Source organism: Streptomyces sp. NPDC026672 (assembly GCF_040638185.1).
Lineage (GTDB): Bacteria > Actinomycetota > Actinomycetes > Streptomycetales > Streptomycetaceae > Streptomyces.
On sequence record NZ_JBEZXS010000002.1, the window covers coordinates 114,041 to 170,926 of the forward strand.

Genomic DNA, 56,886 nt, shown 5'->3' on the forward strand with positions numbered 1-56,886 from the left:
AGCCGAACTTGGCGAGGTCGTCGGCGGGCAGATAGGTGCGGCCGCCCTCGGCGTCCTCGCGGACGTCCCGCAGGATGTTGGTGAGCTGGAGCGCGAGCCCGAGGGTGTCGGCGTACTCGGCGGCGCGCTCGGCGCCGTGCGCCCCGGGTGCCGTGCCGAAGACGCCGAGCGAGAGGCGTCCGATGGCGCCGGCGACGCAGCGGCAGTAGACCTTCAGGTCGTCCCAGGTCTCGTAGGTCTCGCCCCGGACGTCCATCTGCACGCCGTCGATCAGCTCGTCCAGACCGTCGAGCGGGATCGGGAAGGCCCGGGCGGCGTGGGCGAGGGCGACGCCGACCGGATCGGTGTCGTCCTCCTCGACCGCTCCCTCGCGGACCCGGGTGAGCAGCGCCCGGGTGTCCTCGAGCCTGGCGACCTTGACGTCGTCGGGCAGCGTGCCGTCGCCGATGTCGTCGACGCGCCGGGAGAATGCGTAGAGCGCCGACATGGCACGGCGCTTGGGCGCCGGCAGCAGTCGGATGCCGTACGCGAAGTTACGGGCCTGCTGCCCGGTGACGGCCTCGCAGTAGCTGTAAGCCGCGAGTACCGGTGCGGACATGTGTGGTGGAGCCTCCACGGTCCGGATCACCCCTCTCCTCGCAGGGTCACGCCCACCTCGCGCAGCAGCTGAAGCCTGCCGGGCTTGGGCGGGCCGGGAAGTACGTCGTACTGTGCGGCGGCGATCGCCCTGATCGCCGCCCTTCCCCCCGCCACGAACCCCGCGAGCAGCAGCTTCAGCCTGCCGTGGACGCTACCCACCAAGGGGGCGCCTTCATTCAGGAGCTCGCGGGCGCGTTGCGCTTCGTATGCAACCAGTGCGCGCGCCGATGCGCCCGCGCTTTTCGTGGCGAGATCCGCCTCCTGGACGTGAAAGCGTTTCATGTCCTCGGCGGGCAGGTAGATCCGGTCGCGGCCGAGGTCCTCGGCGACGTCCTGGAGGTGTTCCACGATCTGCAGCGCGGTGCAGACCGAGTCGGAGAGCCGGATCCGCTCGGGGGTCTCGGTCCCGGTGACGGCCAGCACGAGCCGGCCGACGGGGTTGGCGGACAGTTCGCAGTACGCGAGGAGGTCGTCGTAGGTCTCGTAGCGCTTGACGAGCTGGTCCTGGCGGTTGGCCGCGATCAGGCCGAGGAAGGGCTCGGGGACGAGCCCGCGGCGCCGGACGACGGGCTGGAGCCGGCGCAGCAGCGGATGGCGCGGGGTGGCGTCGAAGACGCGGTGGAGGTCGGTCTCGAAGGCGTCGAGCATCAGGAACCGGTCGTCGGCGTCCTCGGGCGACACGCCGAGCAGCCGGGCGTCGGCGCCGCCGGGGGCGAGGTCGCCGTCGCCGATGTCGTCGACGAGGCGCGCGAAGCCGTAGACCGCCATGAGGTCGTCGCGCCAGGCCCGGGGCAGGAAGAAGGGGGCCACGGGGAAGTTCTCGTGCGCGGCCTTGTCGAGGGTGCCGCGCTCGGGGTCCGTCGTGCGCGGCGTGTCGGCTCCCGTCACCACGCGCTGCCCACGCGGGCGGGGACGGCACATGCTCCGTTGAGCTGGGGAGTTTCCGTAGCCATTGCCGTCACATCTCCCGTTCTACACTGCCGAGCCAATACACACTATTTCGGACACGCCGCCCGGCCTTCCGTGAGGGCTGGGCCGCTTGAGGGTGTCGCGCATTATCGCCCCACTTGCCGCTTTCCGGGACCGGTACAGCTTACGTTGTACAACGCAGCCAGGTTCGGTGGGGTGTCCTGCACATCACAACAACACACCGATTGGCGCCAAGATTCCTAAGCTCCCGTGGAGTTGACGTTTCCTTTGCAGACGCAGGGCCCCGCCGGAAGGTTTCCGGCGGGGCCCTGGGCGAAATGGGCTATTTGCCCGTGAATTTCTCGTACTCCTTGAGGACCTCTTCGGTCGGCCCGTCCATGCGCAGTTCGCCGCGTTCCAGCCACAGGACGCGGTTGCAGGTGTCGCGGATGGACTTGTTGTTGTGGCTGACCAGGAACACCGTGCCGGCCTCCTTGCGCAGCTCCCGGATGCGCTCCTCGGACCGCTTCTGGAAGGAGCGGTCACCCGTGGCCAGCGCCTCGTCGATCATGAGGACGTCGTGGTCCTTGGCCGCGGCGATGGAGAAGCGCAGCCGGGCCGCCATGCCGGAGGAGTAGGTGCGCATGGGCAGCGTGATGAAGTCGCCCTTCTCGTTGATCCCGGAGAAGTCGACTATCTGCTGGTAGCGCTCCTTGACCTCTTCGCGGGACATGCCCATCGCGAGGCCGCCGAGGATCACGTTGCGCTCGCCGGTGAGGTCGTTCATCAGGGCCGCGTTGACACCGAGCAGCGAGGGCTGGCCGTCGGTGTAGACCTTGCCCTTCTCGGCGGGCAGCAGACCGGCGATGGCCCGCAGCAGGGTGGACTTGCCCGAGCCGTTGGAGCCGATCAGACCGATCGCCTCGCCCCGGTAGGCGACGAACGACACGCCGCGCACGGCGTGCACCTTGCGCACCCCGCGCTCGTCGCCGCGCTTGAGGATGCGGCTGAGCGCGGCGGTGGCGCTGCCCTTGCCGGTCTTGGCGCCGTTGACCCGGTAGACGATGTGCAGCTCGTCCGCGATGACGGTGGGGGTGTTCGCCCCGGAAGCCTGCTCAGCCACGGCCGTACCTCTCCTCCGCCTTCCAGAAGTACACGAAGCCGCCGACGAAGACGACCACGGCCCAGAACAGCGCGATGGCCCACACGTGCGGCGGGAGGTTCGACGCGCCGTAGCCGTCGATGAGCGAGAAGCGCATGAGGTCCATGTAGACCGCGGCCGGGTTGACCTGGAGCAGCCGCACGATCCACTCGGGGCGCCCCTCCAGCATGTTGTGGATCGAGAACATGACACCGGAGGTGTACATCCAGGTCCGCAGGATGAACGGCATCAGCTGCGCGAGGTCCGGGGTCTTGGCGCCCATGCGGGCCACGATCAGCGCGAGGCCCGTGTTGAACAGGAACTGAAGGACGAGCGTCGGAACGATGAGCAGCCAGGACATGCCCGGGTAGCTGCCGAAGCCGACCGCCACGATGAACAGCACGATCATCGAGAACAGCAGCTGCTGGAGCTGCTGGAGCGCGAAGGAGATGGGCAGCGAGGCGCGCGGGAAGTGCAGGGCGCGCACCAGGCCGAGGTTGCCGGAGATCGCGCGCACGCCCGACATGATCGAGCTCTGCGTGAAGGTGAACACGAACACGCCGGTGACCAGGAACGGGATGTACACGTCGTGGGACATGCCCCGGCTGGCCTTGAGGATCAGGCCGAAGATGAAGTAGTAGACGGCCGCGTTGAGCAGCGGGGTGGCCACCTGCCAGACCTGGCCGAGCTTCGCCTGGCTGTACTGCGCCGTCAGCTTCGCCTGGGAGAAGGCGAGGATGAAGTGGCGCCGCCCCCACAGCTGGCGGACGTACTCGACGAGCGAGGGGCGGGCACCGCTCACGGCGAGCCCGTACTTGGCGGCGAGCCGTGCCGCCGTCAGTCCCTCGTCGGGCGACGGGGCCGCGGTCACCGCGACCCCGCCGTCATGCGTTGTCTCACTCACGGGTGGAAACTTTCGTCTTCGAGTTCGTCTTCGAGGTCCTTGACCTCTCACGGTCGAGCTTGTCAGATGACCGGAGGCCGGCCCAGTCGGGTCAGCCGCCACACCGTACGCCACTTCATGGGCCTGCGGGGACCGCACGGAGTGGACCAGCCTTCCCGGAAACCGCCGAACCATGCCCGCAGGGCGGGGCGCGACGGGCGCCGCGCCAGCGTCAGCAGCAGCCAGACGCCGAGGTAGACCGGGACCAGGACGGCCGGAAGGTTGCGGCGGGCCAGCCAGACGCGGTTGCGGGCCACCATGCGGTGGTAGACCGCGTGCCGCGAGGGCGCGGTGGTGGGGTGGAGGAGCACCATGTCGGACCGGTAGTCGATCATCCAGCCGGCGTCGAGGGCGCGCCAGGCCAGGTCGGTCTCCTCGTGGGCGTAGAAGAACTCGTCCGGAAGTCCGCCCACTTCGGCGAAGACCCGGGTGCGGACGGCGTTGGCGCCGCCCAGGAACGTGGTGACGCGGGAGGAGCGCATCGGGTCGGCGGCCCTCAGGCGCGGCACGTGGCGGCGCTGGGTCTCGCCGGTCTCCGGGTCGGCGATGCGGAAGCTGACGATGCCGAGCCTCGGGTCCCCGGCGAACGCCCGGCGGCACAGCTCGGCGGTGTCGTGCAGGGCGAGCAGCCCGTCGTCGTCGAGGAAGAGCAGTATGTCGACGTCACGGCCGCTGGGGCCGAACGCCTCGATGCCGACGTTGCGGCCGCCGGGGATGCCCAGGTTCTCGGGCAGCTCCACGGTCCGTACGCCCTCGGGGACGTCCGGGACCGGGGAGCCGTTGCCGACGACGACCACCTCGACCGCGTCGCCGTCCTGCTTGGCGACCGAGTCGAGCAGGGCGCGCAGTTCGTCGGGGCGGTTGCCCATGGTGATGATCACCGCGCCGACCTTGAGCGACGTCTCCTCCACGCCGCTCACCGCAGCCTGCTGGAGACGAGGACGGACACCAGGTGCAGCAGGGTCTGCAGCAGCGCGACGGCGGCGAGCACGGCGGTGCCGAGCCGGGTGAAGAACAGGTCGCCCCTGACCTGGTCGGCGATCGCGAGGACCAGGATCAGCAGGGACGCCTCGATGCCGAGGATCAGCCGGTGGAACTTGAGGGCGGACGCGGCGCGCCGGGCCAGCGCGACGCCGGAGGAGCGGGGCTCGGCGGCCGACTCCTCGACCGGCGGCAGACCGCCCTGGTGCCGGGCGACGCCGACCAGGTCCGTCTCGGCCTTGATCAGCACGGCGCCGAGCGCGGCCAGGGTGCCGAGGAAGGCCCACAGCCAGTCGATGCGGCCCGCGCCCCACAGGTCGGCGGCGCGCAGCCCGAGGCCGACCAGGACGGCGGCGTCGGTGAGGTAGGCGCCGACCCGGTCCAGGTAGACCCCGGCGAGGGAGTACTGCTTCTTCCAGCGGGCGAGCTCGCCGTCGACGCAGTCGAGGAGCAGGTACATCTGCACCATGACCACGCCGAGCACGGCGCCCGCGATCCCCGGCACCAGCAGGGCCGGGGCCGCGAGCACGCCGAAGACGGTCATCAGGTACGTGAGCTGGTTGGGCGTGACCCTGGTGTTCACCAGGTGGCGGTCCACGCGCAGCGACACCTCGCGCATGTAGAGGCGTCCCGCCCAGTGCTCACCGCTGCGCCGGTCCTTGACCCCGGCGGGGTGGACGACCGGACGGAGTTCAGCTACCGATGGCCTTGACATAGTCGGCGTAGATGTCCTTGATCTGGTGGGTCGTCAGGGCGAGGTGTTCGAGGATCGTGAAGCGGCCGGGCCGGGTCTCGGGGGCGAATTCCACGACGCGGACGAACTCGTCCACGCTGAAGCCGATCTCCTCCGGCAGCACGGGCAGCCCGTGCCGGCGCAGCACCTCGGCCATGTAGGCCGACTCCTCGTGGGCCCCGCGCAGGTACATCGCGAAGGCGGCGCCCATCCCGCACTGCTCGCCGTGGCTGGCCGCGCGCTTCGGGTAGAGCAGGTCGAAGGCGTGGTTGATCTCGTGGCAGGCGCCGGAGGAGGGGCGGGAGTCGCCCGAGACCGACATGGCGATGCCGCTGAGCACCAGCGCCTCGGCGAGGACCTGGAGGAAGTCGTTGTCGCCGATGCCGCCGGGATGGCGCAGCACGGCCTCGCCGGCCTGGCGGGCCATGGCCGCGGCGAGACCGTCGACCTTCTCGCCGTTGACGCGGTTCGACAGCTCCCAGTCGGCGATCGCGGAGATGTTGGAGACGGCGTCGCCGATCCCCGAGCGCACGAACCGGACGGGGGCCTCACGGATCACGTCGAGGTCGATGACGACGGCGATCGGGTTGGGCACGCCGTACGAGCCGCGGCCCGCGTCGTTGTCGAGGGTGGCGACGGGCGAGCACAGGCCGTCGTGCGCGAGGTTCGTCGGCACGGCGACCAGGGGCAGGCCGACGCGCGCCGCGGCGAACTTGGCGCAGTCGATGATCTTGCCGCCACCGAGCCCTATCACCGCGTCGAAATGGCCGGCCTTCATCTCGCCGGCCAGCCGGATCGCGTCGTCCAGGGTGCCGCCGCCCACCTCGTACCAGGTCGCGCCGGGGAGGGTGGGCCCGATCCGCTCCCGCAACCGGGCGCCGGAGCCGTTGCTGACGGCGACGGCGAGCCGACCGGAGTGGGAGATGCGCTCGTCGGCGAGCACCCCGGCCAGGTCGTCGAGGGCACCCGGGCGGATGTCGACGACGACCGGCGAGGGAATGAGCCGCGTCAGTACCGGCATGCGATCTCCCGCCCCCTGGCCAGGTCGTCGTGGTTGTCGATCTCGACCCAGCTGACCTCGCCGATGGGCGCCACGTCGATCTTGAAGCCGCGGTCCACCAGCTCCTGGTAGCCGTCCTCGTAGTAGAGCTGGGGGTCCCGCTCGAACGTGGTCCGCAGCGCGTCGGCCAGCTCGGGGGCGGCGTCGCCCTCGATGAGGGTCACGCCGATGTACTCGCCGGTGGCCTCCGCGGGGTCCATCAGCTTGGTGATCCGGCGGACGCCCAGCTCCGGGTCGGCGACGACCTTCATCTCCTCGTCGGCGAGGTTCTTCACCGTGTCGAGCGCGAGGATGATCCGCCTGCCCTCGCCGCGCGCGGCGAGCAGCGTCCGCTCGACGGAGACCGGGTGGACGGTGTCGCCGTTGGCGAGGATCACCCCGTCCTTGAGGGCGTCACGGCCGCACCACAGGGAGTAGGCGTTGTTCCACTCCTCGGCCTTGTCGTTGTCGATGAGGGTGAGCGTGAGGCCGTACTTCGCCTCCAGTGCCGCCTTGCGCTCGTACACGGCCTCCTTGCGGTACCCGACGATGACGCCGACCTCGGTCAGACCGATCTCGGCGAAGTTCCCGAGGGTCAGGTCGAGCACCGTGATCGAGTCCTCCGCCCCCGAGGGGCCGACCGGCACCAGCGCCTTGGGCAGTGTGTCGGTGTAGGGGCGCAGGCGCCGTCCGGCGCCGGCCGCCAGCACGAGGCCGATCATGCGGTTTCTCCTTCGTCGTGTACTGCGGGCGCGCCCCTCAGATGGGAGGCCACCCAGAAGCGGATGCTCTCGACGAGCACCACGAGGGCCACGTACACGGCGAGGACCGTGAGCGCGGCCTTGAACTGTGCAGCGGTGAGCAGCACGGCGAGGACGGTGACGAGCAGCGTCCTGCCCTCCTGCCCTCCGATCGCGCGCACCAGCGGTGCCGGGGGCGCTCCGGCGTCCCCGCGGATGCGGTACACCGTGTCGTAGTGATGGTAGGCGACGGCGGCAACCAGCCCGAAAGCCGCGGGAAGCGCTCCGTTCACCTTTGATTCAGCGGCGAGGACCAGGACGGTGCCGTACTCCGCCGCCCGGAAGAGCGGGGGGACGAGCCAGTCGAGGGCGCCCTTGAGGGGGCGGCGCAGGGCGAGACCCGAGGTGACGACGTGGACGGCGGCGCCCACGACGGGGGCCCAGGCCACACCGGAGGAGCCGAAGAAGAGGGAGGCGGCGAGGACCACGACGCCGGCCAGGGCGAGCGGGAAGGGGGCGCCGGGGCGGATCCGCGCGGCACGGGCCACGAGCCCGGCGAGCGGGCCGTTGTCGGAGAGGTCGGCGAGCGCCCGCGCGGCGCGGTCGGTGCGCCGGGCCCTGCGGGTGACCGAGCGCAGCACGCGTCCCGCCGTGGTGTAGGCCGCCGCGAACGCGCAGCCGACGATCAGGACCCAGAAGGTGATGCGGGGAGTGGTGAGAGCCGTCAGTACGGCGATCATGGCCCATCGTTCGCCGATGGGCAGGACTATCATCCGCCGCACCCAGACCGTCCAGCCGACGCCGTCGAGCCGGTCGGAGAGGGCGGCGGTGGGGCTGGTGTTGGCGGTGGCGTCGTGGTTGGCCTCGTTGAAGGAGAAGTCCACGACGTGCCGGCAGGTCTGGAGGACCATCGCGCCGAGGGCGAGGGCCCACACGTCGTCACCACCGCGGGCCGCGCCCAGGGCGAGGCCCGCGTAGTAGGCGTACTCCTTGGCCCGGTCGAAGGTGGCGTCGAGCCAGGCGCCGAGGGTGGAGTACTGGAGCGAGTAGCGGGCGAGCTGGCCGTCGGTGCAGTCCAGGACGAACGAGCAGATCAGCAGGACGCCCGCGGCGACGTAGCCGGGGCGGGTGCCGGTGGCCGCGCAGCCCGCCGCGATCAGCGCGGTGAGCAGGGAGGCGGTGGTGACCTGGTTCGGGGTGAGACCGCGCCGGGCGCACCAGCGGGCGATGTAGCGCGAGTACGGGCTGATGCAGAAGGTGGTGAAGAAGCCGTCGCGGGCCTTCACGGCCGACTTCAGGCGTACGGCCTCGTCGTCGACGAGGGCGACGGCCTGGCGTGCCTCGTTGCGGGCCTGCGGGTCGGCGGGGACGGCGGCGACGAGGCTGCCCAGCTCGGGGCGGTGCACGGGGGTGCCGTCGGCGTCGAGGGCGGCGACCAGGCGGTCGGCAAGGCTGTCCACGGCGCTGTCCACGGCGAGGGCCGTGCCGCCGCCGGCCGAGGTCTCCCGGGCCACCGCGCGGGTCAGGGCCCCGCGGGCGGCGGGCTGGGCGGTGACGGCGCCGGTGACGGCGGCCACCGGGAAGCGGGGGTCGGTCAGGCCGAGGCGCAGGGCGTGCGGGTGGCCCACGAAGCGGGCGTCGACGACGGCCACGCGCTCGTCGGCCGGGAGCGCCGCGAGGAGGGTCTCGGTCTCGGAGGCGTCCGAGGCCGTCCGCACGTCGAAGCCGAGGGACCGCAGTTCGCTCTCCAGCGAGGATCCCGGGACCGGCTGACCCGTGACGATGGCGGTCGACAACCGAACTCACTCCCTGGGTGCCGACGCGCCGGGCGCCGGCCGTCTGTGTGGTGGGGGCGCGCGTGCTGTCTGCCGCGCCCGGACGGCATGTCGGCAGAGGTTATCGGACGGCCGGGAGTCCTTGTTCACCGACCGTTCACGGTCAGGTCGTCGGAGTCTGACCCGGCCTTTGCCGCGATCATCATGGGCGATCGGCGCCCCACCCCACAAACCGTGCCCGCGCCGGCCGCGCCCGAGCGCACTGAGGGTGTCCTGACCTGCGATTCGTTTCCGCAGGTCAGGACATATGACAACGGTGTTCAGTGCCGCGTTGCCGGGTACCCCTGGGCCGTAGTTCACTGTGAGTCCGGGCGGCAGACGGGAAGGCGGTTCGCATGGGGGCTGGGCACGATCACGGGCATGGGCACACGCATGTCCCGACGACCGGTACGGCCGCCGCGGCGTACCGCGGCCGGCTGCGGGTGGCGCTGTCGATCACGCTCACCGTCATGGTCGTGGAGATCGTCGGCGGGCTGCTCGCCGACTCGCTGGCGCTCGTCGCCGACGCGGCGCACATGGCCACCGACGCGCTGGGGCTGGGCATGGCCCTGCTGGCGATCTCCTTCGCCAACCGGCCCCCGAGCACCAACCGCACCTTCGGCCTGGCGCGCGCCGAGATCCTCGCGGCCCTGGCCAATTGCGTCCTGCTCCTGGGCGTCGGCGGTTACGTGCTGTTCGAGGCGATCGAGCGGTTCTTCACGCCCGCGGACACCGAGGGCGGGCTGATGATCGTGTTCGGCGCGATCGGCCTGGTCGCGAACATGATCTCTCTCACACTGCTGATGCGGGGCCAGCGGGACAGCCTGAACGTGCGCGGCGCGTTCCTGGAGGTGGCGGCGGACGCGCTGGGGTCGGTGGCGGTGCTGATCTCGGCGACGGTGATCCTCACCACCGGCTGGCAGACCGCGGACCCGATCGCCTCGCTGGTGATCGGTCTGATGATCGTGCCGCGCACGGTGAAGCTGCTGCGCGAGACGCTGGACGTCCTGCTGGAGGCGGCCCCGAAGGACGTCGACATGGCCGAGGTGCGCCACCACATCCTGGCCCTGGAGGGCGTGGAGGACGTGCACGACCTGCACGCCTGGACGATCACCTCGGGGATGCCGGTGCTGTCCGCGCACGTGGTGGTCAGCTCGGAGGCGCTGAACGCCATCGGCCACGAGAAGATGCTGCACGAGCTCCAGGGCTGTCTCGGCCACCACTTCGACGTGGAGCACTGCACCTTCCAGCTGGAGCCGGGAGGGCACGCGGAGCACGAGGCGCGTCTGTGCCACTGACGCGCGCCGTGGGCGGGCGCCGGTGGAACGCAGCCTTCCGCCGCGCTTCCGCGTCCCTTCCCGAGGGGGACCCCGAACGGTTCTCCCACTTTTGCGCAGGGCACGATGCACTACCGGGTCCCCCTTCCGGCCCGGCCGGGGCGGTCGCGGTCCGCGTCGCGCGCGGGACATGCGGGCGTGCCGGGAAGTGCCGGGAGTGCCGGATTCGTACGGCAGACTTGGGGTGCGAAGACCGAGGCGAAGGATGGGTATGCCGATCACACCTGCCACCGCGACGCACAGTTCGTCGAACGGCACCGCAGAGGCGATTTTGCTGGAACTGGTCGACGAGAAGGGCGTGACGATCGGCACCGCGGAGAAGCTCTCCGCCCATCAGCCGCCGGGACGGCTGCACCGCGCCTTCTCCGTGTTCCTCTTCGACGACCGCGGCCGGCTGCTGCTCCAGCAGCGGGCCCTCGGCAAGTACCACTCCCCCGGTGTCTGGTCCAACACCTGCTGCGGCCACCCGTATCCCGGTGAGGCGCCCTTCGCCGCGGCGGCCCGGCGCACCTTCGAGGAGCTGGGGGTCTCCCCGTCGCTGCTGGCCGAGGCGGGCACGGTCCGCTACAACCATCCCGACCCGGTCTCGGGCCTGGTCGAGCAGGAGTTCAACCACCTGTTCGTCGGCCTGGTGCAGGCGCCGCTCGGCCCGGACCCGGAGGAGGTCGGCTCGACCGCCTTCGTGACCCCGGCCGAGCTGGCGCGGCGGCACACGGAGGACCCGTTCTCGGCCTGGTTCATGACCGTCCTGGACGCGGCCCGTCCGGCGATCAGGGAGCTGACGGGCGCGTCCGCGGGCTGGTGAGGCCCCTCAGCCGGGCAGCCGCGCGGGTTTGAGCGGCAGGGCGGCCCAGATCACCTTGCCACCGCTCGCCGTGTGCTCCACGTCGACCACTCCGCCGGCCTCCCGGGCCACCTCGCGCACGAGGAGCAGGCCCCGGCCGCCGGTCCGGCCGTGGTCGGCCTCCAGGGCGGTCGGGCGGTAGGGGTGGTTGTCCTCCACCGAGACTCGCACCCACTCGGCGCCGACGGCGACCTCGACGGCGAGCATCGGCGAGAGCAGCGCCGCGTGCTTGACCGCGTTGGTGACCAGCTCGGAGACGATCAGCAGCAGCCCCTGGACCGTGTCGTCCGAGACGGGCACGCCCTGGCGCAGCAGCAGGTCCCGTACGGCGTGCCGGGCCTGCGGGACCGAGGCGTCGACGGCGGAGGCCGTGAACCGCCAGACCCCCTCGTACGGCAGTGGCCGCGGCGGGGACTGCGGGGGGCGCCGGTCGAAGCTCCGGCCCCCGGGGGGTACGTCGTGGAGGGGGCCGAAAGGTCCTCCGTCGCCGGCGGGGCGTGGGCCGTACCCTCGCCCGTGGTCGTCCATCGTCCGGTCGCCGCCCTTGCGCTCGATTGTCACCACACGTCGAGTGTTGGTAACGAACCGCACCCGCCCGGATACCTGACCAGAAGTCAGCCGGTATCGAGCGTTTCTGACCACTCGCGCATGTCCCCGTCGCTCGGCGGACCGCTCCTGTTCCCCGCGCGCCGACTTTGCGAACTCTTAGGGTTGTACGGGTTTGACACGGTCCTCGGTGACCATCCCGACGACACGGCGTCCGCCGAAGCCGGTGGCGATCAGGCCGAGGCCGTCGAAGAGCAGCGAGAGCGAGAAGAAGCAGCCGATGACGTACTGGCTGCCGCTCGGCCAGGACCCGAGGACCAGGACCCCGAGCAGCAGGTCGAAGGCGCCGAGCAGCAGGGTCCAGCCGAACTGCGGCCCCCGCACCACCAGACCGCCGACCAGCCGGAAGAGGCCGGCCGTGAGGAAGAGCAGGGCGGCGAACATGGTGAGCGCGGCGACGGCCGCCTCCGGCATGCGCAGGACGACGACCCCGGCCGCGATGTTCAGCGCGGCGACGGCGGCCCCGAGCCAGAAGAAGCTGCCGCCGCGCGACTGCACGGCGTGCGCCAGGCCCACGACACCGCCGATCAGCAGCAGCCAGCCGAACAGGAGCATGGTCGTGAGCGTCGCGACGGCGGTGTAGACGAGGCCGACGAGCCCCGCGAGCACCAGGATCACCCCGAGCGCGGCGAGCAGACCGAACCGCCGCCGCAGACGTGCCGCGCCGCCGCGTTTCCGTCCGAACCCGGCCATGGCACCCTCCCGTCCACCGATCCGTCGTCCGTCCGTCTTCTGTCCGTCTTCGCGTCCGTCTGCGTTTCCCCGTTTCTCTGTTTCCCTGTTTCCCGGTTTCCCTCTCCCTCCGTCTACCCCTCATCCGCCGCTCCTCCCGCTCAAGGGCTCCTTGATCGGCGCTTCGGCGCGGGCGGATAGCATCCGGCGCATGGAGCCCCAGCTGCTGCACTCGGTGACCGGATCGGTCGCCACCGTCGTCGTCCACCACCCGGTCAAGCGCAACGCCATGACGACCGGGATGTGGCGGGCGCTGCCGCCCCTGCTGGAGAAGCTGGCCGCCGACCCGGACGTCGGCGTCCTGGTGCTCACCGGGGCGGGCGGCACCTTCTGCGCGGGGGCCGACATCTCGACGCTCGGCGCCACGGCCGAGGAGGCGCAGGCCCTCGCCGGGGCCGCCGAGGAGGCCCTGGCGGCGTTCCCCCGGCCGACGATCGCCGCCGTGCGCGGGCACTGCGTCGGCGGCGGGGCGCAACTCGCGGCGGCCTGTGATCTGCGGTTCGCCGAGGAGGGGTCGTGGTTCGGGGTGACGCCGGCCAGGCTCGGCATCGTCTACGCGGCGTCCGCCACCCGGCGCCTGGTGTCCCTGGTGGGCCCCGCCACCGCCAAGTACCTGTTGTTCTCCGGCGAGTTGATCGACTCCGAGCGGGCGCTGCGCACGGGCCTGGTCGACGAGGTGCTGCCCGCGGGCGGACTGGACGCGCGGGTGGCCGAGTTCGCGCGCACGCTGCTCTCCCGCTCGCGGCTGACCCAGGCCGCCGCCAAGGAGTTCATCGACGGGCGCACCGACCGGGACGCCCATTGGATCGGGCAGGCGCGCGGCAGCGGCGACACCGCCGAGGGGGTCACCGCCTTCCTGGAGCGCCGGCCGCCGCGCTTCACCTGGACCGTGCCTACGTCAGGCTGAACCGGCTGCCGGTGCGGAACTCCTCGACGAGGTGGGCCGGGGCCTTGTGGGGTGCCCCGGCGTCGTAGGGAGGCTGCGGGTCGTACTCGGTCAGCAGTTGCACGGCCTGGGCGTGCTCGTCGCCGGCGATCCGGCCGAGCAGGGTCAGCCCCATGTCGATGCCGGAGGACACGCCGGCCGCGGTGACGTACTTGCCGTCGAACACCACGCGTTCGCCGGTCGGCCGGGCCCCCAGTCGTTCGAGGAGGCCGAGGGCCAGCCAGTGCGAGGTCGCGCGGCGCCCTTCGAGCAGCCCGGCGGCGGCCAGCAGCAGCGAGCCGGTGCACACGGACGTGGTCCAGGTGCTGGTGGCGTCGGCCGCCCGCAGCCACTCCAGCAGCGTCCCGTTCTCCATCTGCGCGCTCTGCCCGGGCCCGCCCGGCACCAGCACCACGTCCGGGGCCGGCACGTCGGCCAGCGCGCGGTCGGCGGTCAGGGCGAGGTGTCCGGTGTCCGTGCGGACGGGTCCGGGCCGCTCGGCCACGAACACCGTCTCCGCGTCGGGCAGCCGCCCGAGGGTCTCGTACGGCCCGACGGCGTCGAGGGCGGTGAAACGGTCGTACAGGACGACGGCGATCTGCACGGGAGGTCCTTCCGTGGTGGGGGGTGGGGTTCGCGGTGCCGTCGGAGGCGGTGCCGCGAACCGTCCAACGATTCTTCGGGGACCCGGTGATGGCCGCAACGGCGCGGGCGGAGCGCCCTGGGCCCCGGACGCGGGTGTCACCTGCCACAATTGCCGCGCAACCTCAGTGGAGAAGGCGGTACGGGATCGTGACGACACCCGGGCCTGCGGCAGCAGGGTCCATCGAAGGCAGGATCGCCGAGGAGCTCGGCGTACGGGAGCGGCAGGTGAGGGCCGCGGTCGAACTGCTCGACGGCGGTTCGACGGTGCCCTTCATCGCCCGCTACCGCAAGGAAGCGACCGAGATGCTCGACGACGCGCAGCTGCGCACGCTCGAGGAGCGGCTGCGCTATCTGCGGGAGCTGGAGGAGCGCCGGGCGGCGATCCTGGAGTCGGTGCGGGAGCAGGGCAAGCTCACCGAGGAGCTGGAGGAGCGCATCCGGGACGCCGAGACCAAGGCCCGGCTGGAGGACGTCTACCTGCCGTACAAGCCGAAGCGGCGCACCAAGGCGCAGATCGCGCGCGAGGCCGGTCTGGAGCCGCTGGCCGAGGGGCTGCTCGGCGATCCCTCGGTCGAGCCGCTCGCCGCAGCCACGGCGTTCGTGGACGCCGGCAAGGGCGTCGCCGATCCGCAGGCCGCCCTGGACGGGGCGCGGGCGATCCTCACCGAGCGGTTCGGGGAGGACGCCGACCTGATCGGCGAGCTGCGCGAGCGGATGTGGGTGCGCGGGCGCGTCGCCGCCAAGGTGCGGGAGGGCAAGGAGGAGGCGGGCGCCAAGTTCGCCGACTACTTCGACTTCACCGAGCCGTTCACCGAGCTGCCCTCGCACCGCGTCCTCGCCCTGCTGCGCGGCGAGAAGGAGGAGGTCCTGGACCTCGTCCTGGAGCCCGAGGAGCCCGCCGAGCCGTCGGCCTCCGCGTCGGCGGCGTCGTACGAGGGGATCGTCGCGGGCCGGTTCGGGATCGCCGACCGGGGGCGGCCCGCCGACAAGTGGCTGGCCGACACCGTGCGCTGGGCCTGGCGGACCAGGATCCTCGTCCACCTCGGCATCGACCTGCGGCTCAGGCTGCGCACGGCCGCCGAGGACGAGGCGGTGAACGTGTTCGCCGCCAACCTGCGCGACCTGCTGCTCGCCGCCCCCGCGGGCACCCGCGCCACGCTCGGCCTGGACCCCGGGTTCCGTACGGGCGTGAAGGTGGCCGTCGTGGACGCGACCGGCAAGGTCGTGGCGACCGACGTGATCCACCCCCACGTCCCGGCGAACAAGTGGGACGAGGCGATCGCCAAGCTGGCGCGGCTGGCGAAGGAGCACACGGTCGAGCTCGTCGCGATCGGCAACGGCACGGCGTCCCGGGAGACCGACAGGCTCGCGGGTGAACTGATCACCAGGCACCCGGAGCTGAAGCTCACGAAGGTGATGGTGTCGGAGGCGGGCGCGTCCGTGTACTCGGCGTCCGCGTTCGCCTCGCAGGAGCTGCCGGACATGGACGTGTCGCTGCGCGGCGCGGTCTCCATCGCCCGCCGGCTCCAGGACCCGCTGGCCGAGCTGGTGAAGATCGACCCGAAGTCGATCGGGGTCGGGCAGTACCAGCACGACCTGTCCGAGGTGAAGCTGTCGCGCTCGCTGGACGCGGTCGTCGAGGACTGTGTGAACGGCGTGGGCGTGGACGTGAACACGGCGTCGGCGCCGCTGCTGGCCCGCGTGTCCGGCATCACCTCCGGGCTCGCGGAGAACATCGTGGCGCACCGCGACGCGAACGGGCCGTTCGGCTCCCGCGGGGAGCTGAAGAAGGTGGCCAGGCTGGGCCCCAAGGCGTACGAGCAGTGTGCGGGCTTCCTGCGCATCCGCGGCGGCTCCGACCCGCTGGACGCCTCCAGCGTGCACCCGGAGGCGTATCCGGTGGTGCGGCGCATGGTGAAGACGTCGGGTCAGGAGGTGGCCGCGCTCATCGGCAACACCGGTGTGCTGCGTTCGCTGCGGCCGGGCGACTTCGTGGACGAGACGTTCGGTCTGCCGACCGTCTCCGACATCCTCAGGGAGCTGGAGAAGCCCGGCCGCGACCCGCGGCCCGCCTTCCGGACCGCCACCTTCCGGGAGGGTGTGGAGAAGATCGCCGACCTGTCGTCCGGGATGGTCCTGGAGGGCGTGGTCACGAACGTGGCCGCGTTCGGCGCGTTCGTGGACGTCGGTGTCCACCAGGACGGCCTGGTGCACGTCTCGGCGATGTCGAAGACGTTCGTCAAGGACCCGCGGGACGTGGTCAAGCCCGGTGACATCGTCAAGGTGAAGGTCCTGGACGTGGACATCCCGCGCAAGCGGATCTCCCTGACGCTGCGTCTGGACGACGAGGCGGCCGCGCCGCGGGAGGGCCGGCAGCAGGGGGAGTCCGGCGAACGCCGGCAGCGGGGCGGGCGCCCGCCGCAGCAGCGGCAGGGCCGCGGGGGCGGCGGCGGGGGCGGCGGCTCGCGCCAGGCTCCGGCGCCGACCAACAGCGCGATGGCCGACGCTCTGCGCCGGGCCGGATTGGTGGACCCCAAGAAGGGAAAGCGCTGACGGGCACGGCACCGCGCCCCTTCGGGGGCGCGGCGCGCCGTCAGTGTTCCGTCACCTTTCCGTCCGTCACCTCCAGGCGGCGGGTGACCTGGACCGTGTTCAGCATGCGGCGGTCGTGGGTGACCAGGATCAGCGTGCCCTCGTAGGCGGCCAGGGCCGATTCGAGCTGTTCGATCGCCGGCAGGTCCAGGTGGTTGGTCGGCTCATCGAGGATCAGGAGGTTGACGCCCCGGCCCTGGAGCAGGGCCAGGGCGGCGCGGGTGCGTTCGCCCGGCGAGAGCGTGGCCGCCGGGCGCAGCACGTGGTCGGCCTTGAGGCCGAACTTGGCCAGCAGGGTGCGGACCTCGGCGGGTTCGGTGTCGGGGACGGCCGCGGCGAACGCGTCCAGCAGCGTCTCGGGCCCGTGGAACAGTCCACGGGCCTGGTCGACCTCCCCGACCAGCACGCCCGAGCCCAGCGCGGCGTGCCCGGCGTCCAGCGGCACCCGGCCGAGGAGCGCGCCCAGCAGGGTGGACTTGCCCGAGCCGTTCGCGCCGGTCACCGCGACCCGGTCCGCCCAGTCGAGCTGGAGGGACACCGGGCCGAGGACGAAGTCGCCGCGCCGCACCTCGGCGTCCCTGAGCGTGGCGACGACCGCGCCCGAGCGGGGTGCCGCCGCGATCTCCATGCGCAGCTCCCACTCCTTGCGGGGCTCCTCGACGACCTCCAGCCGTTCGATCATGCGCTGGGTCTGGCGGGCCTTCGCGGCCTGCTTCTCGCTGGCCTCGCTGCGGAACTTGCGGCCGATCTTGTCGTTGTCGTTGCCCGCCCTGCGCCGGGCGTTCTTCACGCCCTTGTCCATCCAGGCGCGCTGTGTCTGGGCGCGGTCCTGGAGGGCGGCCCGCTTGTCGGCGTACTCCTCGTAGTCGTCGCGGGCGTGCCGCCGGGCGACCTCGCGCTCCTCCAGGTACGCCTCGTAGCCGCCGCCGTAGAGGTTGATCCGGCGCTGGGCGAGGTCGAGTTCGAGGACCTTGGTGACGGTGCGGGCGAGGAACTCGCGGTCGTGGCTGACGACGACGGTGCCCGCGCGCAGGCCGGTGACGAACCGTTCCAGGCGCTCCAGGCCGTCGAGGTCCAGGTCGTTGGTGGGCTCGTCGAGGAGGAAGACGTCGTAGCGGGACAGGAGGAGGGAGGCGAGGCCGGCGCGGGCCGCCTGGCCGCCGGACAGGGACGTCATGGGCTGGTCCAGGCCGACGGCGAGGCCCAGCGAGTCGGCGACCTCCTCGGCGCGTTCGTCCAGGTCGGCGCCGCCGAGGCCGAGCCAGCGCTCCAGGGCGGTGGCGTAGGCGTCGTCGGCGCCGGGTGCCTCGTCGACGAGGGCCTGGGTGGCCTCGTCCATGAGCCGCTGCGCCTCGGCGACCCCGGTGCGGCGGGCGAGGAAGGCGCGGACGGTCTCGCCGGGCCTGCGCTCCGGCTCCTGCGGCAGATGGCCGACGGTGGCGGTGGGCGGGGAGAGCCGCAGTTCGCCCTCCTCGGGTGCGAGGAGCCCGGCGAGCAGGCGCAGCAGCGTGGACTTGCCCGCGCCGTTGGCACCGACCAGCCCGATCACGTCGCCGGGCGCGACGACGAGGTCGAGCCCGGAGAAGAGGGAGCGGTCGCCGTGCCCGGCGGCGAGGTTCTTGGCGACGAGGGTGGCAGTCATCAGGGGGCCGATCCTAGTGGTCGGCCGGGAGCGGGGCCGGTGCGGCGGGCGGCCCGGGACCCGCGTGTGGGCGGCACCGGCCCCGCGCGTGGACGGAACGGGACGATCGCGAGCGGGCGGGGAGGCGTTCGGCTAACGTCCCGACGTGGACGCTGAGCCGAGTGACGAAGTGATCGTGGTCGGGGGCGGGGTCATCGGGCTGACGACGGCCCTGGTGCTCGCGGAGGGTGGCCGGCGGGTGCGGGTGTGGACGCGGGAGCCCGCGGGGCGGACCACGTCGGCGGTGGCGGGCGCGCTGTGGTGGCCGTACCGCATCCGGCCCGAGGAGCTGGTGGGCGAGTGGGCGCTGGTGTCGCTCGCGGTGTACGAGGGCCTGGCACGGCGGCCGGACGAGACGGGTGTGCGGATGGTCGAGGGGGTGCACGCGGGGGTGCGGATGGCCGGGCTCGGTCCGTGGGCGGCGCGGGTGCCGGGGCTGTGCGAGGCGGAGGCGGGCACGGGCCTCGCCGCGCGGCTCCCGCTGATCGACATGCCGGTCCATCTGGCCTGGCTGGGCGGGCGGGTGCGGGCGGCGGGCGGACGGGTGGAGCAGCGGGAGGTGACCGATCTCGCGGCGGTGCCGACCGCGGTGGTGGTCAACTGCTCCGGCCTCGGGGCGCGTCGGCTGGTGCCGGACCCGGCGGTGCGTCCGGTGCGCGGTCAGCTGGTGGTCGTGGAGAACCCGGGGATCACGACCTGGCTGACGTCGGCGGACGAGCGCTCCGACGAGTCGACGTACTTCTTCCCGCAGCCGGGCGGGCTGATCCTCGGCGGCACGGCGGAGGAGGACGACTGGTCGCTGGAGCCCGATCCGCGGGTGGCGGAGGAGATCGTCGCCCGGTGCGCCGCCGTACGGCCGGAGATCGCCGGGGCCCGGGTCCTGGAACACCGGGTCGGGCTGCGTCCGGTGCGCGACGCCGTACGGCTGGAGCGGCAGTCGCTTCCGGACGGCCGCACCCTGGTGCACAACTACGGCCACGGCGGCGCCGGGGTGACGGTGGCCTGGGGCTGCGCCGAACAAGCAGCAGCCCTGGCCTTCCCCACCTCACCTTGACCGGGAGCGCTCCGAAAAAGCGCCCAAAGGGGCGCGGGGCCGTATCAACATGCGGCTCCGCCGCGCGGGCGCGACAAGCCACGAAGAACCCGCAGCCGACGGACCCCACGCCCCCAGGGGGGTCACGCCCCCGGAACGTGACGGGAAAGGTGCGGAACTCGAACGCCCCCCGGATCCGCCGCCCCGCCGGAGGCAGCGGCGGTGCCCGACGTCGCACGGCCGAAGGCCGCCGCGCCGCCGACCAGCGGGAGCCGCGCCACGGTGCGGGACAGGTCCAGGGTGAGCGTCGGGCGGGTGGACGGCGGGTCGATCAGATCGCGGTCGGTGCCCGCGACGATCAGCGCCAGCCGATGCCCCTGCGGCACGACATGATCCGTGGCCGCGAGGTCGAGGGTGATCGTGTACGGCGTGCCCGGGGTGAGCGGGGCGCCCTTGCCGTCGGCGGTGCGGTGCCCGAGGTCGGCCCAGCCCCGGCTGATCACCGTACGGTCGACGTCGGCCGTCTTCGCGCGGGTGGTCAGGTAGCAGGCGCTGTCCTCGGCGGTGCTCCCGCCCCAGCAGGTGCGGTCGGTGAGCGTGGTGATGCCCTCGCCGGCGTCGCCGTAGTCGCGGACGGTGTCGGGGCCGACGTCGACGAGGACGGCGGAGAGGTGGGCCGTGGTGGTGGTCGGGGTCGCGGTGACGGTGACCCGTGAGGAGCCGGACAGGCGCAGGTCGGCGGTGAGGGGCCCGGTGGTGAAGCCGGCCTTCTCGGGGGTGGTGGTGTCGAGGTGCGCGGCCCAGTCGGTCTCGCTCAGCCGCGGATCGTCGGTGAAGGTCTCGGTGCCGGTCGCGGGGCGCAGGGCGAGGGTGCCGACGCCGGGGCGGGAACCGGTGGCGGGGTGCAGGGTGGTGGCGCGGGTGCCGGCCGGCGGCCACACGTCCGAGGTGACCCACTGGTCGGGCCGGCGTTCGATGTCGGCCATGGGCTCGCGGTCGATGCCGTTGTCGTAGCCGAGGAGTTCGTGGTCGAACCAGCGGTGCAGGGTGTCGACCCAGGCGCCCCTGCGGAAGTCGAAGGGGTCGACGTGGCCGGTCTGGGAGAGCCAGATCTTGCGCTCGACGCCGTGCGCGGCGAGGGCGTCCCACCACTGTCCCAGGTGCTTGGTGCGGACGTTGAGGTCCTGCATGCCGTGGGTGAGGAAGACGCTGGCGCGGACCTTGCCGGCGTCCTTGACGTAGTCGCGGGCGGCCCACAGGGCGGTGAGGTCGCCGGAGCGCGGGGCGCCGTCGACGAGTTCGCGCTGGACGGCGGCGCAGTGGGCGCGGGCGTCGTCGCTCTCGACGTAGTCGGAGAGCCAGTCGGGGCCCGAGCCGTAGAGCGGGGCGCCCTGGGAGAAGTAGTAGTCGTACCAGGAGGAGATGGCGCTGATCGGGACGACGGTCCGCAGGCCCTCGACGCCGGTCGCGGCGACGCCGTTGGCGATGGTGCCGTCCCAGCTCTTGCCGATCATGCCGGTGCGGCCGTTCGTCCAGGTGGCCCGGACGGTGGTGGTGCCGGTGCGGCTGGTGTAGGCGCGGGCGCGTCCGTTCAGCCAGTCGACGACGGCCTTGGCGGAGCGGATGTCGGAGGGGCCGCCGACGTCCACGCAGCCGTCGGAGCGGTTGGTGCCGGCGAGGTCGACACCGACGACGGCGTAGCCGCGGGGCACGAAGTAGTTGTCGTAGAACAGCGGCATCCCGGTGACGGTGCCCTGCGCGTCGTACGTCTTCAGCTGGCTCTCGTTGCCCCGGCCGCAGCAGGAGTAGTAGGGGCTGGCGTCCATGATGACCGGGATCTTCCGGCCCTGGCGGGCGGGTTCGCGGGGGCGGACGATGTCGGCGGCGACCCGGTCGGTGTGCCCGTCGCCGTCCGAGTCGAGGCCGGTGTCCACCCAGACGGACTCGCGGACGGCGTCGGTGTAGGAGTAGACGGGGCGGCTCTCCCGGGGTGCCGCGTGGGCCGCCACCGGGGTCAGCAGGGCGGCGGTGAGGGCCGCGACGGCCGCGGGCGCGAGCGTTCTCCAGGTCGTGAAGCGCGTGCGTATCGGCATGCGCGGGACGGTACCCCTGTCAACTCCCGTGCAGAAGAGGGCAGTCGGGCGTCCGCAGTGGCCGGGAACGGCCCCCGGGACGGGTGCGCCCGTGACGGCCGAATGGCGATCGTGTGACAGCGTCGGCCGTGGACACGTCAGAGGCCACAGGGGCTGAATAGGCTCCGGACAGACTTCTCGGCCCTACGACTTGGAGTTCTCGTGCACCGCAGATTCTTCGCGCCGGGCGTCCTCGCGGCCGCCTCGCTGCTGCTGGCGGTCCCGGCGTCGGCGGCGGACTTCGCCCCCGGCGCCCCCGGCATCGGCGACCCCTACTACCCGTACTACGGCAACGGCGGCTACGACGTCTCCCACTACGACGTCCGGCTCCAGTACCGGCCCGAGACGGACGAGTTGGAGGGCACGACCACGATCCTGGCGACCACCACGCAGGACCTGTCCAGCTTCGACCTGGACTTCCTGCTGGACGTCAGCGAGGTGCGGGTCGACGGCGCCAGGGCGGCGTTCACCACGTCCGGTGAGCACGAGCTGGTGGTGACACCGAAGAAGCCGCTGGCCAAGGGGACGCCGGTCACGGTCGTCGTCCGCTACACGGGGGTGCCGTCGACGAAGAGCGCGTACGGCTTCTCGACCTGGCACCGCACCCCGGACGGGGCCGTCGCGGCCGACGAGCCCGAGTCGGCGTGGTGGTGGTACCCGAGCAACGACCACCCGCTCGACAAGGCGACCTACGACGTGTCGGTGGCGGTGCCGGACGGCACCCAGGTGATCTCCAACGGCACGCTCCAGCCGACCGTGTCCAAGCTGGGCTGGACCCGCTGGTCGTGGCGCGAGAACAAGCCACAGGCGACCTATCTGACCACGCTGGCCGTCGGGAAGTTCGACATCACGACCGGCACCTCGGAGGGCGGTGTCCCGGTCGTCAACGCCTACAGCGCGGACCTCGGGGAGAACGACGGGGCGGCGCGGGCGAGCGTGGAGCGCACCGGGGAGCTCGTCGACTGGCTGAGCGGCTGGTTCGGGCCGTATCCGTTCGGCTCGGCGGGCGGGTACGTGCCCAACACGACCACGTCGTACGCGCTGGAGACGCAGACTCGGGTGTTCTACAGCCCCCGGCAGTTCGCCAAGGGCTCCAACACCTCGGTGGTCGTGCACGAGCTGGCGCACCAGTGGTACGGCGACTCGGTGTCGGTGAAGGGCTGGAAGGACATCTGGCTGAACGAGGGCTTCGCGTCGTACGCGCAGTGGCTGTGGTCGGAGCACGAGGGCGAGGGCACGGCGCAGGAGCTGGCCGACTACACGTACGCCTCGCACCCGGCGGACGACCCGTTCTGGACGGTGAAGCCCGGCGACCCGGGTCCTGACCACCAGTTCGACGCCGCGGTGTACGACCGGGGGGCGCTGGCGCTCCAGGCGCTGCGCAACGAGATCGGCGACGACGCGTTCTTCGCGATCCTGAAGGGCTGGCCGCGGCAGCACGCGTACGGCAACGCGTCGGTCGCCGACTTCGAGCGGTACGCCGAGCAGGTCTCCGGCCGTCCGCTGGCCGCCCTCTTCGACACCTGGCTGTTCCAGCCGGTCAAGCCCGCCGCACCGGCGGCCCGCACGGCCCGGCTCGCCACGGCCACCACGCCGGTGCCCCGGCCGAGGTCCTGGAAGCAGATCGAGTCCACCCACGACGTGCACGCGCACTGACCCGGGACGGCGATACTGCTGCGCATGACGACGCAGGCCGAGGAGCCGACCCTCACGATCGACGAGCTGGCCGCCGGGCCGGCGTCACGGTGCGCACGGTCCGCTTCTACGGCACCAGGGGGCTGCTGCCCCCGCCGGTGATCGGCCCCCGCCGGGTCGGCCGCTACGGCCCGGAGCACCTGGCCCGGCTCGCCCTGATCGAGGAGTTGCAGCACCGGGGCATGACGCTGTCGGCCATCGAGCGTCATCTGCGGCAGCTGCCGCCGGACCTGAGCGCACGGGACCTCGCCGTGCAGCGGGCCGTGGTGTCCTCCTGGGCCCCGGACACCACGGAGACGCTGTCCCGCGCGGAGCTGGAGCGCCGCGCGGGACGGCCGCTGGAGGGGACGGACCTGGACCGGCCGGCCGCGATGAACGTGGTCGAGCGGGACGGCGAGGCGTTCCGGGTCGACACCGGGCTGCTGCGGCTCGGCGTGGAACTGCCCGACGTGCCGTTCTCCCAGGAGACGGTCCTCGCGGCCCGCGCCGCCCTGACCGAGCACGCGCGGGCGGCGGCCCGGGAGCTGTCGTCGCTGCTGCGCGAGGCGGTCGCCGAACGCGACGCCCGGGACGTCAGGTCGCTCTCGGCGCACATGCGCCCGCTGGTGGTGCAGGCCCTGCTGACGACCTTCCAGCGGTCGCTGCGGGAGGAACTGCACGCGTGGCTCGCCCCGGAGGAGGGGTGAGCCACGCGCGGGTCCGTCAGCGTCCGTCGGTGAAGGTCTCGCCCTTCTCGGCCTTCTCCACCAGCAGGGCGGGCGGGGCGAAGCGCTCCCCGTAGCGCTCGGCCAGTTCGCGCGCGCGGGCGACGAAGCCGGGCAGTCCGGTGCCGGCGGCGCCCTCGTAGCCGTTGACGTACTGGAGCACGCCGCCGGTCCAGCCGGGGAAGCCGATGCCGAGGACCGAGCCGATGTTGGCGTCCGCGACGGAGGTCAGCACGCCCTCCTCCAGGAGCCTGACGGTGTCCAGCGCCTCGGCGAAGAGCATCCGTTCCTGCATGTCGCGGAACGGGATCTCCCGGCCGGGCCGCGTGAAGTGCTCGCGCAGTCCGGGCCACAGTGCGGTGCGGGTGCCGTCGGGGCCGTAGTCGTAGAAGCCGGCGCCGCCGCTGCGGCCGGTGCGTCCGAACTCGTCGACCATGCGGTCGATCACGGCCTCGGCGGGGTGCGCCGGCCAGGTGCCGCCCGCCTCCTCGACGGCCCGCTTCGTCTCGTTGCGGATCTTGCGCGGCAGGGTCAGGGTCAGCTCGTCCATCAGGGACAGCACCTTGGCCGGGTAGCCGGCCTGGGCCGCGGCCTGTTCGACCGACGCGGGCTCGATGCCCTCGCCGACCATGGCGACGCCCTCGTTGATGAAGTGGCCGATGACGCGCGAGGTGAAGAAGCCGCGCGAGTCGTTCACGACGATCGGGGTCTTGTTGATCTGCCGGACCAGGTCGAAGGCGCGCGCCAGGGCCTCGTCCCCGGTGCGCCCGCCCTTGATGATCTCGACGAGCGGCATCTTGTCGACGGGCGAGAAGAAGTGCAGTCCGACGAAGTCGGCCTGGCGCTCGACGCCCTCGGCGAGGGCGGTGATGGGCAGCGTGGAGGTGTTGGAGCACAGCAGCGCGTCGGGGGCGACGACGTGCTCGATCTCCTGGAAGACCTTGTGCTTGAGGGCCGGGTCCTCGAAGACGGCCTCGATGACGGCGTCGCAGCCGGCGAGGTCGGCCGGGTCGGCGGTGGGGGTGATCCGGGCGAGCAGCGCGTCCGCCTTCTCCTGGGTCGTACGGCCCTTGGCGACGGCCTTGGCGCACAGCTTCTCGGAGTACGCCCGGCCCTTGGCCGCCGCCTGCGGGGAGACGTCCTTGAGGACGACCTCGATGCCGGCGCGGGCGCAGGAGTAGGCGATGCCTGCGCCCATCATCCCGGCGCCGAGGACGGCCACCCTGCGTACCTGCCGGCGCTCGACGTCCCGGGGGCGGCTCGCGCCGGAGTTGACGGCCTGGAGGTCGAAGAAGAACGCCTGGATCATGTTCTTCGAGGTCTGCCCGACGGCCAGTTCGACGAAGTGACGGGCCTCGACGACCTGGGCGGTCTCGAAGTCGACCTGGGCGCCCTCGACGGCCGCGGCGAGGATGTTGCGCGGCGCCGGGTAGGGCGCGCCGTTCGTCTGCTTGCGCAGGTTGGCGGGGAAGGCGGGCAGGTTCGCGGCGAACCCGGGGTCGGCCGGGGTGCCGCCGGGGATGCGGTAGCCGGGCCTGTCCCAGGGCTGCCGCGACTCGGGGTGGGCGTCGATGAAGGCGCGGGCCTTGGCGAGCAGGTCCTCGCGCGTCTCGGCGACCTCGTGGACGAGGCCGTTGTCCCGGGCGCGGCTGGCGGTGTACTGGGTGCCCTGGAGGAGGACCTTGAGGAGGGCGTCGGCGATGCCCATCAGGCGCACGGTGCGCACGACTCCGCCGCCGCCGGGCAGCAGGCCGAGGGTGACCTCGGGGCAGCCGATCCGGGTGCCGGGGGTGTCGAGGGCGATGCGGTGGTGGCAGGCGAGGGCGAGTTCGTAACCGCCGCCGAGGGCCGCGCCATTGATGGCGGCGACGACGGGCTTGCCGAGGGTCTCGATGCGGCGCAGGTCGCGCTTGATCGCGAGCCCGCCGTCGAACAGCTCCTGTGCGGTCTCGGGGGTGACACGGATGAGGTCGCGCAGGTCGCCGCCGGCGAAGAAGGTCTTCTTGGCGGAGGTGACGATCACTCCGCGGATCGTGTCCTTCTCGGCCTCCAGGCGGTCGGCGACCGCGGCCAGGGACTCGCGGAACGCCTGGTTCATGGTGTTCGCGGACTGGTTGGGGTCGTCGAGGACGAGGGTGACGACCCCGGTGTCGTCCTGCTCCCAGCGGATGGTGGTGCTCTCGGTCATGACAGTGCTCTCCGTTGAGTGAAGTCTCTTGGTCCCGCGGGGAGTTCAGACGCGTTCGACGACGGTGGCGATGCCCATGCCGCCGCCCACGCACAGCGTGGCGAGGCCGTAGCGCCTGTCCTGGCGCTCCAGTTCGTCGACGAGGGTGCCGAGGATCATCGCGCCGGTCGCGCCGAGGGGGTGGCCGAGGGCGATCGCGCCGCCGTTGACGTTGACCTTGTCCAGGGACAGGCCCATGTCCTTCACGAAGCGCAGCACGACCGCCGCGAACGCCTCGTTGATCTCGACGAGGTCGATGTCGTCGATGGTCAGCCCGGCCTTGGCGAGGGCCTTGCGGGTGGCGGGGGCGGGGCCGGTGAGCATGATGGTCGGCTCGGAGCCGGAGACGGCGGCGGAGACGATCCGCGCGCGAGGGGTGAGTCCGTGGCGCTCCCCCGCCTCCCGGGAGCCGATGGCGACGAGGGAGGCGCCGTCGACGATGCCGGAGGAGTTGCCCGCGTGGTGGACGTGGTCGATCTTCTCCACCCAGTGGTACTTCTGGAGGGCGACGGCGTCGAAGCCGCCCAGCTCACCGATGTCGGCGAAGGACGGCTTGAGTCCCGCGAGGGAGTCGGCGGTGGTGCCGGGGCGCGGGTGCTCGTCGTGGTCGAGGACGACGAGGCCGGCGCGGTCCCTGACGGGGACGACGGAGCGCGCGAAGCGCCCCTCCTTCCAGGCGGTGGCGGCCCGCTCCTGCGAGAGGGCCGCGTACTCGTCGACGTCGCGCCGGGAGAAGCCCTCGATGGTGGCGATCAGGTCGGCGCCGATGCCCTGCGGCACGAAGTTGACGGCGAGGTTGGTCATCGGGTCGTTGAACCAGGCGCCGCCGTCCGAGGCCATGGGCACCCGGGACATCGACTCGACGCCGCCCGCGAGCACCAGGTCCTCCCAGCCGGAGCGCACCTTGGCGGCGGCCAGGTTGACGGCCTCAAGACCGGAGGCGCAGAAGCGGTTCTCCTGGACCCCGGCCACGCTGTCGGGCAGTCCCGCGGCGACCGCGGCGATGCGGGCGATGTCGGAGCCCTGGTCGCCGACGGGGCCGACGACGCCGAGGACGATGTCGTCGATCCCGGCCGGGTCCAGGTCCGGGAAGCGGTCGCGGATCTCGTGGATGAGGCCGACGACCAGGTCGATGGGCTTGGTGCCGTGCAGGGCGCCGTTCGCCTTGCCGCGGGCGCGCGGGGTGCGGATCGCGTCGTACACGTACGCTTCGGTGGTCACTGGGGGGCCTTTCCACGAGGGTTCGCTGGACGGTCTGCGGGGCCGGTGTTCAGCATGGGCACCCGGGGCGCGCGGTGCGCGGCGACGCGGCCGGGCGGGTACGGCTCCCGGCGGAGCCGGGGGGGCACGGGCGGGTTCCTCACGCGCCGTCCTTCCCCGCACCGACGGCGGGCGGGCCGGGCAGGTCCCAGTCGCGGGCGACGTCCTCGGCGCCCGCGCCGGGCAGGGCGGGGCCGGTGCGAACGGTGGTGGGGGTGGCGGAGAAGCGGGGCGCGGGGGCCGGCTGGGTGAGACCGCCGTGGTCGGTGAAGACGGCGCGGGCGGCGAGGTGCGGGTGACGCGGGGCCTCCCGCAGCGACAGTACGGGGGCCACACAGGCGTCGGAGCCGTCGAAGACGGCGGTCCAGGCGTCGCGGGTGCGGGTGCGGAAGCGGGCGGCGACCCGTGCGCGCAGGTCGTCCCAGCGGGCCGGGTCGTCGTGGGCCGGGGCCAGGTCGGTGAGGTCGAGCAGGCGCAGGAACTCCTCGTAGAACCGGCGCTCCAGGGGGCCGACGGCGACGTGTCCGCCGTCGGCCGTCTCGTAGGTGCCGTAGTACGGGCAGCCGCCGTCCAGGAGGTTGGCGCCGCGGCGGTCCTGCCAGGCGCCGGCGGCCAGCATGCCGTGGACCATGGCGGTGAGGTGGGCGGTGCCGTCGACGACGGCGGCGTCGACGACCTGGCCGGTGCCGCTCGCGCGGGCGTGGTGCAGGGCGGCGAGGACGCCGACGACCAGGTAGAGGGAGCCGCCCGCGTAGTCGCCGAGCAGGTTGGCGGGGGCGGGCGGGGGCTGGCCGGGGGCGCCGATCATGCCGAGGGCGCCGGTGACGGCGATGTACGCGATGTCGTGCCCGGCGCGGTCGGCGAGGGGGCCGTCCTGGCCCCAGCCGGTCATCCGGCCGTAGACCAGACGGGGGTTGCGGGCGTGGCAGGCGTCGGGTCCGACGCCGAGCCGTTCGGCGACGCCGGGCCGGTAGCCCTCGACGAGGACGTCGGCGCGCTCGGCGAGGTCGAGGACGCGGGCCGGGCCGTCCGGCGCCTTGAGGTCGACGACCACGGAGCGCTTGTTGCGGTTGGTGACGTCGTACGCCGGGTCGACGCCGATTCCAGGGCCGCCGGGCCGGTCGACGCGCACCACGTCGGCGCCGAGGTCGGCGAGGAGCATGGCGGCGAAGGGGCCGGGCCCGATGCCGGCGAGTTCGACCACGCGCACGCCCGTGAGCGGCCCCTGTCCCGGCGCCGGCGTCGCTGCCGTCGTCGTCATGCCGCCCCCAGTCGATGTGACACGAACGATGTGACACCAGTGATGCTAGGAAGGTGCTCCACCCGGCACAAGACCTGGGAGAGCAAGCGCTTGGTCGGGCCGTCCGGGGGCGGTGGCGGCCGGTCCGGGACCGGTCGCCGCAGCCCGTGCCCCCCACGCTAGCCTCAGCCACGGACAGCGGCACGCGCCGCGGGATCAAGGGGTGTCATGAGCAGGCTGAACAGGGCGGACCGGCCCTACGACGTCGTCCTCTTCGGGGCCACCGGATTCGTCGGCGGGCTCACCGCGGGGTACCTCGCCGCACACGGGCCCGCGGGTCTGCGGTGGGCGCTCGCCGGCCGGGACGAGGACCGGCTGCGGGCGCTGCGCGAGCGGCTGCCCGGCGGCACGGACGTCGGGGTGCTGCGGGCCGACGCGGCCTCCCCGGCGAGCCTGCGCGCGCTCGCGGACCAGGCGCGTGTGGTGGCGACGACCGTGGGTCCTTTCGTCCGCCACGGCGAGCCCCTGGTCGCGGCCTGCGCGGACGCCGGCACGGACTACCTCGACCTGGCGGGCGAGCCCGAGTTCGCGGACCTGGTGTACGTCCGGCACGACGCCCGCGCGCGGGAGACGGGCGCGCGGCTGCTGCACGCGTGCGGTTTCGACTCGGTGCCGCACGACCTGGGCGTGCGCTTCACGGTCGGGCGGTTGCCGGAGGGCGTGCCGCTCACCGTGGACGGCTACGTCAGCGTGGACGCGGCCTTCTCGGGCGGCACCCTGGCCTCGACACTGGACCAGCTCGCGCGCGGGCGGCGTGTCCGGGCCGCCGCGCGGGAGCGGGGCCGGCACGAGCCGCGGCTGCTGGAGCGACGGGCGAGCGCGGCGACGGGGGCGCCGAGGTTCGCCCCCGAGGTGGGCGCCTGGGCGCTGCCGCTGCCCACGATCGACGCGCAGATCGTCCGCCGCTCGGCGCGGGCGCTGGAGCGCTACGGGCCCGACTTCCGCTACCGCAACTACGCGGCGGTACGGCGGCTGCCGGTGGCGCTCGGCGGGGTCGCGGGGGCGGTCGCGGTCACCGCGGCGGCCCAGGTGCCGCCCGCCCGCCGCTGGCTGTCGCACCGGCTGCGGCCCGGTGCAGGACCGAGCGCGGAGAAGCGGGCGCGGAGCTGGTTCACGGTGCGCTTCGTCGGCGAGGGCGGCGGCCGCCGGGTCTTCACGGAGGTGTCGGGCGGCGATCCGGGCTACGACGAGAGCGCCAAGATGTTCGCCGAGGCGGCGCTGTCCCTCGCGTTCGACGAGCTGCCGCCGACGGCCGGGCAGGTCACCACGGCGGTGGCGATGGGCGACGCGCTGACGGCGCGGCTGCGCGCGGCGGGCGTCGTCTTCCGGGTGGTGGCCGAGTTCCCGCCCGGTCAGGGCCAGAGCGTGTAGATCATTCCGGCGATCCAGCCGACGGCGGCCAGGACGGACAGGACCAGGGCCGCCAGGACGGTGCGTTCGACCGGCTGGGCGGGAGTGGGCTTCGGGGCGCGGTGTGTCGTCATGCGCCCCAGCCTCGCCGCGGGGACGGGGGCGGCACATCCGTACACGTACTCAGGCCGGGTACTCAGGAGGGGCGGCCGGGACGGGTGCTCAGGTCCGGCCCGTCCGCGTCCGGGCCGCCGCCTCCCGGAGGGCCTGCCTGCACCGGGCGTCGGCGCGGCGGGTCGTCTCCGGGAGCCGGTGGCGCGGGGTGAGGGCGAGGGTGTGGGCGCAGGCGTTGTCCAGGCCGACCCGGTGGCCGACGGAGACGAACACCGGCTTGACGCCGTCCCGGGTGCGCAGGGCGCGCCCGACCTCCTCGGTGCCCGCGAGCAGCGGCGCGGCGCTGCCGCGCGCGGTGCCCGGGTCGTCGTGGACGAAGACGAACGGGTTCTTGGCGACGCCGATGGTGGGCAGCCCGGTGAGGACGCCGAGGTGGGCGGCGAGGCCGAAGCGGCGCGGGTGGGCGAGCCCGTAGCCGTCGCAGACCACCAGGCCGGGCCCGCACGGCAGCGCGTCCAGGGCGGCCAGCACGGTGGGAATCTCCCGGAAGGCGAGCAGTCCGGGCACGTACGGGAAGGAGACCCGTCCGACGGCGGTGGCCTCGGCGACGACCTCCAGGCTCGCCGCGTCCAGCACGACGGCAGCCGCCGCCACGAGGTCGAGCGCGTCGTCGTAGGCGACGTCGACCCCCGTCACCCGGCCCGTCCCGGGCGGGGGTCCGGTCTCGTCGAGCACCACCCGCCCGCGCAGCGCGTCCTGCACCGCGCGGGCCTCCGCCTCGGTCGCGGGCCAGCCCTCGGGCACGGATACGGTCGTCATGGTCCGCCCACTGTACGGTCAGCGGCTCTCCAGCCGGGCCACGCGCCCCTTCTCCCCCGCCGCCCAGCAGCTCAGGTCGGGGGCGCAGCTCACGGTGTCGTACGAGCCGGTGTCGACGGTGCGCCAGGTGCGGCCGGCGTCGGTCGTCACATCGGTGCCGGTGGGGCCGACGGCGAGCGCGGTGGTGCGGCTGTGCGGCAGCCAGGCGACGCCCGAGCGGTAGGCGGGCGGCGGCGTGGCGGCGGGCCGCCAGGTGCGGCCCCCGTCGGAGGTGACGGCGGCGGCCCGCGGCGAGGGCTGGTCGGCGCGGAAGTCGCCGCCGACGGCCAGACCGTGGGCGCGGTCGCGGAAGGCGAGCGCGAAGACGCCGCGGGCCGGGTCGCCCGCCGGGATCGGGCTGTCGGTGGCGGTCCAGGTCAGCCCGCGGTCGCCGGAGTGCAGCACACGCGCGCGGGCCGCGCCGCCGGTGGCCAGCCAGACGTCCTTCGGCCCGGCCGTGACCAGGCACTGGCCGCTCGCCGCGAAGCCCGCCTCGCCGGTCTGGGCGGCCGGCATGCCCGCGCCGGGCAGCACCCGCCAGGAGCGCCCGCCGTCGCCGGTGGACAGGATGCGGAACCGGCCGTCCACCGGGTCGCTCATGGCGAGGCCGTGGCGCTGGTCGAAGAAGGCGAGGCAGTCGTAGAACGCGGCCGGGTCGGTGTTGCGGAAGGACTCGGTCCAGGTGGCCCCGCCGTCGTCGGTGCGGTAGACCCGGGAGGCGTCGCCCTCGCCGATGGCCAGCACGACCGCGCGCCGCGCGTCGAACGCCTCGACGTCGCGGAACTCCAGGCCGGACGCGCCCGGCGGCGAGACGTTCCGCCAGTGCGCGCCGCCGTCCGTGGTGCGCAGGACGGTGCCGCCGGTACCGGCCAGCCAGGCGGTGCGCCGGTCGACGGCGGCCAGGCCCCGGTAGCGGACCTCGGGCGTACCGCTGTCCTGGAGCTGCCAGTGCGGAGCGGGGTGGTGCGGGGCAGGGTGGTGCGGCGTCCCGGCCGCTGCGGGTCCGGCGGCCAGCGCGGCGAGCACCGCCCCCAGCGCCGCCGCCGCGGCCACCGGCCCGCGCGTCCGTCCCGCGCGTCGCCCGCGCGGCGTGCTGCCCGTATCGCCCGTGCTGTCCGTGCCGTCCGTGCCGTCCGTGCCGTCCGTGCCGTCCGTGCCGCCCATGGTGTCCGTGCTGCTCATGCGCCTCATGGCGGGCGAAGCTAGCCCACTCCCCCGCCGCCGTCCAGGGCGCCGACTGCCGCCCGCCGCACGGGAGTTCGCCCCCTTCGTGCCCGTACGGGCGTGCGGTGACCGATGTCACTCCCGATTGATGTGCACGATTCCGCCGTTTCCTACGTCTCTTCCATTGCGAGGATCCATCAGTCCGGAAGTTCGCCCAGCCGTCACGAGGGAGCAAGGCGTTGTCCACCGTCATCGAGCAGCCCGTAGAGGCCCGCCTCGTCGCCGCCGCCCCGCGCATGCCGAGCATCCCCGCCACGCTGCGCTACGACCGGCACGACCCGTTCGCCGTCCGGATGACCTTCCCGGCCCCGGCCACCCTGGAGGGCGTCGAGGTCTGCTGGACCTTCGCCCGCGAGCTCCTGGCGGCGGGCCTGGAGGGCCCCGAGGGCCACGGGGACGTACGGGTGCGGCCGTACGGCTACGACCGCACCGTCCTGGAGTTCCACGCCCCCGAGGGCACCGCCGTGGTGCACGTCCGCTCGGGCGAGATACGCCGCTTCCTGGAGGCGACCGGGAACCTGGTCCCCGTCGGCCTGGAGCACCTCCAGCTCGACCTGGACCACGACCTCGCGGAGCTGATGGGGGACACATACTGACGCGGCGGCGGCGTTAATCGCGTTGACAGCTCCTTCCGGCCCTCCGTAGCGTTCACGACGGTTCTGCTGCCGTCGATCGGAGAAGGACGTTGCTCGTCTGAGGTCCTGAGTCACCGCGTCACACCCCCGTGGGGTGTGCGCAGCGTGCGACCTCGGCGTCCGAGCCGTCCTCCGGCACAGGGCCCTTCTCCATGGCCCCCTCGCCCTTCCTGGTTGCCGCGTCGCGGTGTCTCGACACGCGTCCGCCCCTTCCGCCCCTGCGCAACCGCGAGGCCGCCATGTCATCGTCGTCATCGTCCCTGTCCCTCACCTGCACGTCCCTGACCTTCGCCTGGCCCGACGGCACCCCCGTCCTCGACGGCCTGGACGTCGCGTTCGGGCCCGGCCGCAGCGGCCTGGTCGGCGCCAACGGCTCGGGAAAGTCCACCCTGTTGAAGCTGCTCGCCGGACGACTCGCCCCGGCCGGCGGCACCGTGGGAGCCACCGGCGAGATCGGATACCTCCCGCAGAACGTCACGCTCGACACCGCCCTGCGCGTCGACGAGGCGCTCGGCGTCGCCGCACGGCGGGCCGCGCTGCACGCCATCGAGGCGGGCGACACCGCCGAGGAGCACTTCGAGACGGTCGGCGACGACTGGGACGTCGAGGAGCGCGCGCTCGCCACGCTCGGCGAACTCGGCCTCGGACACGTCGGCCTGGACCGCACCGTCGGGGAACTGTCCGGCGGCGAGTCGGTCCTGCTGTGCCTGGCCGCCCTGCTGCTGCGCCGCCCCGACGTGCTGCTGCTCGACGAACCCACCAACAATCTCGACCTGTTCGCACGCCGGCGGCTGCACGCGGCCGTCGCGTCCTGGCCGGGCGTGCTCGTCGTGGTCAGCCACGACCGTGAACTGCTCGACCTGGTCGACCGGATCGCCGAACTGCGCGCCGGGGAGGTCACCTGGTACGGCGGCAACCTCACCGCGTACGAGGAGGTGCTCGCCGGTGAACAGGAGGCGGCCGAGCGCACGGTGCGCGCCGCCGAGGCCGATCTGCGCCGGCAGAAGCGCGAACTGGCCGACGCCCGGGTCAAGCTGGCCCGGCGCAAGCGGTACGGGCAGAAGATGGCCGACCAGAAGCGCGAGCCGAAGATCGTGATGGGGGCGCGCAAGCGGGCGGCGCAGGAGTCCGCGGGCAAGCACCGCATCCTGCACGAGGAGCGGCTCGACGAGGCCCGTGAACGGCTCGACGAGGCGGTGGAGGCCGTACGGGACGACGACGAGATCCGCGTCGACCTGCCGTACACGGCCGTCCCGCAGGGCCGTGCCGTCCTGACGCTCCAGGACCTGGAGCTCGCGTACGGCGCGCGCGTGGGCGGGCGGATCGAGCTGCGCGGGCCCGAGCGGGTCGCGCTGATCGGCCGCAACGGGTCGGGGAAGACCACGCTGCTGCGCACGGTCGCCGGGCAGTTGGCGCCGGTGTCGGGCGAGGCGACGGCCCATGTGCCGCTGCGTTTCCTGCCGCAGCGTCTCGACGTCCTCGACGACGGACTGACCGTCGCGGAGAACGTGGCCCGGTTCGCGCCGGACGCCACCGCCAATCGGATCCGGGCCCGGCTGGCCCGCTTCCTGTTCCGGGGCGGGCGCGCCGACCGGCGGGCGGCGACGCTCTCCGGCGGCGAGCGCTTCCGGGCCGCCCTCGCCGCGCTGCTGCTGGCCGAGCCCGCGCCGCAGCTGCTGATGCTCGACGAGCCGACGAACAACCTGGACATGGCGAGCGTCCGGCAGCTCACCACGGCCCTGGAGTCGTACGAGGGAGCCCTCGTCGTGGCCAGTCACGACCTGCCGTTCCTGGAGTCGGCGGGCATCACCCGCTGGCTGCTCCTGACCGGCGACGGACTGCGCGAGACCTCGCCGGAAGAGATCGCCGCCGACGCGGACACGGGGGCGGGCGCGGACGCAGAACCCCTCGGTGTCAGGACGTGGCCCTCCTGAGACGCTCCGTCGCGGTGGACATCGGGAGTTCGAGGAGCTGGAAGGATGTGTGACGTGTCTGTCGGTGCGGCTGCGGGAGCCGTACGTCTGACACGTCGTCCGTACGCCGTCTGAGCAGCGGGCCTTACAGCGCACTTAACCTACGGTCTCGTAACCTACGGGTTCGTAGCCTACGATCTCGTAGGTTCCCGGCACCGCTCGCCGGTCGATTCCGCGTTCCTCCTCCGTGTACCGCCGTCCCCCTGGAGTTCCCGTGACGATCACCTCCCCCCGTGTCGACAGCCCGTCCGTCTGGACCGACGCGCGGCTGCTGTACGCCCTGGAAGAGGTGGTGGAGCAGGAGCTGAACCGGCATCTCAAGGTGGCCAAGGACTGGATGCCGCACGAGTACGTGCCGTGGGGCGACGGCCGCAACTTCCCGGGCTTCTTCGAGGACGGCGAGGCGTGGGAGAAGGAGCACTCCAAGGTCACGGACATCGGCCGTACGGCGCTGGTGGTGAATCTGCTCACCGAGGACAACCTGCCCAGCTACCACCACGAGATCGCCTCGCTCTTCGGCCGTGACGGCGCCTGGGGCACCTGGGTGCACCGCTGGACGGCCGAGGAGGGCCGGCACGGCATCGTGATGCGCGACTACCTGCTCACCTCGCGGGCGGTGGACCCGGACAAGCTGGAGCAGTTCCGCATGGCCCACATGAGCGAGGGCTTCGAGTCCGACAACCGGCACTCCATGCTGCACTCGGTCGCCTACGTCGCCTTCCAGGAGCTGGCGACCCGCATCTCGCACCGCAACACCGGCCACCAGTCGGGCGATCCGGTCTGCGACCGGATGCTGGCGCGCATCGCGACCGACGAGAACCTGCACATGGTCTTCTACCGCAACCTGCTCAAGGCGGCCTTCGAGCTCGCCCCGGACCAGACGATGCAGGCCGTCCGGGACGTCGTCGTCGGCTTCCGCATGCCCGGTCACGGCATCCCCGGCTTCGAGCGGGCCGCCGCGCAGATGGCCATCGGCGAGGTCTACAACCTGCGCATCCACCACGACGACGTCCTCCAGCCCGTGCTGCGCTTCCTGAGGGTCCTGGAGATCGACGGCCTCGGCCCGGAGGGACGCCAGGCGCAGGAGGAGCTGGGGATGTTCATGACCGGCCTCGACACGGAGGCCAGCCGCTTCGACGAGCGCCTGGCCGCCCGCAAGGCCCGCATGGCGGCCCGCGCCACGGCCTGAACCACGGCCTGGTCCACGGCCTGATCCGTCGGCGAAGTGCCCGCCCTTCCTCCCGCGTTCCACGAGGAGGGGCGGGCACTTCGCGCGTACCGCCCCGTTCCCCGGGGCGCCCGGGTCACGGCGAGGTGCGGCGCAGGGCCTGGCGTTCCTTCTCCGACAGGCCGCCCCAGACGCCGAAGCGCTCGTCGTTGTCCAGCGCGTACTCCAGGCAGGCGTCGCGGATGGGGCACATCCCGCAGATGCGCTTGGCGTCGCGCACGGAGCTGCCGGGCTCGGGGAAGAAGAAGTCGGCCCCGGTCTGCGCGCACAGCGCCCCCTCCTGCCAGGCGAGGTCGGGCGAGGTCATGGTCTCGGTGTGCATGGCCAGGATCGTGCCGAGCGGCGAAAAACGTCGGATCAACGTCCGTTCAACGCCGGGTCCATGGCCTCCTGCCGCCCCGATGATGCGCCGCCCGGCCACCGCGGCGCACGGCGGCGCGCGGACTCCTGGGGAAAACCTGGGGAATCCCCCGGATCACCCCGGGTGACGGCTCCGGCGGGCGCGACACACGGCGGGCCGGGGCGGCGGGTGTCGGTGGCCGGTGCCAGACTCGGCAGTGCACAGGACGGGACCCTTCCGAGGAGGGCGATGATGCTCACCACCCGTTTCGTCGACGGCGCTCCGAACTGGCTCGACGTCGGCACGTCCGACATCGCCGGCGCCGTCTCCTTCTACGGCTCGCTGTTCGGCTGGACGTTCCGGTCCGCCGGACCCGACGCCGGCGGCTACGGCTTCTTCCAACTGGACGGCCGGACCGTCGCCGGCGGGGCGCAGATCACCGCCGAGCAGGGTCCGCCCGCCTGGACGGTGTACTTCCGAAGCGGTGACGCGCAGGCCACGGCGAAGGCCGTCGAGCAGGCACACGGCAGGGTGCTCACCCCGCCCATGGATGTGATGGGCCAGGGCCGCATGGCGGTCTTCGCCGACCAGGCGGGCGTGCGGTTCGGGATCTGGCAGCCCGCGCTGACCAAGGGCGTGGACGTGGCCGGCGACCCCGGCTCGCTGTGCTGGACCGAGCTGTACACGGCGGACGTGGCGGCGGCCGCGGCCTTCTACAACCGCTCGCTGGGGCTGGAGACCGCGGCGGTGCCGTTCCCCGGCGGGACCTACACCTCCGTCAACCCGGAGGACGGCGGGGACGAGTCGGTGTTCGGCGGGATCGTGCCGCTGGCCGAGGACCCGTCGGAGGACACGGCGTACTGGCTGCCGTACTTCGAGGTCGAGGACCCCGACGCGGTGGCCGCGCAGGCGGAGCGCCTGGGCGGCACGGTCCGCATGGCGCCGACCACGCTGGACGGGGTGGGCCGCATGTCCAAGCTCACCGACCCCCAGGGGGCCCGCTTCGCGATCATCAGGAGCACTCCCCCGCAGGAGTGAGCGGGGGCGGGGGCGGCCCGCCGGTCAGGCGGAGGCCCTGCGGATCAGCGTGGTCGGGAGGATCGTGCTGACCGGCGGGGCCCCGTCGTCCTGAGCCGGCGCGCGGCCCGGCCGCGGCCTGGCGGCCGGCGTCGTGGTGTTCAGCAGCAGCCGGGTCATCAGGCGGCCCATCTCCTCGATGTCCTGGCGGACCGTCGTCAGCGGCGGGTCGCTGCGCTCCGCGACGAGCAGCATGTCGTCGAAGCCGATCACGGCGACGTCCTCGGGCACCCGCCGTCCGCTCGCGCGCAGCACCTCCAGCGCCCCCGCCGCCATGAGGTCGTTCGCGGCGAACACCGCGTCCACGTCCGGGCACCGCTCCAGCAGGTCCCGCATGGCCCGCTCCCCGCCGGACGGCGTGAAGTCGCTCTCCACGACCAGCCGCGGGTCGGCGTCCCCCGTGACGTCCCGGTACCCGTCGAGCCGGTCCACCGCGGAGGTCTGGTCGAGCGGCCCGGTGATGTGCGCTATCCGGGTCCGGCCCAGGCCGACGAGATGGCGTACGGCCTCGCGGGCGCCGCCCCGGTTGTCGCTGTCCACGTAGACCGGGGAGCCGTCCTTCCAGTCGGGCCGCCCGCCGAACACCGTGGGCACGCCGGCGCCCTGGATGAGCCCGGGGAGCGGGTCGTCGAGGTGCAGGGAGAAGACGAGCGCGCCGTCGACGTGACCGCCTGCGAGGTACCGGGCGACCCGCGCGTGGTCGGCCCGCCCCTCCGTCAGGAGCAGGACGAGCTGGTTGTCGTGGGCCGTCAGCTCCTTGCTGATGCCGCGCAGTTGGAGGGCGAAGAAGGGGTCGGCGAAGACCCGGGTCTCGGGTTCGGCGACGACGACGGCGACCGCGTCGTGCCGGCGGGTGACCAGGCTGCGGGCCGCCTGGTTGGGCACGTACCCGAGTTCCTCGACGGCCCGCCGCACCCGCTCCACGAGGGTTTCCCGGACGCCGTCCCCGCCGTTGACGACCCGCGACACGGTGGCCCGCGACACCCCGGCCCGCGCGGCGACGGCCTCCAGGGTGGGACGCGGCGCTGTCTCGGTCACTTCGGGACTCCTCATCGGCGGCTGCCGATCAGGATACGGCCGGGGTCAGTGGTGGTGCGGCTCGTAGCCGGGGATCGTCCCGTCCGTCTTCTTCACCAGGAACAGCCCCACCATCCCCATGTCGGAGTGGCTCTGGACGTGGCAGTGGTACATCCACGCGCCCGCCCCGACGCCCTCCCCGGCGATCACCTGGAAGCCGAAGGAGTCGGCCGGGCCGACGATCTTGTTGTCGACGACCCGGCTCGGGTCGTCGGGTCCGGTGAGCAGCCCGGTGCGGTTGTCCGCCCAGCGGTGACCGTGCATGTGGAAGGTGTGGTAGTACTCGCCGTGCGTGATCATCACGAACTCGACGCGGTCCCCGACCGTCGCCTCGAAGTCCGGACCGGTGTGCGGCTGCCGGTTGTTGATGGTCATGTCGTTGAAGACGATCGTGTGGGTCGCGTCCGGCAGGACGTCTCCCTTGCGCCGCACGGTCACCGGCCCGTACAGGCCGGCCCGGATGCCGCCGGTGCCGTGCTCGGTGCCGACGACATGGTCGTGGTAGTGCCAGTAGCCCGCGCTGCCCGCCCGCCAGGTGCCGTCCCCCCGACGGCCGGGGGCGTGGGTGCGCCAGGTGTAGGTGCGGGTGCCGCCGGGCTCGACGTCGCTCCGGTTCAGCTTGGTCCCGTCGCTGGAGATCTCGTAGTCCAGGCCGTGCACGTGCAGGCTCGCGGGGACGTCCATGGTGTTCTCGAACTCGATGTGCAGCGTGTCGCCCTCGTTGAGTTCGATGAGCGGCCCGGGGACCGTGGCCTTGCCCTTCTCGAAGCCGTAGCCCATCTGTCCGTCGTCCAGGCGCTCGGCGTAGAGCTTGATCCGCTTCACCTCGCCGCCGGCCGGCGCGGTGCGTGCCGGGCCGGCCGCGCCCACCGCCTCGGGCGCCAGGGACAGGGAGGTGGCCACCACCGCGCCCCCGAGCAGCACCCGCCGGTTGAAACCGCGTCTGTCCATGCCGAACTCCCCACGCTGGTACGGAATTTGCGGAGACGAATCCTGATGAACCGGTGAGACGGTACCGGTCCGGGCTTCGTTTATCCACACTCAGGACAAAGTTCGTGCCATTGCGGTCATACCTATTGGCGAGTCGGGCAAAGAGGTCTAGCTTCCTTGGCGTTTGCTGTGACCGACGAGGGGTGTGTGACCACATGCGGTTCACCACGCATCGAATGTCCGAGGGATTAGCCGGGACGAGCGGGAGGAGACGCGCCTGGGCGGCCACCGTGAGCGCGGGTGTCGTGGTGGCGGGGCTGCTCTCGGGTCCCGCCGCGAGCGCGCGTCCGGAGCCCGCTCCGTCCCCGACGACGATGTCGATCAAGTCGCCCCCGGGCGGCGCCAACGTACGGGTGCTGATCTTCTACGGCTCGGCCGCGGCCGGCGACGAGTCGCCGGTGGTGAACGCCGGGATCGAGGCCATCGAGCGGATCGGGCTGTCCGGCCCGGCCGCGGAGCGTTTCAAGGTCGAGGCCACCGACGACGCCTCGGTCTTCACCAATGCGACGAAGCTCGGCCGTTTCAACTCGGTGGTGTTCCTGACCGGCGGCGGTGACGTCCTCGACCCGGAGCAGGAGGCGGGTCTCGAGGCGTACATGGAGGCGGGCGGCGGTTTCCTCGGCGTCCACGACGCGGCCCGCGCGGAGCCCTATTCGGACTGGTTCACCGGTCTGATCGGCGCCCGTCCGGCCGCGAGCAGCCCGGCCGAGGTGCAGCGGGCGACCGTCGAGGTGGGCGACCGCCAAAATCCGGCCACCCGGAACCTGCCGGTCCAGTGGAAGCGGCCCGACCAGTGGCTGAACTGGGTGAAGAACCCGTCCGGCGAGGTGCACACGGTGGCCCGGGTACGTGAGTCGACGTACCGGCCGGGCCAGGGCGCGGCCGGCTGGGACCACCCGGTGAGCTGGTGCCGCGACTACGACGGCGGCCGGTCCTTCTACACCGGCATGGGCGGCACTGCGTCGTCGTACGACGAGACGGACTTCCGTGACCACCTGCGCGGCGCGCTGCTGTGGACGACCCGTCTGGCACAGGCCGACTGCACGGCGACGATCACCGCCGACTACAAGGCGGAGCGCCTGACCCAGCCCAACCAGCCGGGGCAGAGCGACCAGATCGGCGAGCCGCACGGCCTGGTCACGGCGCCCGACGGCCGGGTGTTCTACATCGGCCGGGGCGGCGCCGACGGCTCCCAGCCCGTGGTGACGGACTGGAACAACCCGGACATCGGCAAGGGCAAGGGCCAGATCCACGTCTACGACCCGAAGACCAAGAAGGTCACCCTGGCGGGCGAGCTGACGGTCTTCGGCAACAAGGGCGGCGGCGACGAACTCGTCAAGGTCGAGGAGGGCCTGCTCGGCATCGAGCTGGACCCGCGCTTCGAGCAGAACGGCTGGGTGTACCTGCACTACACGCCGCACTCGCAGCTCAACCGCGACACGCAGATGGCCGAGCGCCGCGTCTCGCGCTTCACGCTGGACCCCGCCACGAACAAACTGGACCTGAGCAGTGAGAAGGTGCTGCTCAAGTGGCCGGTCCAGGTGCACAGTTGCTGCCACGCGGGCGGCGGGATGGCCTGGGACTCCAAGGGCAACCTGTACATCGCGACCGGCGACAACAACTCCAGCGGGTTCAGCGACGGTTACTCGGGCAACAACCCGCAGCCCAACTACAAGGGCGTGTCCTTCGCCGACGCGCGCCGCACCGCCGGCAACACCAACAACCTCAACGGCAAGATCCTGCGCATCCACCCGGAGCCCGACGGCACGTACACCCTGCCCGCGGGGAACCTCTTCACGGGCCAGGAGACGGACGAGGGCGGCGGCAAGACGCGTGGCGAGATCTATGTGATGGGCGTGCGCAACCCGGCGCGCATCTCGGTCGACAAGGCCACCGACACGCTGTACGCGGGCTGGGTCGGCCCGGACGCGAACAACCCGTCCACGACCTGGGGCCCGGCCAAGTACGACACGTTCGCGGTGATCACCAAGGCGAGCAACCGGGGCTGGCCGTACTGCATGGGCAACAAGCAGCCCTACCGGGACCGCAATCTGCCCGACCCGTCGAAGCCGCTGGGCTGGTACGACTGCGACCACCCGAAGAACGAGTCGCCGAACAACGACGGTCTCGTCAACCTGCCGCCGGTCACCGGGAACAACATCTGGTACTCGCCCCAGGGCGGCGCCCCGGACTACCCGCGTGACGCGAACGGCATCCCCTCGTACAAGCAGGCGGAGGCCACCTTCCAGCTGCCGTGGCTCAAGGGTGGCGGGCAGGCCGCGATGAACGGTCCCGTCTACCGCTACGACGCGGCGAGCACGAGCGCCGTGAAGTGGCCCGCGTACTGGGACGGCAAGTGGTTCGTCGGCGACTTCTACGACGCCGACCAGCCGCGCAACGCCGTGGTCATGGACCCGAAGACCCAGGGCGACGGCGGTCTGCCGGTGCACTCGGAGTCGCTGAAGAAGATCGTGCCGGTCGGCAACGACGGCATCAAGAACCTGATGGACTGGAAGTTCGGTCCGGACGGCTCGCTGTACGTCCTCGACTACGGGCGCGGCTTCTTCACCTCGGACGCCAAGTCGGCCCTGTGGCGGATCACCTACACCGGCGGTGGGCCCACCCCGGCCGCCGACCAGCTCGCGAGGGGGGCACAGTGATACGGCAGCGAAGAGTCCTGACGGCCCTGCTGGCCGCGGTGCTCATGATGCTCGGGCTCCAGGCGGCCCCGGCGCTCGGCCGGGACGAGGCGGCCCCGGCCGCCCAGCAGGTGCTCAACTGGACCGCGGGCGACGACATCACCAAGTACGGCTCGGCGCCGACGACGGCGGTGGCGGGCACGGCGACGATCGTCTTCGAGAACAGCGCGGCGACCGGCAACACCATGGGCATGCCGCACACGCTGACGTTCGTCACCTCGGACCCCGAGTTCAACAGCGACGTCCAGCTGAACATCCTGGCCAACCCGAACGACGCCCAGGGCGGCCGGCACACCGCCGAGGTGACGCTCACCCCGGGCCGCTACTTCTACCACTGCACGATCCCCGGCCACGGCCAGATGCAGGGCATCCTGGTGGTCACCGAGGGCGACGGCTCGGACACGACGGCGCCGGAGACCTCGGCGCGCGTGGACGGCACGCGCAACGCGCAGGGCGAGTACGTCGGTTCGGCGAGCGTGACGGTCTCCGCGACCGACGGCGGCTCGGGCGTGGACCGCGTCGAGTACGCGATCGGTGACACGGGCGCCTGGCTGCCGTACACCGCGCCGGTGGTCGTCGACCAGGTGGGCGCCCAGCACGTCCGCTACCGGGCGACGGACAAGGCCGGCAACACGGCCGCGGAGAAGAGCGTCGACTTCACCGTCGTCGCCCCGCCGTCCGACGACACGGCCCCGCCGGAGACCTCGGCGACGGTCAGCGGCGAGCGGAACGGGGACGGCGCCTACCTGGACATGGCGACGGTGACCGTCACCGCGTCGGACACCGGGTCCGGGGTCAACTCCATCGAGTACGCGGTCGACTCGGGTGCCTGGCAGCCGTACACCGCGCCCGTGATGGTCCACCAGGTCGGCACGCACACCGTGCGCTACCGGGCCACGGACAAGGCGGGCAACCAGGCCGCCGAGAAGAGCGTCGGCTTCACGGTCGTCGCGACGCCCCCGCAGGACACCACCGCCCCCGTGACCGGGGTGAACGTGACCGGCACGCGCAACTCCAACGGGGCGTACGTCGGCAACGCCAAGGTGACCGTGTCCGCCACGGACGAGGGCGGTTCGGGCGTCGCGGGCATCGAGTACTCGCTCGACGCCGGGCCCTACCTGGCGTACACCGCGCCGGTGGTGGTCGACCGTGCCGGCGCGCACACGGTGGCGTACCGGGCGAGCGACAGGGCGGGGAACACCTCCGACGCGCGCACGGTGAGCTTCTCGGTCGTCGCCGGCGGCGGAGTGCCCGCGCCCAACTGCCCCGAGTTCGACGAGCGGTTGACGGTCATCGTCGGCACGGTCGACTCGGGTGTGCCGAACCGGGTGACGAACAACCGGTGCCGGATCAACGAGTTGATCGAGGACGAGCGGGAGTGGACGTCCCAGGCGCTGTTCCTCAAGCACGTGGGCACGGTCCTCGACGCTCTGCTGACCGAGGGCGTCGTCGACAAGCGTGAGGTGCGGGCGGTCGAGAAGGCCGCGCGGCAGTCGGGCATCGGCAAGCCGGGCCAGACGAACGGCTACCGCACGATCTTCGACGGCACCGCGGGCTCACTGGCCAAGTGGGAGCACGTGGGCGGCGGTTCGTTCGCGCTGAACCCCGACGGGACGATCACCAGCGGCACCAGCCGGGACGGCCTCGGCATGCTCTGGTTCCCCGAGCGCAAGTACGGCGACTTCTCGCTCAAGCTCCAGTGGCGTGACGACGCTCCGGGCACGGGCAACGCCAACTCCGGTGTGTTCGTGCGCTTCCCGTGGGTCCACGACCACCCGGAGGAGTCACGGCCGGAGTGGGTCGCCATCGAGTACGGGCACGAGGTGCAGGTGTTCGACAGCCCGACCGGCGACATGTACAAGACCGGTTCGATCTACGGGTTCGACCGGGTAGGGCTCGCCGGGGCCCAGGTCACGCAGAAGGGCACCTGGAACGACTACGAGATCCGCGTGGTCGACCAGCACTACTCCGTGTACCGCAACGGCGTGCTGATCAACGAGTTCGACAACATCGGCGGTCAGGTCTTCTCACCGCCGCGGTCGGACGACCCGGGCACGGACGGCCGCCGGTTCGCCTCCGGTTACATCGGCCTCCAGGTCCACAGCACGACGGACGTCGTCTCCTACCGCGACATCCGCATCAAGGAGCTGTAGCACCCGCACACGGCTCACGCACGTCGCACACCGCACAGGGGCCGGCCCGGCGACACACCCGGGCCGGCCCTCGTCGTTCCCCGCCCGCCCGCGTCGTCCCGCGGTCCCCCGGGGGTCTACTCGGCGGGCGGCGCCGCCTTCGCCCGGCTCGGCTGCACCCGCTTGGGCTCACCGGGCATCTTCGGGTACTCCGGCGGGTACGGCAGGTCGCCCAGGCCGTGGTCCTGCTCGTCCTTGCGGGCGAGTTCGAGCAGGGCCTCCAGGGAGAAGGCGTGGTCGTCCATGTCCGCGTGCACGTCGCCGAGTTCGGCGAAGCGCGCGGGCATCGTGGCGAGGTCGAAGTCCTCGGGCCGTACGTCGTCGACCTCGTCCCAGCGCAGCGGCGCCGAGACGGGGGCGTGCGGTCGCGGGCGCACCGAGTAGGCGGAGGCGATGGTGCGGTCGCGGGCGGTCTGGTTGTAGTCGACGAAGATGCGCTCGCCGCGCTCCTCCTTCCACCACTTGATCGTCACCCGGTCCGGCGTCCGCCGCTCCAGCTCCCGGCCCACGGCGATCGCGGCCCGGCGCACCTGGGTGAAGGTCCAGCGGGGCTCGATCGGCACGAACACATGCAGTCCGCGGCCCCCGGAGGTCTTGGGCCAGCCGCGCAGTCCCCCGAACTCGTCGAGCACGGCCCGCAGTTCGTGGGCGGCGCGGACGGCGTCGGCGAACTCGGTGCCGGGCTGGGGGTCGAGGTCGATCCGGAGTTCGTCGGGCCGGTCGACGTCGGCGCGGCGCACCGGCCAGGGGTGGAAGGTGAGGGTGCCGAACTGCGCGGCCCACAGCACGGCGGCCTCCTCGGTGGGGCACATCTCGTCCGCGCTGCGCCCGCTGGGGAAGGTGATGTGGGCGGTCGGGATCCAGTCGGGCATGTTCTTCGGCGCCCGCTTCTGGAAGAAGGACTCGCCGGTGACGCCGTCCGGATGGCGCTCCAGGGTGGTGGGCCGGTCGCGCAGGGCGCGTAGGATGCCGGGGCCGACCGCCAGGTAGTACCGGGCGAGGTCCAGCTTGGTGAAACCGCGCTCCGGGAAGAAGACCTTGTCGGGACTGGACAGCCGTACGGTCCGGCCGCCCGTCTCCAGTTCCACCGCACCAGCCATGCGCCCACGCTAGGCCCGCGCCCCCTCGCGCGCACCCCGGCGCACGACGGGCGCCCCCGCCGGACCGCTCCTACAGTCGGAGCATGGATCTGCCGGTGATGCCGCCCGTGAAGCCGATGCTCGCCAAGGCGGTGGCGAGGATCCCGCCGGGCATGCACTACGAGGCCAAGTGGGACGGGTTCCGTGCGATCGTCTTCCGCGACGGCGCCGAGGTCGAGCTCGGGAGCCGTACCGGCAAGCCGCTGACCAGGTACTTCCCGGAACTGGTGGAGGCGCTGGAGGAGCGGCTGCCCGAGCGGTGCGTGCTGGACGGGGAGATCGTCATCGCCCGGGAGGGGCGGCTGGACTTCGACGCGCTGACCGAGCGCATCCACCCGGCGGACTCCCGGGTACGGCTCCTCGCCCGGACGACGCCCGCCTCCTTCGCCGCCTTCGACCTGCTCGCGCTCGCCGACGAGTCCCTGCTGGACGTCCCGCTGACGGACCGGCGGGCGCTGCTGGAGCGGGCGCTGTCCGGGACGACGGCGCCGGTGCACCTGGCGCCGGCGACGACGGACACCGAGGTGGCCCGGCGGTGGTTCGAGCAGTACGAGGGCGCGGGCCTGGACGGGGTGATCGCCAAGCCGCCCGACCTGCGCTATCTGCCGGACCAGCGGGCCATGTTCAAGATCAAGCACGAGCGGACGGCGGACGTGGTGGTGGCGGGCTACCGGCTGCACAAGAGCGGCCCGGTGGTGGGCTCGCTGCTGCTCGGGCTGTACGACGACCGGGGCGCGCTCCAGCACGTGGGGGTCTCGGCGGCCTTCGCCATGAAGAGGCGCGCCGAACTGGTCGAGGAGCTGGAACCGCTGCGGCTCGACGACGTGTCCGGGCATCCGTGGGCGGCCTGGTCGGACGAGGCCGCGCACGAGACGGCCCGGCTGCCGGGGGCGCCGAGCCGCTGGTCGGGCCGGAAGGACCTGTCGTGGGTGCCGCTGCGGCCGGAGCGGGTGGCGGAGGTGGCGTACGACCACATGGAGAACGGGGTGCGGTTCCGGCACACGGCACGCTTCCGCCGCTGGCGTCCGGACCGCACACCGGAGAGCTGCACGTACGCCCAGCTGGAGGAGCCGGTGCGCTACGACCTCACGGAGATCCTGGGCCCCGGCGCCTGACCCGCCGTGACCCGGTCACGGCGGATGAGGCGGACCGGCGATCCGGTGGACCGGCGATCGGGTGGGCCGGTCGCGGTGCTCCGATCGGCGTAGTCGTCGCGCACGGCCGGAATCAATCGGGTAGGGCCATCGATGAACCGATGAACACACCATCGATGGCACGGACGGGGTGGCACCGTGGGCATGGGGCACTCGGCGCGCGGACGGCGCGCCCTCACGACGGCGGCCGTGCTGGCCGCGACGATCACCACCGTCCTGACCTCGGGCTGCACCACGGCGCACCGGCCGGGCGACGACGGCCGCGGCAAGAACCAGGCGCCCACGCCGACCGTCGGCGCCCGGGTCTCCGAGGCGCCCCGGGCCGCGGGTCCGGTCCTGGCCGTGAAGATCGACAACGTGCGCGCGGCCCGCCCGCAGACCGGTCTGGACACGGCCGACGTGGTGTACGCGGAGCAGGTCGAGGGCGGCCTGAGCCGGCTGATGGCGGTGTACGCGTCCCGGCTGCCCCGCGCGGTCGGGCCGGTGCGCAGCGCCCGCGAGTCCGACCTGGAGCTGCTGCGCCAGTTCGACCGGCCGACGCTGGCGTTCTCGGGTGCCCAGCACAAGCTGCTGCCGCTGATCGGCAGGGCGCCGCTGCTGCCACGCACGCCCGACAACACCTCCGGCGCCTACTACCGCGACGGCGCCGGGCCCGCGCCGCACAACCTCTATCTGCGCCCGGACCGGCTGATGCCCTCGGCGCCCGGCGCGGCGGCGCTGACCACCGGCTTCCGCTACGGCCCGGCCCCCGGGGGCGGCAGTCCGGAGACCTCGCGCACGGTGCGCTACCCGGCGGCGCGCTTCACGTTCACCTGGTCGGCGGAGCGCGGGCGCTGGCTGGTCGCCATGGACGGCACGCCCGCGACGACGGCCGACGGCGGCCGGGTGGCCCCGGCGACGGTCGTGGTGCAGTACGTGACGGTGCGTCCCTCCGCCTTCCACGACGTGCTCGGCAGCACCACCCCGTACACCGGGACGGTGGGCTCGGGGACCGCGCGGGTGCTGCGCGACGGGCGGGTCTACGACGCCACCTGGAAGCGTCCCTCGGCGACCGCGGGCACCGAGTTCAACACGACGGACGGCGCGCCGATGCCCTTCGCGCGGGGCCAGGTGTGGGTGGTGTTCGCACGGGCCGGGTCCTGAGCCGGGCATCGGGGCCGGAGCCGGAGGTGGGAGTGCGGGCCGGGGGTCAGGGCCGGGTGACGAGGGGTTCCGCGGGGTTCCGCAGGCCCTCGGCCGCGTCCGACACCCGGCGCAGCAGGTCGAAGAACTGGGCCTGTTCCCCGGCGGAGAGCGGGGCGAGGAAGACCTGGTTCATCCGGGCGGTGCGCAGCACGAGCCTGCGGTGGGTGCGCACCCCGTCGTCCGTGAGGCGCAGCAGGGAGCGGCGGCCGTCGGCCGGGTCGCGGACCTTGTCGAGCAGCCCGCGCCGGCCGAGGCGGCTGATCACCTCGGCGATCGTCGAGCGGTCGAGCCCCACCCGCTCCCCCACGGTGCGCTGGTCGAGCCCCGGTTCGGCGACGAGCGCGTTGAGGACCGCGAACTGCGGCGAGGTGATCTCCTCGGAGACCATCGTGTTCCACAGCAGGTAGTGGGCCTGCTGGAGCCGCCGGGCCAGGTGCCCGGGGTGGGTGGTGAGGTCCACCGCGGCCATAAGCGCTCCCGAGGTCGAATTCGTTGGTGCACTGAACAATACCTTCAGCAGCCCACCCTGTCTGTGACCATGTCGGCCGTCGCTCCCCAGCTCTTGACGTTGCGATGCGAGCGATGGCAGCGTGAGAACACCTCGCTTGAATACTCAGTGCCCTGATGAATTGGTGGGAAGGTCCGCCGTCGGGCGCCAGGAAGAGATGGGGCTGCACGGATGGACAAGGTGGTCGCCTCCGCACAGGAGGCGGTGGGCGACGTGCCGGACGGCGCGTCGCTCGCGGTCGGCGGATTCGGTCTGAGCGGTGTGCCGAACGTGCTGATCGAGGCGTTGTACGAGCGCGGGGTGGGCGGTCTGTCCGTCGTCTCCAACAACTGCGGGGCGATGGACTCGGGCCTCGCGGTGCTGCTGGGCGCGGGTCGGATCGCGCGGGTGACCGGGTCGTACATCGGCGCGAACAAGGAGTTCGCCCGGCAGTACCTGGCCGGGGAGCTGGAGGTCGAGCTGATCCCGCAGGGCACGCTCGCCGAGCGGCTGCGGGCGGGCGGCGCGGGCATCCCCGCGTTCTTCACGCCGGCCGGGGTCGGCACACAGGTCGCCGAGGGCGGACTGCCGTGGCGCTACGACGGCTCGGGCGGCGTCGCCCTGGCCTCCCCCGCCAAGGAGGTACGGGAGTTCGACGGCACCGAGTACGTGCTGGAGCGGGGCATCCGGACCGACTTCGCGCTGGTGCGCGCGGCGAAGGGCGACCGGCACGGGAACCTCGTGTTCAACAAGTCCACCCGCAACTTCAACCCCCTCGCCGCGATGGCCGGCCGGATCACGGTCGCCGAGGTCGAGGAGCTGGTCGAGCCCGGCGCGATCGACCCGGACGCGGTGCACCTGCCGGGGATCTTCGTGCAGCGGGTGGTGGCGCTCACCCCCGAGCAGGCGTCGGACAAGCGGATCGAGCAGCGGACGGTGAGCGGCTGATGGCCTGGACGCGCGAGGAGATGGCCGCGCGCGCGGCGCGCGAGCTGAAGGACGGGCAGTACGTCAACCTGGGCATCGGACTGCCGACGCTGATCCCCAATCACCTGCCCGCGGGGGTGGAGGTGGTGCTGGAGTCGGAGAACGGCATCCTCGGCACCGGCCCCTACCCGGCCGAGGACGCGGTCGACCCCGATCTGATCAACGCGGGCAAGGAGACCGTGACGGTCCTGCCCGGCGCCTCCTTCTTCGACTCCGCCCTGTCGTTCGCGATGATCCGCGGCGGGCACATCGACGTGGCCGTGCTCGGTGCCATGCAGGTGTCGGCGCGCGGCGACCTCGCCAACTGGGCGGTCCCGGGCAAGCTGGTGACGGGCATCGGGGGCGCGATGGACCTGGTGCACGGCGCCCGCACGGTGGTCGTCGTCATGACGCACACCACGAAGGACGGCTCCCCGAAGATCCTCGACGAGTGCGCGCTGCCGCTCACGGGCCGGGCGTGTGTGAACCGTGTCATCACCGATCTGGGTGTTCTCGACGTCACCGCCGAGGGCCTGGTGCTGGTGGAGTGCGCGCCGGGCGTCAGCCCCGAGGAGATCGTCGCGAAGACCGCCGCCGAGGTACGCGTCCCCGAGGGGATCGGGTCATGAGCGGCGGCCTGAAGGACGTCTACGTCGTCGACGCCGTGCGCACCCCGTTCGGCCGCTACAACGGCGCGCTCGCGGGCGTGCGCCCCGACGACCTCGCCGCCCACGCGATCCGTGAACTCCTCGCCCGCACCCCGGACCTGGACCCGGCGCGCATCGACGACGCCCACCAGCTCGCCCGCAGGGGCGGCGGAACCGGTGTCGCCGCCCTCTGCATCGGCGTCGGCCAGGGCCTCGCCCTCGCCCTCGAACGCTAGGAACCCCCATGTCGCTCACCCAGCAGGACATCGACCAGGAGATCGCGGCCGAACGCGCCGCCTACGGCAAGCGGGTCGCCGACGGGGCCCCGGTGGAGCACCATCCGCACCGCGGCTACGCGCCCTACCGCTCCTCCGTGCTGCGCCACCCCCACCGGCCCCCCGTGGCCATCGACGTCACCCGGGACCCCGAGGCGGTCGAGCTGCACGCCCCCGCCTTCGGGGAGCGGGACCTCACCGAGATCGACAACGACCTGACCCGGCAGCACACCGGGGAGCCGATCGGCGAGCGGATCACCGTCTCCGGGCGGCTGCTGGACCGCGACGGACGGCCGGTGCGGGGGCAGCTCGTGGAGATCTGGCAGGCCAACGCGGCCGGCCGCTACGCCCACCGGCGCGAACAGCACGACGCCCCGCTCGACCCCCATTTCACGGGCGTCGGCCGTACCCTCACCGACGCCGACGGGACCTACCGGTTCACGACGATCCAGCCCGGCCCCTACCCCTGGCGCAACCACGTCAACGCCTGGCGCCCGGCGCACATCCACTTCTCCCTGTTCGGCGCGGCGTTCACCCAGCGGCTGGTGACGCAGATGTACTTCCCCAACGACCCGCTGTTCCCGTACGACCCGATCCTCCAGTCCGTGACGGACGACGCGGCACGGCAGCGGCTGGTCGCGACCTACGACCACGCGCTGTCGGTGCCCGAGTTCTCGCTCGGCTACCACTGGGACATCGTGCTCGACGGCCCGCACGCCACCTGGATCGAGGAAGGGCGCTGACCCGCATGACGAAGATCGACACGAACCGGCCGGAGAACGTGCTGCCCACGCCCTCGCAGACGGTCGGCCCCTTCTACGGCTACGCGCTGCCCTTCCCCGGCGGCGGCGACATCGCACCCGTCGGCCACCCGGACACGATCACGCTCCACGGGCAGGTGTACGACGGCGAGGGCCGGCCCCTGCCGGACGCCCTGCTGGAACTGTGGGGCCCGGCCCCGGACGGCACCGTGCCGCGGGTGGACGGCTCGATGCCGCGCGACGCGGCCACGGGCGGCCACACCGGCCGCAGCGGAGTGGAGTTCACCGGCTGGGGCCGGGTCCAGACGGACGCGAGCGGGCACTGGTACGCGCGCACCCTGCGCCCCGGCGCGCTCGGCCGCAGCGCCCCGTACATCAGCGTGTGCGTGTTCGCCCGGGGCCTGCTGATGCATCTGTTCACCCGGATCTACCTGCCGGGCGACGAGGCCGCGCTGGCCGCCGACCCGCTGCTGGCCCGCGTCGACGAGGAGCGCCGCGGCACGCTGATCGCGGCCGACGAGGGCCGCGGGACGTACCGCTTCGACGTCCGCCTCCAGGGCGAGGGCGAGACGGTCTTCCTGGAGTTCCAGTGACGTCCGGCCCCGCCGGGCACACCGACCCGCCCGAGGACGCCGACGCCGGGCTGCTCGCCCCCGGGTGGGCGGCGTCCCGGGCGGCGGCGGCCACCGGTGACCTCGCCTTCCTGCGGGCGCTGCTCGACGCGGAGACCGCGCTGACCCGCGCCCAGACCGCGCTGGGGCTCGCCCCGGCCGGGGCCGCCGCGGCGGTGGCCGGGGCCGCCGACCCCGGCGCGTTCGACGTGCGCTCCCTGGCCCTGCGCGCCCGCGCGGGCGGGAACCCGGTCATCCCGCTGGTCGCCGACCTGACCCGGCGGACGGGCGAGGAGTACGGGCCGTACGTGCACCGGGGCGCGACCAGCCAGGACATCATGGACACGGCGACGATGCTGGTCGCCGTGCGCACCCTGGACCTGGTCCTCGCCGACCTCGCGCGCACCGAGCGGGCGCTGGCCGCGCTGGCCGCCGGGCACCGGGACACGGTGCTGCCGGGGCGGACGCTCACCCAGCACGCGGTGCCGACCACGTTCGGTCTGAAGGCGGCCGGATGGCGGGCGCTGGTGCTCGACGCGCGCGACCGCACGACGGCCGTACGGGACTCCCTCCCCGCCCAACTCGGCGGCGCGGCGGGCACGCTGGCGGCGTTCACGGCGTACGGCGCCGAGGACGCGACCGCGCTCCCGGCGGCGTACGCGCGGGAACTCGGGCTGCGGGCCCCGCTGTTGCCGTGGCACACCCTGCGCACCCCGGTCGCCGACCTCGCCGGGTGCCTGGCCTTCACGGCGGGCGCACTCGGCAAGCTCGGCGTGGACGTGCTCACGCTCTCCCGCACCGAGATCGCCGAGGTCGCCGAGGGCGGCGGCGGGGCGTCGTCGACAATGCCGCACAAGTCCAACCCGGTGCGCGCCACCCTGCTCGCGGCCGGAGCCCGGCGCGCCCCGCAGCTCGCCGCGACGCTGTACGGCTCGCTGGCCGCCGAGGACGAGCGTCCGGCCGGCGCCTGGCACGCCGAGTGGGAGCCGCTGCGGGAACTGCTGCGGCTGGTGGGCGCCGCGGCGGAGGGCGCGGCGGAGCTGGCCGAGGGGCTGGAGGTCCGCCCGGAGTCCATGCGCCGCAATCTGGGCCTCACGCACGGGCTGATCGTCTCCGAGCGGCTGTCCGCCGAGCTGGCGCCCCTGCTCGGCCGCGCCCGCGCCAAGGAGCTGCTGACCGAACTCGCCCGCCGCGCCCACTCGGAGAACCGCCCCCTCTCCGAGCTCCTCGCCGAACAGCCCGAGTTGAAGGACACCGACCTCGACACCCGGGCCGATCCGGCCGACTACACCGGATCGGCCGCCGTCCTCACCGACCGTGCCCTGGAGCGACGTTGACCCTGCACCACCTCATCGAAGGCCCGCCCGACGCTCCCCCGCTGCTGCTGGGACCCTCGCTCGGCACCTCGTACGCCCTGTGGGACGCGGTCGCGCCCGAACTGGCCGTCACCCACCGGGTGGTGCGCTGGGACCTGCCGGGGCACGGGGGTTCGGCGGCGGACCTGATCGGGCCGGGCGCGAGCGTTGGCGACCTCGCGGACCTGGTGCTGGCGCTCGCCGACTCCCTCGGCGTCGACCGGTTCTCCTACGCGGGGGTCTCGCTCGGGGGCGCGGTGGGACTGCATCTCGCCGTGCACCACCCCGACCGGCTGGCGTCGCTGGCCGTGCTGTGCTCCTCCGCCCACTTCAACGGGCCGGGACCCTGGCGGGAGCGGGCGGAGCGGGTGCGGAAGGAGGGCATGGAGTGGCTGGCGGAGAGCGCGGACGCCCGCTGGTTCACCCCCGGCTTCACCGTGCCCCGGCTGGTGCGCGACCACCGGGAGGCCGACCCGGAGGCGTACGCCGCCTGCTGCGACGCGCTGGCCGCGTTCGATCTGCGCGACCGGCTGGCCCGGATCACCGCCCCGACCCTGCTGGTCGCGGGCCGGAACGATCCCGCCACCCCGCCCGCCCACCTCCGGGAGATCGCCGACGCGGTGCCGGACGCCGCGCTCGTGGAGATCCCCGGCGCCTCGCACCTGGCGCCCGCCCAGTGCCCCGAGGCGGTGCTGACCGCGCTGCGCACCCACTTCGACGGGGGCGCCCGGCGTGGCACGGCCGTGCGCCGCGAGGTGCTCGGCGACGCCCACGTGGACCGCGCGCAGGCCCGGCAGACCCCCTTCACGGCCCGGTTCCAGGACTTCATCACCCGCTACGCCTGGGGCGAGATCTGGACCGACCCGACGCTGTCCCGCCGCGAACGCAGCATGATCACGCTGACGGCGCTGGTCGCCCACGGCCACCTCGACGAGCTGGCGATGCATGTGCGCGCCGCACGGCGCAACGGGCTCACCCCCGAGGAGATCGGGGCGGTCCTGCTCCAGACGGCCGTGTACTGCGGGGTCCCGGCGGCCAACGCGGCGTTCGCCACGGCCCGGCGGGCGCTCGCCGAGGAGGCCGAGGAGGCCGAGGAGGCGGAGGAGGCGGAGGAGGCCGACGGCCCGGAGGCGTCCGGACGAGGGTGACCCCGCTGGTCGTACCTCCAGCGGCAGCACCCGCCGGACGGACGCCGTGCCTACTGTGGGGGCATGTCGACTGTTCTGATCACGGGCGCCACCTCCGGTCTCGGCCGGTACGTCGCCTTCGAGCTGGTCCGCGCGGGTCATGTGGTCCTCGCCCACGGCCGCGACCCCGGGCGGACCGAGCGGCTCGTCTGGGAGCTGCGCACCGAGGGCACCGCCGAGGGGTTCGTCGCCGACCTCGCCTCCCTGGACCGGGTGCGCGAACTGGGCGCGCGGGTCGCCGAGGCGCACCCGGAGCTGGACGTGCTGATCAACAACGCGGGTGTGGGCGGCGGTACGCCCGGCTCGGCCCGTGAGCTGAGCGCCGACGGGCACGAACTGCGGCTCGCGGTCAACTACTTGGCGCCGGTCGTGCTGACCCGCGCCCTGCTGCCGGTGCTGCGCGGCGGCGCGCCGGCGCGGATCGTCAACGTCGGCTCGGCGGGCCAGGAGCCGATCGACCTCGACGACCCCGAGATGGCCCGGGGCTACGACGGCTCCGCCGCCTACTGCCGCAGCAAGTTCGCGCTCGCCGCGCACACGTTCACGCTGGCCGAGGAGCTGGCCGGCAGCGGGGTGCTGGTCAACGTGGTGCACCCGGCGACGTTCATGGACACGGCGATGGTCCGCGACAGCGGGGTCGGCCCGTGGAACCCGGTCTCCGACGGCGCCCCGGGGGTGCTGGCGCTGGCCACGCGGGTGACGGGCTCGGGCGGCTACTTCGACGGCACGCGGCCGGCCCGCGCGCACGAGGGGACGTACGACCCGCGGGTGCGGGGGCGGCTCGCGGTGGTCACCAGGCAGTTGCTGGCCGTCTGAGTCAGACGGGGCCGCGCTCGGACTCCAGGAACGTCTCGGCCCGCGCGACCAGGCCGTCCGCGCCGCACGAACGGGCCAGTGCCAGGCCCCGGTTGAGCTCGGAGACGGAGCGGGAGGCGATGCCGTACTCGATGCGGGCCGCGGCGTGCTCGTACTGGCAGGGCGACGCCTCCAGATAGGTCACCGCCTGGGCGGCGAGGCGTACCGCGCGCTGTCCGGTCTCCAGGGAGGCCGCGCAGCGCAGGGCCTCGCCGATCGCGGTGTCCGTGCCGAACCGCTCGGCCTGGCGGCGGGCGTCGGTGGCCAGTTGGGCGGCGCGGGCCGGGTCGGTCACGGCGAGCGCGCCCGCGAGGTCGACGGCCCACGCCGCGAGGACCGGGTTGTGCCCGCCGCGCGAGGCGGCCGTCTTCTCGGCAGCCTCCAGCTCGTTGACGCCCTCCTCGGTGCGGCCCACCGCGAGCAGCAGCCGACCGCGCACCGAGCGCGGGTCGGGCAGCACGATCGTCGAGGGGTAGGGCGGTGCGAAGCCGTACTGCTCGGCGACCACCCAGGCATCCTCGACGTGGCCGCGGGCCAGCAGGGTGTCGACGAGTCCGCAGGTCGCCGACCAGTACAGGGGCAGTCCGCGGCCGACGCGCTCGGCGATCCGCAGCGACTCGCGCAGCACGCTCTCGGCGTCCTTGAGGCGGCCCTGCCGGCGGTAGGCGAGACCGAGGTAGGCGTTGGCCAGGGAGAGGTGGCCGCCGCTCCAGCCCGCGCGGGTGTAGGCGCGCAGGGCCTCGGAGAGCAGGCTCTCGGCCCGGTCCAGGCGGTCGGCGTACGCGTACGAACTGCACAGCATCATCAGCAGTTCGATGCCCCACTCGGTGTCGGTCCAGCCGAGGCCGGGTGCGAGACGGCCGTTGACGAGGGAGCGGTCGCACAGTTCGACGACCTCCTCGGCGCTCTCGCCGTGGGTCATGGCGTCGAAGCCGCGCAGGATCAGCAGCGCCCGCTCGGAGTTGTCGCGCCCGCTGCACGTCGCGGCGAGGTCGGCGAGCCGCTCGGAGCGGCCGGGCGTCAGGCTCTCGCCCCGGATGGCCTCCCACATGAAGTGCACGGCCTGCAACCGCAGCCGGGCGGGCCCGGGTTCGTGCCGGGCGGCCTCCGTCTCGACGGTGCGGACGGCCTCCTCCAGCTGGTCGTTGTGGAGCAGGGCCTGTGAGAGGCGGAAGACCGCGTCGACGCGCTGCTCGCCGGTGAGGCCGGGCATGGCGAGCGCGTTCTGCATGTGGTCGATGGTGGTGGCGGGCGCGGTGAGCAGGGTGGCGCAGCCCAGTTCGTACAGGACGCGCGCGTGGATCTCGGGGAGGGGCGGTTCCAGCAGGGCGCGTTCGAGGCAGCGGCGGGCCGCGTCGGGGGCGCCGACGGCCAGGTGTTCGCGGGCGGCCTCGCGCAGCTGCTCGACGAGTTCCTCGTCGTCGTCCGGGTGGACCCGCAGCAGATGGCGGGAGGCCGCCGCGGCGCCGCGCCCGGAATCGGTGACGACCTGGGCGGCGATGCCGTGCATGGCGGTGCACAGGGCTTCGGGGATGGAGTTGTAGACGGCGGACGCGATCAGCGGGTGGACGAACTCCAGGTCGCCGTCGGGCACTCCGTCCGGGTCGGGCTCGGTGAGGATGCGGGCGGTGCACAGCAGTTCGGCGCAGCGCCGGGCGGCGTCGACGCCCATGGTGGCGAGCCGGGCGACGAGTTCCACGGTGATGCCGTTGCCGAGGATGGCGGCGGCCCAGGCGAACCGGGTGGCGTCTATGCCGAGGCTCTCCAGGCGGGCGACGAGGCCGCCGCCGCGCGCCGAGCGGTTCAGGGACCGCAGTTCACCGGCGTGCGCCTCGACCGGGTCGATCTCGCTGTC

48 protein-coding genes and 2 pseudogenes (2 of these 50 only partly in view) are annotated in these 56,886 nt (G+C 73.0%); 24 read left to right on the plus strand and 26 right to left on the minus strand.

The genetic code is table 11. The features are described 5' to 3' along the window. The 9 genes from hpnD to AB0F77_RS02250 form a co-directional block, all read right to left on the minus strand. Positions 1–628, minus strand: the 5' portion of a protein-coding gene (hpnD, locus tag AB0F77_RS02210) for a presqualene diphosphate synthase HpnD (RefSeq protein ID WP_361939960.1). Its footprint begins 323 nt before the window's first position; 628 of the gene's 951 nt are visible here — the first part of the coding sequence; its start codon is at positions 626–628; its stop codon lies off the left edge, out of view. Continuing rightward, entirely contained in the window at positions 625–1,527 is a 903-nt protein-coding gene (hpnC, locus tag AB0F77_RS02215; RefSeq protein WP_361939963.1) for a squalene synthase HpnC, read from the minus strand. The genes hpnD and hpnC overlap by 4 nt, the downstream gene beginning before the upstream one ends. Before the next feature lie 364 nt (positions 1,528–1,891). Beyond that, positions 1,892–2,671, minus strand: coding sequence for an ABC transporter ATP-binding protein (locus AB0F77_RS02220; RefSeq protein WP_361939966.1), 780 nt, complete (start codon positions 2,669–2,671; stop codon positions 1,892–1,894). Beyond that, positions 2,664–3,593, minus strand: a complete 930-nt coding sequence (locus tag AB0F77_RS02225; RefSeq protein WP_361939969.1) for an ABC transporter permease — start codon at positions 3,591–3,593, stop codon at positions 2,664–2,666. Before AB0F77_RS02225 ends, AB0F77_RS02220 begins: the two co-directional genes overlap by 8 nt. A 62-nt stretch (positions 3,594–3,655) precedes the next feature. Further along, entirely contained in the window at positions 3,656–4,501 is an 846-nt protein-coding gene (locus AB0F77_RS02230) for a glycosyltransferase (RefSeq protein ID WP_361940558.1), read from the minus strand. A gap of 47 nt (positions 4,502–4,548) precedes the next feature. Further along, positions 4,549–5,328, minus strand: coding sequence for a CDP-alcohol phosphatidyltransferase family protein (locus AB0F77_RS02235; RefSeq protein ID WP_361939972.1), 780 nt, complete (start codon positions 5,326–5,328; stop codon positions 4,549–4,551). Next, complete coding sequence (locus AB0F77_RS02240; RefSeq protein ID WP_361939975.1) at positions 5,306–6,367, minus strand: iron-containing alcohol dehydrogenase family protein; 1,062 nt, start codon at positions 6,365–6,367, stop codon at positions 5,306–5,308. Before AB0F77_RS02240 ends, AB0F77_RS02235 begins: the two co-directional genes overlap by 23 nt. Beyond that, the gene (locus AB0F77_RS02245) at positions 6,355–7,107 is read right to left on the minus strand and encodes a phosphocholine cytidylyltransferase family protein (protein WP_361939978.1); all 753 of its coding nucleotides are present in this window, start codon (positions 7,105–7,107) and stop codon (positions 6,355–6,357) included. Before AB0F77_RS02245 ends, AB0F77_RS02240 begins: the two co-directional genes overlap by 13 nt. Then, a complete protein-coding gene (locus AB0F77_RS02250) occupies positions 7,104–8,921 on the minus strand; it encodes a DUF5941 domain-containing protein (RefSeq protein ID WP_361939981.1) in 1,818 nt (605 codons plus the stop codon). Before AB0F77_RS02250 ends, AB0F77_RS02245 begins: the two co-directional genes overlap by 4 nt. Before the next feature lie 374 nt (positions 8,922–9,295). Between AB0F77_RS02250 and AB0F77_RS02255 the strand changes: the two genes are divergently transcribed. Further along, positions 9,296–10,237 carry a cation diffusion facilitator family transporter gene (locus tag AB0F77_RS02255; RefSeq protein WP_361939984.1) on the plus strand — a complete coding sequence of 314 codons (942 nt, stop codon included), beginning with the start codon at positions 9,296–9,298 and terminating at the stop codon, positions 10,235–10,237. A gap of 250 nt (positions 10,238–10,487) precedes the next feature. Further along, positions 10,488–11,081, plus strand: coding sequence for an isopentenyl-diphosphate Delta-isomerase (gene idi / locus AB0F77_RS02260; protein ID WP_361939987.1), 594 nt, complete (start codon positions 10,488–10,490; stop codon positions 11,079–11,081). A 6-nt stretch (positions 11,082–11,087) separates the two neighbouring features. On the opposite strand, the gene AB0F77_RS02265 is transcribed toward idi, so the two are convergent. Beyond that, positions 11,088–11,648, minus strand: coding sequence for an ATP-binding protein (locus AB0F77_RS02265; protein ID WP_361940561.1), 561 nt, complete (start codon positions 11,646–11,648; stop codon positions 11,088–11,090). 177 nt (positions 11,649–11,825) lie between these two features. Next, positions 11,826–12,419: a DUF308 domain-containing protein gene (locus tag AB0F77_RS02270; protein ID WP_361939990.1), complete on the minus strand. Its 594-nt coding sequence runs from the start codon at positions 12,417–12,419 to the stop codon at positions 11,826–11,828. 190 nt (positions 12,420–12,609) lie between these two features. On the opposite strand from AB0F77_RS02270, the gene AB0F77_RS02275 reads away from it, so the two are divergent. Then, positions 12,610–13,365, plus strand: coding sequence for an enoyl-CoA hydratase-related protein (locus AB0F77_RS02275; protein WP_361939993.1), 756 nt, complete (start codon positions 12,610–12,612; stop codon positions 13,363–13,365). On the opposite strand, the gene AB0F77_RS02280 is transcribed toward AB0F77_RS02275, so the two are convergent. Further along, positions 13,352–13,987: a DJ-1/PfpI family protein gene (locus AB0F77_RS02280; protein WP_361939996.1), complete on the minus strand. Its 636-nt coding sequence runs from the start codon at positions 13,985–13,987 to the stop codon at positions 13,352–13,354. The two genes, AB0F77_RS02275 and AB0F77_RS02280, sit on opposite strands and share 14 nt — an antisense overlap. Before the next feature lie 188 nt (positions 13,988–14,175). Here AB0F77_RS02280 and AB0F77_RS02285 point away from each other — a divergent pair, with 188 nt between their 5' ends. Further along, positions 14,176–16,581, plus strand: a complete 2,406-nt coding sequence (locus tag AB0F77_RS02285) for a Tex family protein (protein WP_361939999.1) — start codon at positions 14,176–14,178, stop codon at positions 16,579–16,581. A 40-nt stretch (positions 16,582–16,621) separates the two neighbouring features. Here the strand turns inward: AB0F77_RS02285 and AB0F77_RS02290 are convergent, their stop codons facing one another. Further along, positions 16,622–18,262 carry an ABC-F family ATP-binding cassette domain-containing protein gene (locus AB0F77_RS02290; protein ID WP_361940002.1) on the minus strand — a complete coding sequence of 547 codons (1,641 nt, stop codon included), beginning with the start codon at positions 18,260–18,262 and terminating at the stop codon, positions 16,622–16,624. A 169-nt stretch (positions 18,263–18,431) separates the two neighbouring features. On the opposite strand from AB0F77_RS02290, the gene AB0F77_RS02295 reads away from it, so the two are divergent. Then, entirely contained in the window at positions 18,432–19,355 is a 924-nt protein-coding gene (locus tag AB0F77_RS02295) for an FAD-dependent oxidoreductase (RefSeq protein ID WP_361940564.1), read from the plus strand. A 122-nt stretch (positions 19,356–19,477) separates the two neighbouring features. Here AB0F77_RS02295 and AB0F77_RS02300 read toward each other — a convergent pair whose 3' ends face one another. After that, the gene (locus AB0F77_RS02300; RefSeq protein WP_361940005.1) at positions 19,478–21,427 is read right to left on the minus strand and encodes a Xaa-Pro dipeptidyl-peptidase; all 1,950 of its coding nucleotides are present in this window, start codon (positions 21,425–21,427) and stop codon (positions 19,478–19,480) included. A gap of 201 nt (positions 21,428–21,628) precedes the next feature. On the opposite strand from AB0F77_RS02300, the gene AB0F77_RS02305 reads away from it, so the two are divergent. Next, complete coding sequence (locus AB0F77_RS02305; protein WP_361940008.1) at positions 21,629–23,122, plus strand: M1 family metallopeptidase; 1,494 nt, start codon at positions 21,629–21,631, stop codon at positions 23,120–23,122. Between the two features lie 24 nt (positions 23,123–23,146). Further along, a pseudogene (locus tag AB0F77_RS02310) lies at positions 23,147–23,847 on the plus strand (MerR family transcriptional regulator). Positions 23,848–23,863: 16 nt separating this feature from the next. Here AB0F77_RS02310 and AB0F77_RS02315 read toward each other — a convergent pair. The 3 genes from AB0F77_RS02315 to AB0F77_RS02325 form a co-directional block, all read right to left on the minus strand. After that, a complete protein-coding gene (locus AB0F77_RS02315) occupies positions 23,864–26,053 on the minus strand; it encodes a 3-hydroxyacyl-CoA dehydrogenase NAD-binding domain-containing protein (RefSeq protein ID WP_361940011.1) in 2,190 nt (729 codons plus the stop codon). Positions 26,054–26,098: 45 nt separating this feature from the next. Further along, positions 26,099–27,313: an acetyl-CoA C-acetyltransferase gene (locus tag AB0F77_RS02320; protein ID WP_361940015.1), complete on the minus strand. Its 1,215-nt coding sequence runs from the start codon at positions 27,311–27,313 to the stop codon at positions 26,099–26,101. A gap of 139 nt (positions 27,314–27,452) precedes the next feature. Continuing rightward, complete coding sequence (locus tag AB0F77_RS02325) at positions 27,453–28,613, minus strand: CaiB/BaiF CoA-transferase family protein (protein ID WP_361940018.1); 1,161 nt, start codon at positions 28,611–28,613, stop codon at positions 27,453–27,455. 207 nt (positions 28,614–28,820) lie between these two features. Between AB0F77_RS02325 and AB0F77_RS02330 the strand changes: the two genes are divergently transcribed. Beyond that, positions 28,821–30,023, plus strand: a complete 1,203-nt coding sequence (locus AB0F77_RS02330) for a saccharopine dehydrogenase NADP-binding domain-containing protein (protein WP_361940021.1) — start codon at positions 28,821–28,823, stop codon at positions 30,021–30,023. Here AB0F77_RS02330 and AB0F77_RS02335 read toward each other — a convergent pair. From AB0F77_RS02335 to AB0F77_RS02345, 3 genes are all read right to left on the minus strand, one after another. Then, positions 30,005–30,136, minus strand: a complete 132-nt coding sequence (locus AB0F77_RS02335) for a hypothetical protein (protein ID WP_361940024.1) — start codon at positions 30,134–30,136, stop codon at positions 30,005–30,007. The genes AB0F77_RS02330 and AB0F77_RS02335 overlap by 19 nt on opposite strands. Before the next feature lie 88 nt (positions 30,137–30,224). Further along, the gene (locus tag AB0F77_RS02340) at positions 30,225–30,935 is read right to left on the minus strand and encodes an endonuclease V (RefSeq protein ID WP_361940027.1); all 711 of its coding nucleotides are present in this window, start codon (positions 30,933–30,935) and stop codon (positions 30,225–30,227) included. A gap of 18 nt (positions 30,936–30,953) precedes the next feature. After that, complete coding sequence (locus AB0F77_RS02345; RefSeq protein WP_361940567.1) at positions 30,954–32,027, minus strand: oxidoreductase; 1,074 nt, start codon at positions 32,025–32,027, stop codon at positions 30,954–30,956. A gap of 350 nt (positions 32,028–32,377) precedes the next feature. On the opposite strand from AB0F77_RS02345, the gene AB0F77_RS02350 reads away from it, so the two are divergent. From AB0F77_RS02350 to AB0F77_RS02360, 3 genes are all read left to right on the plus strand, one after another. Then, complete coding sequence (locus AB0F77_RS02350; protein WP_361940030.1) at positions 32,378–32,794, plus strand: SsgA family sporulation/cell division regulator; 417 nt, start codon at positions 32,378–32,380, stop codon at positions 32,792–32,794. 278 nt (positions 32,795–33,072) lie between these two features. Next, entirely contained in the window at positions 33,073–34,767 is a 1,695-nt protein-coding gene (locus AB0F77_RS02355; RefSeq protein ID WP_361940033.1) for an ATP-binding cassette domain-containing protein, read from the plus strand. Positions 34,768–35,020: 253 nt separating this feature from the next. Then, the gene (locus AB0F77_RS02360; protein WP_361940036.1) at positions 35,021–35,995 is read left to right on the plus strand and encodes an acyl-ACP desaturase; all 975 of its coding nucleotides are present in this window, start codon (positions 35,021–35,023) and stop codon (positions 35,993–35,995) included. A gap of 115 nt (positions 35,996–36,110) precedes the next feature. Here AB0F77_RS02360 and AB0F77_RS02365 read toward each other — a convergent pair whose 3' ends face one another. Beyond that, complete coding sequence (locus tag AB0F77_RS02365) at positions 36,111–36,356, minus strand: WhiB family transcriptional regulator (RefSeq protein WP_361940039.1); 246 nt, start codon at positions 36,354–36,356, stop codon at positions 36,111–36,113. Between the two features lie 270 nt (positions 36,357–36,626). Between AB0F77_RS02365 and AB0F77_RS02370 the strand changes: the two genes are divergently transcribed. Next, entirely contained in the window at positions 36,627–37,412 is a 786-nt protein-coding gene (locus AB0F77_RS02370) for a VOC family protein (RefSeq protein WP_361940042.1), read from the plus strand. Between the two features lie 24 nt (positions 37,413–37,436). Here the strand turns inward: AB0F77_RS02370 and AB0F77_RS02375 are convergent, their stop codons facing one another. Both AB0F77_RS02375 and AB0F77_RS02380 read right to left on the minus strand, forming a co-directional pair. Further along, positions 37,437–38,489 carry a LacI family DNA-binding transcriptional regulator gene (locus tag AB0F77_RS02375; protein WP_361940045.1) on the minus strand — a complete coding sequence of 351 codons (1,053 nt, stop codon included), beginning with the start codon at positions 38,487–38,489 and terminating at the stop codon, positions 37,437–37,439. A 45-nt stretch (positions 38,490–38,534) separates the two neighbouring features. After that, on the minus strand, positions 38,535–39,479 hold the full coding sequence (locus AB0F77_RS02380) for a multicopper oxidase domain-containing protein (protein ID WP_361940048.1): 945 nt from the start codon (positions 39,477–39,479) through the stop codon (positions 38,535–38,537). A gap of 215 nt (positions 39,480–39,694) precedes the next feature. Between AB0F77_RS02380 and AB0F77_RS02385 the strand changes: the two genes are divergently transcribed. Both AB0F77_RS02385 and AB0F77_RS02390 read left to right on the plus strand, forming a co-directional pair. Further along, positions 39,695–42,178, plus strand: a complete 2,484-nt coding sequence (locus AB0F77_RS02385; RefSeq protein ID WP_361940051.1) for a ThuA domain-containing protein — start codon at positions 39,695–39,697, stop codon at positions 42,176–42,178. A gap of 44 nt (positions 42,179–42,222) precedes the next feature. Beyond that, positions 42,223–44,370: a family 16 glycoside hydrolase gene (locus AB0F77_RS02390; protein WP_361940570.1), complete on the plus strand. Its 2,148-nt coding sequence runs from the start codon at positions 42,223–42,225 to the stop codon at positions 44,368–44,370. 116 nt (positions 44,371–44,486) lie between these two features. Here the strand turns inward: AB0F77_RS02390 and ligD are convergent, their stop codons facing one another. After that, the gene (gene ligD / locus AB0F77_RS02395; RefSeq protein WP_361940054.1) at positions 44,487–45,509 is read right to left on the minus strand and encodes a non-homologous end-joining DNA ligase; all 1,023 of its coding nucleotides are present in this window, start codon (positions 45,507–45,509) and stop codon (positions 44,487–44,489) included. Between the two features lie 83 nt (positions 45,510–45,592). Here ligD and AB0F77_RS02400 point away from each other — a divergent pair, with 83 nt between their 5' ends. Together AB0F77_RS02400 and AB0F77_RS02405 are read left to right on the plus strand one after the other, a co-directional pair. After that, positions 45,593–46,663 carry an ATP-dependent DNA ligase gene (locus AB0F77_RS02400; RefSeq protein ID WP_361940057.1) on the plus strand — a complete coding sequence of 357 codons (1,071 nt, stop codon included), beginning with the start codon at positions 45,593–45,595 and terminating at the stop codon, positions 46,661–46,663. Positions 46,664–46,846: 183 nt separating this feature from the next. Beyond that, on the plus strand, positions 46,847–47,845 hold the full coding sequence (locus AB0F77_RS02405; protein ID WP_361940060.1) for a DUF3048 domain-containing protein: 999 nt from the start codon (positions 46,847–46,849) through the stop codon (positions 47,843–47,845). 46 nt (positions 47,846–47,891) lie between these two features. Here AB0F77_RS02405 and AB0F77_RS02410 read toward each other — a convergent pair whose 3' ends face one another. Next, positions 47,892–48,356 (minus strand): MarR family winged helix-turn-helix transcriptional regulator, encoded by a 465-nt coding sequence (locus tag AB0F77_RS02410; protein ID WP_361940062.1) that lies wholly within the window; start codon positions 48,354–48,356, stop codon positions 47,892–47,894. 210 nt (positions 48,357–48,566) lie between these two features. Here AB0F77_RS02410 and AB0F77_RS02415 point away from each other — a divergent pair, with 210 nt between their 5' ends. The 8 genes and pseudogenes from AB0F77_RS02415 to AB0F77_RS02450 all read left to right on the plus strand — a co-directional run bounded on the left by AB0F77_RS02415 (position 48,567) and on the right by AB0F77_RS02450 (position 54,992). Continuing rightward, positions 48,567–49,322 carry a CoA transferase subunit A gene (locus tag AB0F77_RS02415; RefSeq protein WP_361940065.1) on the plus strand — a complete coding sequence of 252 codons (756 nt, stop codon included), beginning with the start codon at positions 48,567–48,569 and terminating at the stop codon, positions 49,320–49,322. Beyond that, positions 49,322–49,969, plus strand: coding sequence for a 3-oxoacid CoA-transferase subunit B (locus tag AB0F77_RS02420; protein ID WP_361940068.1), 648 nt, complete (start codon positions 49,322–49,324; stop codon positions 49,967–49,969). The genes AB0F77_RS02415 and AB0F77_RS02420 overlap by 1 nt, the downstream gene beginning before the upstream one ends. Before the next feature lie 8 nt (positions 49,970–49,977). Beyond that, a pseudogene (locus AB0F77_RS02425) lies at positions 49,978–50,130 on the plus strand (3-oxoadipyl-CoA thiolase); the annotation flags it as partial. 101 nt (positions 50,131–50,231) lie between these two features. Beyond that, the gene (gene pcaH, locus AB0F77_RS02430; RefSeq protein WP_361940071.1) at positions 50,232–51,005 is read left to right on the plus strand and encodes a protocatechuate 3,4-dioxygenase subunit beta; all 774 of its coding nucleotides are present in this window, start codon (positions 50,232–50,234) and stop codon (positions 51,003–51,005) included. 5 nt (positions 51,006–51,010) lie between these two features. Beyond that, positions 51,011–51,616 (plus strand): protocatechuate 3,4-dioxygenase subunit alpha, encoded by a 606-nt coding sequence (gene pcaG / locus AB0F77_RS02435; RefSeq protein ID WP_361940074.1) that lies wholly within the window; start codon positions 51,011–51,013, stop codon positions 51,614–51,616. Beyond that, positions 51,613–52,971: a 3-carboxy-cis,cis-muconate cycloisomerase gene (pcaB, locus tag AB0F77_RS02440; protein ID WP_361940077.1), complete on the plus strand. Its 1,359-nt coding sequence runs from the start codon at positions 51,613–51,615 to the stop codon at positions 52,969–52,971. The genes pcaG and pcaB overlap by 4 nt, the downstream gene beginning before the upstream one ends. Next, entirely contained in the window at positions 52,968–54,137 is a 1,170-nt protein-coding gene (gene pcaD, locus AB0F77_RS02445; protein WP_361940080.1) for a 3-oxoadipate enol-lactonase, read from the plus strand. The genes pcaB and pcaD overlap by 4 nt, the downstream gene beginning before the upstream one ends. Positions 54,138–54,200: 63 nt before the next feature. Continuing rightward, positions 54,201–54,992 (plus strand): SDR family NAD(P)-dependent oxidoreductase, encoded by a 792-nt coding sequence (locus AB0F77_RS02450; RefSeq protein ID WP_361940083.1) that lies wholly within the window; start codon positions 54,201–54,203, stop codon positions 54,990–54,992. A 1-nt stretch (position 54,993) separates the two neighbouring features. Here the strand turns inward: AB0F77_RS02450 and AB0F77_RS02455 are convergent, their stop codons facing one another. Continuing rightward, positions 54,994–56,886, minus strand: partial view of an AAA family ATPase gene (locus AB0F77_RS02455; RefSeq protein WP_361940086.1) — the 3' portion only. The gene runs 783 nt beyond the window's last position; only the last 1,893 of its 2,676 coding nucleotides appear in the window; its start codon lies off the right edge, out of view; its stop codon occupies positions 54,994–54,996.

Bases quoted from the DNA above. Each gene is read 5' to 3' on its own strand.
- AB0F77_RS02230 (WP_361940558.1), bottom strand. From the start codon at position 4,501: ATGGGCAACCGCCCCGACGAACTGCGCGCCCTGCTCGACTCGGTCGCC.
- AB0F77_RS02235 (WP_361939972.1), bottom strand. From the start codon at position 5,328: ATGTCAAGGCCATCGGTAGCTGAACTCCGTCCGGTCGTCCACCCCGCC.
- AB0F77_RS02240 (WP_361939975.1), bottom strand. From the start codon at position 6,367: ATGCCGGTACTGACGCGGCTCATTCCCTCGCCGGTCGTCGTCGACATC.
- AB0F77_RS02245 (WP_361939978.1), bottom strand. From the start codon at position 7,107: ATGATCGGCCTCGTGCTGGCGGCCGGCGCCGGACGGCGCCTGCGCCCC.
- AB0F77_RS02255 (WP_361939984.1), top strand. From the start codon at position 9,296: ATGGGGGCTGGGCACGATCACGGGCATGGGCACACGCATGTCCCGACG.
- idi (WP_361939987.1), top strand. From the start codon at position 10,488: ATGCCGATCACACCTGCCACCGCGACGCACAGTTCGTCGAACGGCACC.
- AB0F77_RS02265 (WP_361940561.1), bottom strand. From the start codon at position 11,648: ATGGACGACCACGGGCGAGGGTACGGCCCACGCCCCGCCGGCGACGGA.
- AB0F77_RS02270 (WP_361939990.1), bottom strand. From the start codon at position 12,419: ATGGCCGGGTTCGGACGGAAACGCGGCGGCGCGGCACGTCTGCGGCGG.
- AB0F77_RS02275 (WP_361939993.1), top strand. From the start codon at position 12,610: ATGGAGCCCCAGCTGCTGCACTCGGTGACCGGATCGGTCGCCACCGTC.
- AB0F77_RS02290 (WP_361940002.1), bottom strand. From the start codon at position 18,262: ATGACTGCCACCCTCGTCGCCAAGAACCTCGCCGCCGGGCACGGCGAC.
- AB0F77_RS02300 (WP_361940005.1), bottom strand. From the start codon at position 21,427: ATGCCGATACGCACGCGCTTCACGACCTGGAGAACGCTCGCGCCCGCG.
- AB0F77_RS02315 (WP_361940011.1), bottom strand. From the start codon at position 26,053: ATGACCGAGAGCACCACCATCCGCTGGGAGCAGGACGACACCGGGGTC.
- AB0F77_RS02325 (WP_361940018.1), bottom strand. From the start codon at position 28,613: ATGACGACGACGGCAGCGACGCCGGCGCCGGGACAGGGGCCGCTCACG.
- AB0F77_RS02330 (WP_361940021.1), top strand. From the start codon at position 28,821: ATGAGCAGGCTGAACAGGGCGGACCGGCCCTACGACGTCGTCCTCTTC.
- AB0F77_RS02335 (WP_361940024.1), bottom strand. From the start codon at position 30,136: ATGACGACACACCGCGCCCCGAAGCCCACTCCCGCCCAGCCGGTCGAA.
- AB0F77_RS02340 (WP_361940027.1), bottom strand. From the start codon at position 30,935: ATGACGACCGTATCCGTGCCCGAGGGCTGGCCCGCGACCGAGGCGGAG.
- AB0F77_RS02355 (WP_361940033.1), top strand. From the start codon at position 33,073: ATGTCATCGTCGTCATCGTCCCTGTCCCTCACCTGCACGTCCCTGACC.
- AB0F77_RS02365 (WP_361940039.1), bottom strand. From the start codon at position 36,356: ATGCACACCGAGACCATGACCTCGCCCGACCTCGCCTGGCAGGAGGGG.
- AB0F77_RS02370 (WP_361940042.1), top strand. From the start codon at position 36,627: ATGCTCACCACCCGTTTCGTCGACGGCGCTCCGAACTGGCTCGACGTC.
- AB0F77_RS02380 (WP_361940048.1), bottom strand. From the start codon at position 39,479: ATGGACAGACGCGGTTTCAACCGGCGGGTGCTGCTCGGGGGCGCGGTG.
- AB0F77_RS02385 (WP_361940051.1), top strand. From the start codon at position 39,695: ATGTCCGAGGGATTAGCCGGGACGAGCGGGAGGAGACGCGCCTGGGCG.
- AB0F77_RS02390 (WP_361940570.1), top strand. From the start codon at position 42,223: ATGATGCTCGGGCTCCAGGCGGCCCCGGCGCTCGGCCGGGACGAGGCG.
- ligD (WP_361940054.1), bottom strand. From the start codon at position 45,509: ATGGCTGGTGCGGTGGAACTGGAGACGGGCGGCCGGACCGTACGGCTG.
- AB0F77_RS02400 (WP_361940057.1), top strand. From the start codon at position 45,593: ATGGATCTGCCGGTGATGCCGCCCGTGAAGCCGATGCTCGCCAAGGCG.
- AB0F77_RS02405 (WP_361940060.1), top strand. From the start codon at position 46,847: ATGGGGCACTCGGCGCGCGGACGGCGCGCCCTCACGACGGCGGCCGTG.
- AB0F77_RS02410 (WP_361940062.1), bottom strand. From the start codon at position 48,356: ATGGCCGCGGTGGACCTCACCACCCACCCCGGGCACCTGGCCCGGCGG.
- AB0F77_RS02415 (WP_361940065.1), top strand. From the start codon at position 48,567: ATGGACAAGGTGGTCGCCTCCGCACAGGAGGCGGTGGGCGACGTGCCG.
- AB0F77_RS02420 (WP_361940068.1), top strand. From the start codon at position 49,322: ATGGCCTGGACGCGCGAGGAGATGGCCGCGCGCGCGGCGCGCGAGCTG.
- pcaH (WP_361940071.1), top strand. From the start codon at position 50,232: ATGTCGCTCACCCAGCAGGACATCGACCAGGAGATCGCGGCCGAACGC.
- pcaG (WP_361940074.1), top strand. From the start codon at position 51,011: ATGACGAAGATCGACACGAACCGGCCGGAGAACGTGCTGCCCACGCCC.
- AB0F77_RS02450 (WP_361940083.1), top strand. From the start codon at position 54,201: ATGTCGACTGTTCTGATCACGGGCGCCACCTCCGGTCTCGGCCGGTAC.